Below are 57,671 nucleotides of genomic sequence, written 5' to 3'. Positions count from 1 at the left end.
CCTTCAGGGTTCCAGACGTTAGCACCATCATTCGGTTCTAAACCACCAGTGAAACCCAGCATGGAAGCTTCCCAATCTAGAGTATTAGCGAGCTTATCTGTGTAAGTATTCCATGCCAAGGGAGTAAAATCTACCTGCATCCCGATTTTGCTCAAGTCTTGTTTAATTTGTGAACCTATTGCTTCCCGAATTTTGTTACCAGCATTCGTCAGCAAGGTAAAACGGACTCGATTCCCTTCGGAATCTAACAACTGATTTTGAGCATTATACTTAAAACCAGCCTTTAATAGTAATTGCTTGGCTTTTTCGAGGTTGTAATCGTAAACCTTTAACCCTTCCTTGGGTGAAAGATAATAAGGACTTTGGACAGAAATGGGTGAATCTTGCGGTTGACCTAAACCACGATAGATATTGTTAATCATCGTTTGGCGATCGATTGCATAAGCTACCGCTTGGCGAAATTCCACTGTATTAAACCAACGGGACTTCACCGGATCTACTAGTGGTTTGCCGTTTCTGCTACCCTTATTTAAATTGAATAATACAAATGTTGTACCAGTAGCTGGCCCACCATTATATATTTTGAAATTCCCTTGCTTTTCTTGTACTTTTAACAAAGAAAAGTAATCTGGTGAAACAGCAATACTATCCAAACCGCCGGAACGAAATTGTAATAAAGAAGTATCTGTAGATTCAACGATTTGCCATACTAATTTTTCAATATAAGGTTGAGCTTCACCCTTTGGCCCTTTGCGCCAATAGTACGGGTTACGTCGAAATACTACACGTTCACTCGTATCATAACGCTCTATTTTGTACAACCCATTCACGATAATTTGCTCTGGTGGCGTATCTACGCCCCATTTTTGGAGAAATTTGGGTTTACCCTCAGCATCTTTTGTTGTTACTGATTCTCGCAGTGCATGAGCTGGTAAAATTGCAGCGCCAGTCACACTACGTAAAAAAGGCGCAAACGGTTCGGGAATTGCAAACTCAACCCGACGATTATCAACTTTTCTCACAGTAGGCAATTTCCTACTTTCACCAATCCTCATAATATCTCTGATATCTGTAGGAATGGCTGGGTTCAAGTAAATGTCATTATAAGTAAAGACTACATCATCTACTGTTAATGGTTGCCCATCAGACCACTTTAATCCCTCACGGAGAGTGAAAACAATCTTTAATTTATCATCGGAAATTTCCCAAGATTCAGCTAAGGCTGGATCGACTCCACCAGTATCATAGTTTTCAGTAATTAATCCTTCATAAATCAAACCAAAAACATTAGGTACTTCTGAGCTTAGAGGGTAGTTAAAGGTTTTAGGATCACTAAGAATACTAGTTACTAATTGGGGTATTTGTGCCGCCGAACTTCTAAAATTAGATGGGTTACAAGCCGCCAATGTAACGGCTGTGAATGCAGCTAGAATTATCAGTATCCAAAAACGTTTAGCAATAGTAAACACTTTATTATGGAATTGCATAATTTTGACAATAAATTCAACTGTTTTGAGACTGTAGCCACCCCAGAAAATCTTGGGTGCGAGTAAAATATTTACTTATTCCTGCATTACGCAAAGCCTCTTGTACCTTTGGCTTATCAAAATCTTTTGTATTACCGCTTAAGAAAACCTTAATTCCTTGCGTATCTGACTTCGCATGGTTAAGAATACATTGTAGAATCAAGTTATCCATTAAGTCATTTTGAATTAATAATTTTTCTGAATCAGAGTCTGAATCTGAACCAATCAAAGTTTTTTCTGTAAGATCAGCAAGTATTGCACTATTCATATTTATTATTTCTGCTTTATCAATTAGACTAATTATTACCTGCTTAAGCCGAAAAGTAATGTCATCAAGAATTTTGTTATTAAAAATAATTGTTTGTTGTAAATATTGCATCAAATTTTGAGCGTTAGGAGAATTTATATCTCGAAAGGCTTTGTTATATTGAATATTTAGTTCTCGGTTAAATTCCTGGCGGTTTTGTCTTTCTTTCTCAAACGTAGACAGAGCTTCTATAAAACAAATATCAGGTATTACTATCTTTAATGATGGGTTATAGTTATTCAATATAATATTAAATGAATCTCGTCCGTGAGCTATAGCCATCAAAAAATTTGTTTCAACGTAAAGCGTTATCATTCAGATTTACCTGAGAATGAGTAGTTCCTTCTTCAATTAGTTGTAACAAACATATAGCTTGTAATTTATGCCATTCAGGTGGCTTTTCTGATTTCCAATGGTGAGCCAAATCTCTAAGCCATGCTTCTACGAGCGTTTCTAAATAAAAAGCTGATATTCGGTTATTATTGCTCAATTTACTAAACTCTTGATCATAATTACTCAGGACATCATCAGTTTTTAAATAAATCAGAGGCTCGGAAAATTTATCTATATTCCATTTCCAAATTATCATCTTGTCTAAATCAACAAATAAAATAAAAGGCTCATTCGCTAAATTATAAGGACTGTTGTTTCTACGATTTTGCAAATAATGTTTTATTGGTAAAATAGATTTTTCAATATTTTGCCAATCTTGCGATTTTTTACTTTTTACCTCAACCAACAAAACGATCTTCTCGTCTTTACTCAAAACAACGATATCAGGAACATAATCAACGGGTTGGATGCTTCCAGTTTCCATTGTCCTACTACTCCTAATAATTTTCTATTTTTTGCCAGATTAACTACTCATTTACATCTATCATAGTCATTCAAAAAATATTACTTCATCCTAATCAGAAGTTACCAGCAAGGCGACAGCATAAGCACAGATACCTTCCTCCCTTCCGACTGGCCCTAGTTTCTCGTTTGTAGTGGCTTTGATACCAATTTGATTGGGTTCTACTTGCAAAACATGGGCTAGTTTGTCACGCATGGTTTTAATGTGTGGTTTCAATTTGGGACGTTCGGCGACTACCACCGAGTCAATGTTACCTATGCGCCAACCTTGAGTGAGAATTAACTCGTTGACTTGGCTTAACAAAACTAAACTATCTGCGCCAGCCCATTGGGGATCTGTGGGGGGGAAATAATGACCAATATCGCCCAGAGATAAAGCGCCCAACATAGCATCCATAATGGCGTGAGTGAGTACATCGGCATCACTATGTCCCAATAAACCGAGTTCATGGGGAATGTTAACACCGCCTAAAATCAAAGCGCGATCGCTCACTAATTTGTGAATATCGTAACCGTTACCAATTCTGATGTTCATAGTCAGTTGTCAGTTATCAGTTATCAGTTATCAACAGTCTATAGAAATGGACAAAGGCTTTCACCTTTCCCCTTTCCCCCTTCCCCTTTCCCCCTCATCTCCCTCATCTCCCTCATCTCCCTCATCTCCTCCACCTTTCTTCTGTTGTTGCCATTTTGCCAACAAATCGGGGCGGCGATCGCTTGTTCTTTGGATCTGCTGTTCATATCGCCATTTGGCGATCGCCGCATGATTTCCCGATAACAAGACATCAGGGACTTTCCAGCCGCGAAAGTCGGCGGGGCGGGTATATTGGGGATAATCCAATAACCCCTCCTCAAAACTTTCGGCTGTGAGGGATTCGGTTTTGGCGACAGTTCCCGGTAGCAGCCGCACTACACCGTTAATCAGCGCCATAGCCGGGATTTCTCCACCTGTGAGGATAAAATCGCCTAAAGATACCTCACGGGTGACTAGATGCAGCACTCGCTCATCTACTCCCTCGTAATGCCCACAAATTACTACTAATTGGTCATAATTGCTAGCCAATTCTCGTAAGAGGGGCTGATTAATCGTTTGCCCTTGGGGACTCATCAAAATCACTTCTCGGCGCTGTAGAATCGGTAACGACTCTACTGCACTAAAAATTGGCTCTGGCTTCATCAGCATCCCTACACCGCCGCCGTAGGGTTCATCATCTACCTTGCGATGTTTATCTGTGGTGAAATCTCTGGGATTCACCAAATTTACTTGGGCAATTTGTTTAGCGAGGGCTTTACCTAGTAGACCGGAACTTAAAACTGAGGTAAAACAGTCAGGAAAAAGTGTAACTATATCAAAGCGCACAGTAATTCGTATTCGAGAACACTAATCTTAAATATGAATGGCTATCAAACACAAGATGCTTCCACAGGGTAAAACTACAGATAGGCTTTCACAATAGTATCTAAAACTACTAGAATTATTGCTTTTTCTGGGGAGTGAAAGTTTTTCTAATTACTTAATTTATGTTTAAATATTGTCACAACTACCATTTGAATAAATAATTTAACCAGGTTAACAACTTACAGGATGCGTCGAGCCAGCCTCAGAAAATGTGTGTAATGACCTGCTCATTTCTAGCCCAGATGGGAAAACTAATTCCTAGCGCCAGAGGGGAACCTGAACCCCAAGCACTATTAAGCCAGTCTGGAACAAGTGGACAGGTGAAAAACAAGGCGCTGGCTTTGAGGAGGAGGCACTTACCAATCATGAGGCTTTATGGCATCTGTGGCAGTGTCTTCAGCAAAAAAGTAAAGTGCGAACATCATCAGGCTGCAAAACCTTGTTAAATTCACACGCCATTCGCCACAAGCCAGGAAACCTGTCCAAGGCGATGGCTTCTGAAGTTGTTGACAGGAGAAACACAATGCCGCAACTACAAGCTAAATCGCTGGAAATGAGGACACCCCAAGCAACTAAAACCGCCGTTCTGGTAATCGGAGGCGCAGAAGATAAAGTTCACGGACGCGAAATCCTGAGAACTTTTTTTGGCAGGTCTGGTGCAAACAAAGCCTATATTACAATTATTCCATCTGCCTCCCGCGAGCCTGCGATCATCGGTGGTCGTTACATTCGCATTTTTGAAGAAATGGGTGCTGAAAAGGTCGAGATTTTAGACATCCGGGAACGGGAGCAGTGCGAATCCCCCCAAGTGAGAGCATCCCTCGAAGCCTGTAGTGGTGTGTTTCTCACAGGAGGAGACCAACTGCGTCTGTGTGGTGTATTATCTGATACGCCAGTGATGGATATTATCCGGCAGCGAGTCAGAGGCGGACAACTTACCCTGGCAGGCACAAGTGCCGGGGCGGCGGTGATGGGGCATCACATGATTGCTGGTGGCGGTAGTGGCGAAACGCCCAACCGTTCCCTAGTGGACATGGCGACAGGTTTGGGGTTAATCCCGGAAGTGATTGTTGACCAACATTTCCACAATCGCAATCGCATGGGTCGTCTGATTAGTGCGATCGCCGCTCATCCTGATCGCTTAGGCATTGGCATTGATGAAGATACTTGTGCTGTGTTTGAGCGCGATGGTTGGCTGCAAGTATTAGGCAAAGGCAGTGTCACCATTGTCGATCCTACCGAACTCACCCACACCAACGAACCCCACGTTGGCGCAACCGAACCTTTAACGGTGCATAACTTACGCCTGCATATCCTCAGCTACGGCGATCGCTTTCACCTGTACCAAAGGACTGTATTGCCTGCCGTACATCGCATCTCCAGCTGACCGAATAGAGTAACTGAGGTTAGACTGAATTGACCATTTATTAATTCCTTGCTGTAGAAAAAATCAGAGGAATACTATGTAAATAGAAAAAACTGTTCACCATGAACAGTTTAGCGGTCAATTCCAGTTAGAAACTAGAATTTTGGTTCCGAATCTCCATCTACCTATTCCCATGAGAATCCTCAAGATCCAGACCTTACGCGGCCCAAACTACTGGAGCATTCGACGCCACAAACTAATCGTCATGCGCCTCGATTTAGAGAACCTTGCCGAGACGCAATCAAGTGAAATCCCCGGATTTTATGAAGGATTGGTAGAGGCGCTGCCGAGTCTGGAGGGTCATTATTGCTCGCCTGGCTGTCATGGTGGTTTTTTGATGAGAGTGCGAGAAGGCACTATGATGGGTCATATCGTGGAACACGTAGCCCTAGAACTCCAAGAACTAGCGGGAATGCAAGTCGGCTTTGGTCGTACCCGCGAAACTGCCACACCCGGAGTTTATCAGGTAGTGATCGAGTATCTAAACGAGGAAGCGGGACGCTATGCTGGACGAGCAGCTGTGAGGTTGTGCCAAAGCATCGTCGATCGCGGTCGTTACCCCAAGGCAGAGCTAGAGCAAGACATACAAGACCTGAAAGACTTATGGCGTGATGCTTCCCTTGGCCCTTCCACAGAAGCAATAGTCAAAGAAGCAGAAAAACGCGGTATCCCTTGGATGCAGTTAAGCGCCCGCTTTTTGATTCAACTCGGCTATGGTGTAAATCAGAAGCGGATGCAGGCCACAATGTCCGATAAAACAGGCATTTTAGGCGTAGAACTAGCCTGCGACAAAGAAGCCACCAAGCGCGTTTTAGCGGCGACTGGTGTACCAGTCCCCAAGGGTACAGTGATTAATTTCCTCGATGACTTGGAAGAAGCCATCGAATACGTTGGTGGTTATCCCATCGTGATTAAGCCCCTAGATGGTAATCACGGACGGGGCATTACCATTGATATTAGAAGCTGGGAAGAAGCCGAAGCCGCTTACGAAGCAGCTAGACAGGTTTCCCGGTCAATTATTGTTGAGCGATATTACGTTGGGCGCGACCACAGAGTGCTAGTGGTAGATGGTAAAGTAGTGGCCGTTGCCGAACGTGTACCTGCTCATGTCGTTGGTAATGGTAGATCCACCATCGCCGAACTCATCGAGGAAACAAACCTTGACCCAAATCGCGGCGACGGACATGATAAAGTCCTCACCAAGATAGAACTAGACCGTACTAGCTATCAACTACTCGAAAGACAAGGTTACACCCTCAACAGCGTGCCACCCAAAGGCACGATTTGTTATTTAAAGGCAACAGCTAACCTGAGTACAGGCGGTACGGCTGTAGACAGGACAGACGAAATTCACCCGGAAAACCTCTGGATAGCCCAAAGGGTAGTCAAAATTATCGGTTTGGACATAGCAGGTTTGGATGTGGTGACTACCGATATTAGCCGCCCCCTACGGGAAACCGATGGCGTAATTGTGGAAGTCAACGCCGCCCCTGGCTTTAGAATGCACGTAGCCCCCAGCCAAGGCATTCCCCGCAATGTCGCCGGTGCAGTCATGGATATGCTGTTCCCCAATGAACAGTCCGGCCGCATCCCCGTTCTCAGTGTTACTGGGACTAATGGGAAGACCACCACTACCCGCTTGTTAGCTCATATTTACAAGCAGACAGGTAAAGTTGTCGGTTATACAACAACCGATGGCACATATATCGGTGAATACTTAGTAGAAGCTGGAGATAACACCGGGCCGCAAAGCGCTCACCTAATTTTGCAAGACCCTACAGTAGAGGTTGCAGTATTAGAAACAGCCCGTGGCGGTATCCTCCGCTCAGGCTTAGGCTTTGAAGCGGCAAATGTGGGTGTAGTGTTAAATGTGGCTGCTGACCACTTAGGTATCGGGGACATCGACACCATCGACCAGTTAGCCAACCTCAAGAGTGTGGTGGCAGAAGCAGTATATCCTGATGGCTACGCCGTCCTCAATGCTGACGATCGCCGCGTCGCCGCAATGGCAGAAAAAACCAAAGCCAACATTGCCTACTTCACCATGAACCCCAGTTCGGAATTAGTGCAGAAGCACGTCCAAAAGGGCGGAGTGGCGGCTGTGTATGAAAATGGCTACCTGTCCATCGTTAAAGGCGACTGGACACACCGCATCGAAAGGGCAGAGAATATTCCCTTAACAATGGGTGGACGCGCCCCATTCATGATAGCTAACGCTTTAGCAGCTAGTTTGGCAGCATTCGTGCAGAATGTCACCATTGAACAAATTCGCGCAGGCTTAAAAACCTTCCGCGCTTCCGTCAGCCAAACCCCAGGACGGATGAACTTATTTAATTTGGGTAACTACCACGCCTTAGTAGATTATGCCCATAACCCAGCCAGTTATGAAGCTGTGGGTGCATTTGTGCGGAACTGGACTACAGGACAACGTATTGGCGTAATTGGCGGGCCTGGCGATCGCCGTGACGAAGATTTTGTCACCTTGGGCAAACTCTCAGCCGAAATCTTTGATTATATCATCGTCAAAGAAGACGACGACACCAGAGGCAGACCCAGGGGATCGGCTGCTGAGTTGATTATCAAAGGCATCACCCAAGTTAAACCAGATGCGCGTTTTGAGTCAATTCTCGATGAAACCCAAGCAATTAATAAAGGCTTGGATATGGCTCCCGCTAACGGATTGGTGGTCATTCTACCAGAAAGTGTGAGCCGTGCTATTAAGTTAATTAAACTGCGCGGTTTAGTCAAAGAGGAGATACAGCAACAAAATTCCTCCACAACCGTTATAGATAACCAAAATGGTGTAGCATCTTCATCAGTAATTAATACTTTGCTGTAGTCGATAGTAGAGATGCGGTAATTCCCATCTCCACTATTGACCGTTGCTGATATGCCAATTTGAGAACTATTATTTTTCTTGTTCCTCCGGGTTGGTATCCTCACTAGGATTTTTCAGTTCCTCCTTAAACCCTCTCAGGGTTTTACCTAGTGCGCTTCCCAGTTCGGGAATTTTTTTCGGGCCGAAAATCACCACCGCCACGACGACAATTATCGCTACTTCTGGCCATCCAAGTCCAAACAACATACACAGTTCCTCGAAATCATTCTTAACTAACTATAGTTAACCACTGCTACAAGCTGATAAAATCAATTCAATCAATTAGAAACAACACCCTCAACAAAAGCGTCAACAGGCTGATAGACTATATTGTGCTGATATTAGAAAAACAGTAAGTATATTTAGTTAGCAGCAAATGCACAAATATGCACTCTGATAAGATAAAATGCGCGAATAACTCGCTTGTGGTGTGCGGTGGTCTGGGAATATGGCTATTTTAATTAAAAAAAATCCCAACTGGTTGCCAGTAAGACGCTACTGGGAACTGCTGCTTGTTTTAGTGATGCGGAATCTGAAAGTACGCTATCGGGGTTCCATATTAGGAGTTTATTGGTCTTTACTAAACCCGCTCATTATGACGGGACTTTACAGTGCTATTTTTGGGGCTGCATTTGCTTCGTATTACAGCAATTCTATCCTAAACTATATATCGGCAGCCTTTACGGGTTTGGTAGTGATGAATTTTTTCTCATCCTCCACATCTCAAGCTTTGTCTAGTGTAGTGGGAAATGGAGCTTTGTTAAATAAGATCCGCTTGCCTGTAAGCGTATTTCCTGTATCAATGGTTGCTGCAAATATATTTCAGTTTGCCGTTGGAGCATTCCCTCTATTGTCGGTAATTACTTTAATTAATTCTAAGAGTATAGGAAATGTGCTGGCACTGGTTTTTCCATTTCTAGCTTTAGTTTTAGTTTCTACTGGTATCAGTTTATTAGTCAGTGCGCTTTATGTTTTTTTTAGAGATTTACCTTACTTCTATGAATTAATTGTATTTGTAATTTGGATTAGTAGCCCAATATTTTATCCAGCAGCGATTGTGCCACCTCAAATAAAAGTTTTTTTAGCATTCAACCCATTATCACCAATTATAGAAAGTTTCCGGCAAATTACGCTTTCGGGTAATTTAGCAGATTTAAATTTAATTTGGGGAGCTTTTCTCAGTGGCATAATTATTTTGTCATTGGGATGGGCTTGTTTTCAAATGTGGCGACATCAATTTATGGATTTGCTGTAGATGGAAGTAATACGTTTGGATAATGTTTCGCTGTGGCGACGAACGCAAGAAGAGTTTTCTTATGATCTCAAAAGAACGCTCCTATCTGTTGTAGAGGGAAAGTATCGCAAACCTTTAAAAAAATTAGTATTAGATCAAATAAATTTAGTCATAGAAAAAGGTGAAAAAATAGGTATTATTGGTGCAAACGGCTCAGGCAAATCAACTCTATTAAAAATAATTTCAGGTATTCTGCAACCAACTACTGGAACAGTCAGAGTTAAAGGACAAATTGCACCATTGATTGAACTTGGAGCTGGATTTGATCCAGAAATTTCTGTGCTAGACAATATTATGCTTTATGGAGTTTTGCTGGGATTTTCTAGGTTAGAGATGAAAGAAAGAGCTTATGCAATTTTAGAATTTGCAGAATTACAGGATTATCAATTAGTCCCAGTGAAAGGTTTATCATCAGGGATGATAGCAAGATTAGGCTTTGCAATTGCTACAGATATTCAGCCAGATATTTTAATTTTAGATGAAGTTTTATCGGTCGGAGATGAAAGTTTCAAAAACAAATGTAAGCAAAGAATTGATAAACTCTGGGATGATAATGCTACAGTTTTAGTAGTTTCTCATGATTTAAAATTTGTGCAGCAATCTTGTGCAAAGGGTATTTGGCTAGATAAAGGAAAATTAAGATTTATAGGCAATGCAAATGAAACAGTAGAGTGTTACTTAAAAGGATTAGCATTATAAGCATATTTAAACCGAATCATGATTATTTGATGTTCATAAATACTACTAATTGAACAAAGACAATAGTTTAAATTCACAATAATCAAATAAACAATGAAAATATTAATTAACTGTATCAACCTTTTAAGTGATTCACAAGGATCTGGTGGTGCTGGTAAATACGTTTATTCTTTAGTATCAGGATTAGCCAAGATATCAGATGTCAGAGTCCTTGTACAACCTCATAACTTCCTTCGTTTTCAGAAAATTAGAGGCATACAAGTAATTCCTCTTGTCGATAATAATAGCAGAGCTATCCATGACAATATGTCTTGGGGCGATGTTTATTTATGCCCGCTTAATGAGTTAGTTCCAAATTATATCGATTCCAGGATTCCAGTTGTTTCTTGCATTTTGGATTTACAGCATGAAAAATATCCTCAGTTTTTCAAGGGTGGTATTTATGATGCAAGAAGAAGTTACTATGGCTATGCTATATCAAGGTCAGATGCAGTTATTACTATATCAAATCACGAAAAAGAACTAATTCAAAAAGTTTACGGTAAGCAAGAAGTTTATGTCACTTATCTAGCTGGTTACTTAGCCTCTGAATTTGATCTAGATTTTTTACAATCCAATATAGCCAATGAGTTTAATATTCCAGAAAACCCCTATCTTATTTATCCAGCCATACCCTGGCGACATAAAAACCATTACCGCTTAATAGAAGCTCTTTGGATATTAAAACGTGAATATCATCAATTAAGCAATATCAAGTTAATTTTGACTGGCTCGCAAAAGCATAATTTAAACTCATCACATTTTTTAGACAAAATTATTAATGACTTAGATATGCAAGATTCCGTAGATATCAGAGGCTTTATTAGCGATGCGGAACTAGCTATCTTAATAAAAAAAGCTAAGTTAATGGTTTTTCCTTCACTGTATGAGGGGTTTGGTATTCCAATTGTTGATGCCATGAATTTTGGCACTCCAGTTTTGACGACATCTTTATCATCTATTCCTGAGATTTGCCAAGACGCAGTTGCTTATTTGCAAGATCCTTTTAACAGCAAACTAATAGCCCATGATATGGCAAAGTTGCTGATGGACGAGGATAAGCTTTTGCATTTATCTAACTTAGGCTTAAAGCAGGGGCATCAATACTCATTGCAAAAGACAGCAAATGATACGTTAAAAATATTGACTGAAGTAGTCAATAAATATCGTTCATCAGGATGTATGAACTTTGTAACTGCCAAATCTGCCGAACAATACAACAGAAACAAAATACAAAGATTAACTTTGTTAATAAATTTTATATCACAAGATAATTTAATACACCTAGAAAAAGAGGAACATTTAGATATTTTTTACCAATCATTAAAAAAATATATACCTTTTTGCAATATTATTAATATTTTGCCATTTGAGACTAAATTTAAAAATCATGATTATAAGTTTGACAGGGCTTATAATGTATATTCAACCAAAGAAAATACATCGCACTATCTTAATGTTTTTAGTTATATTATAGATTCTTTAGTTGAGACTGACTATTTGATGTACTGTCCCTATGGTATCAAACTGGATAACCTAGATATTTCTCAGGCAATAACAACACTCGATATTTGTAGTGATTTAGCAGCAGTATCCTTCAATAATAAGATGAAATATCCTAAAGTAGTGCATCCTTTTGAGGGTAAAAAGCTATTAAATCAGTTTAAGTTATGGAAAACAAAACCATTAGATTTTTTTAAACTTAAACTCTTGAGAGTAAGTATGCAAAACGAACATGAAAACTTGTCAACTTTAAAATTTCTTAGTTATTTCTTAGGCAATTTAAGATATTTAGATTTTCCTGTAAGGGATAGATAGTCAGAAACATCCAATTATTGTTTAATATAGGCTTAAAACAAAGTAGATTCATGTATCCAAAAGTATGCGCGGTTATACCAACTCGTAACAGGAAAGACATCACTCTAAGATTTTTAGAGTCTTTTTCCAAACAATCTTATATTAATTTAGATACAGTCATTGTAGATGCCAATTCTACAGATGGTACGCAAGATGCAGTTGTAAGAAAATTTCCTAAAATAACTCTAATTAATGTTGATGATAATAGTTACTGGACAGCTTCAACAAATAGGGGTGTAGAGTTGGCCTTACGAAAAGGCTACGATTTTATCTTAACTATCAATGATGATAGTAATATTGATACTGATTATGTAGCTAATTTAGTTCAACTGTCAGTAAAAAATAATATACTAATACTAGGTAGTCGGATAGATTATATGCTTAAACCAGGTTTGATCTGGTCTTTAGGCGCATATTCACAGTGGGGTTCTAGAGAAATTTTACAGTTGTCTTATCATACACAGTGGGCAGACAATCTACCCAGTAGAATAAGAGAGAAAGATTTTATCGATGTAGATTCTCTGCCAGGTAACGGAGTTTTAATTCATCGGAGTGTATTTGAACAAATAGGAATATATGATGAGTTTTGGCTGCCTCACTATCATTCTGATTCTGAGTTTATAATGAGAGCTATAAAAAAGGGTATACCTGCCTATTGCGCTGTTAATGTTGTAGTTTATAACGACTGCCCAGTCGAAGAGACGGAAATAAAAATTACTACGCTTAGACAATTATTTTATACCTATTTTAAGAAAAAATCTCATTTGTTCTTTGTACCTATTTTTTATTTAGTTTTAATGTATTGCCCTTTTGGTAAGAAATTATTAACTCTAATGTATGTATATTTGACACCTATAATTATTCCCTTTAAAGACAAATTATTGTTAATAACAGAAAAAATTCAAAAAGCTAGGCGACTGTTGCTGAAATTGAGCCTTATTTTTATAAGTTGGCTTATAAATTTACGTTTTAGAAATGAATAAAAAAGCCCTTATCACTGGTGTAACTGGACAAGATGGCTCGTATCTTGCGGAACTTCTCATAGACAAAGGCTATCAAGTCTTTGGTTTAGTACGTCGTTCTAGTACTAGCAATTTAGAACGCATTAGCCATCTATTTGATCATATCCAAATCCTCTGTGGTGATCTGCTTGATCAATCTTCGTTGATGGATGTGATAACAGACTCTCAACCTGATGAAATATATAATCTTGCTTCTCAAAGCTATGTTCCTCTGTCTTGGACACAGCCTGCATTAACAGCAGAATACACAGCTTTAGGTGTATCACGTTTATTAGAATCTATCCGTCGCTGCAAATCAGATGCTAAATTTTATCAAGCTTCTAGCAGTGAAGTGTTTGGTCAACCCGAAGAATCACCTCAAACCGAACGTACCGCCTTTCGTCCCCGTAACCCCTACGGTGTTGCTAAAGCTTACGCCCACTGGATGACTGTTAACTATAGACAAAAGTATAACCTTTATTCGTGCTGTGGAATTACCTATACTCACGAATCCCCACGACGTGGTACAGAATTTGTATTTCGCAAAATTACCCACGCAGCTGCCCAAATTAAACTGGGTTTGGCAAATGAACTGAAATTAGGCAACCTAGATGCCCGCCGTGATTGGTGCTATGCCAAAGATGCTGTGTATGCTATGTGGTTGATGTTGCAGCAAGAAAAAGCCGACGACTATATCATTGCTAGCGGTGAGACTCATTCTGTTAAAGAACTAGTTGAGTGTGCCTTTAATTGTGTTGGTTTAGACTGGCAAGATTATGTCTCAGTTGACTATGCTTTTTATCGTCCAGATGAATCGGTGCAGTTAGTTGGTTCCATTGATAAAATTAAGACTGAGTTAGGTTGGCAACCTGAATATTCCTTTAAACAATTGGTGGAATTGATGGTTGATTATGATCTAAAAAAATTAACGAATAACAGAGCTTAAAAATTACTAATGCTGAGAATTGTAGTAGATGCCACTCCAGTAGAGCCAAAACCAAGTGGAGTTGGCTTTTATGTTGCTAATTTAATAGATGAGCTAGATAAATTACAAACAGTAGAAAATTTTCAATTAGGTGTAGTGTATCAGCCAGGGTTAAAAAATTGGCTTAAGCGTGACTTTAGTTTTCCTGAAAATCTGAAAAGATATACTAAAAATTTTTTAATGCCTTTACCTGTAAGAATCTCAGATTTATTAATAAATTTAGAGTTTAAACCTAGTTTGTCATACTTTGAAAAATATTTTGGCACACCAAACGTATTACATGGGACAAATTACTCTGTTTATCCCTGCAATAACAGTCTAAAGGTAATGAATATCTATGATTTAACTTTTATTAAATATCCTAATTATACAGACTCTGTAGTAAAAACCTATACCAAAAAAGTCAAGCGTTGCTTAAAGTGGACAGATTTAATTTTAACTATTTCCGAAAGCTCTAAAAGAGACATCATTGAATACTTACAAGTAGAACCAAAAAAAGTTTATGTCACACCTTTAGCTAGCCGCTACCGTCCTAATTTTTTGTCTAAAGATATTGCAAATGATTTAGAAAAAAAAATAAATTACGACTTTTCTAAACCTTACTTACTGTTTGTAAGTACTATAGAACCCAGAAAGAATATTATTAGTATAATTGCTGCTTTTGATTTCTTAAAGAAAAATTATAAAATTGAACATCAATTAGTGCTAATCGGTAAAAAAGGTTGGAGTTACGAATCCATATTTGCAACAATTGAAAATTCTCCTTGGAAAAGTGAAATTCATCATCTTGATTACTTATCTGATGAATTAGTGGCACTATTTTATTCAAAGGCTGATGTTTTTGTTTATCCATCTCACTATGAAGGGTTCGGTTTACCTGTATTGGAAGCTATGACTTTAGGCGCACCAGTTATTACATCTAATACTTCATCCATTCCTGAAGTTACAGGAGATGCAGCCATACTCATTGATCCAGATGAACCTGTTCAATTAGCAGAAGCAATATTGAAAGTCATTAGTGATTTTCAATTGAGGCAAGATTTAATTACTAAAGGTAGAGAAAGAGCAAAATTATTTTCTTGGGAAAGAACAGCAAAAGAAACCCTAAATGCTTATAAAAGCTTATTTTAGTTAAAATGGTATATAATGCTCATTCTGATAGATTAATTGTTAATTTATCTATACTTTTATCTCAACCAACTGGGATAAGTAACTATGCTCAAAATATTTTTCCTTATTTAAAATATCTTAACCCTATCTTATTAACAGCTAACGATTACTCTGAGTTTAACTGCTATTCTTTACCAGATAATTTAACGCCTGCTCATGGGACAAAAGGGCATTTTCACCGCTTAGTGTGGACGCAATTTCAACTACCACAAATTTATCATCAACTGCACGCCCAACTTTTATTTTCACCCTTACCAGAAGCACCTCTATATAGCAACTGTCGTTTTGTTGTCATGTCGCATGACTTGATACCTTTGCGCTTTCCTAAACGCTTCTCAGCGTTGACACCATACCATCGCTACTACGTCCCGCAAGTGCTGAAGCAGGCGCAACACGTTATCTGTAACTCTCAAGCTACAGCCGATGATATCATTAACTTTTACCAAATTCCGGCAAGTAAAATAACGCCGATTCCTTTAGCACACGATCGCCATCACTTCCGCTATCTTAATCTACCAACTCGCAACTACTTTCTCTACATCGGTAGGCAAGACCCTTATAAAAATTTACAGCGCCTCATCACAGCTTTTGCTGCGTTACCAAACAAAGATTATGAACTATGGCTAGCAGGCCCGACTGACAGACGTTATACCCCGCTTCTGCAAGCGCAGGTTGAGGAATTGGGAATAACTCATCGCGTGAAGTTTCTCAACTACGTGGATTATAGCGAATTACCGACAATTATTAATGGTGCGATCGCACTTGTTTTCCCCAGTCTTTGGGAAGGCTTTGGTTTCCCCGTCTTAGAAGCAATGGCTTGCGGTACACCTGTCATTACCTCTAACCTATCTTCCTTACCTGAAGTCGCTGGTGACGCAGCTATCCTCATCAACCCCTACAACACAGCAGAAATTACCGATGCAATGCAGCAGTTAGCTACGGATGTAGAATTGCGATCGCAGCTTTCCATCAAAGGTATAGCTAGAGCTAATCAATTTAGTTGGGAAAAAACTGGACAAGCCACTGTTGAAGTTTTATCTCGCTTTTTATAAATGCTAGGCTAAATTTAACTTGGCAAATACTCAATTAGTCCTATGATTGTACAAACCTCTCCCCGCTTATATTCTATTGAAGAATACTTAGAACATGAAGAAACTGCTGAGTGCCGTAGTGAATACAGTGATGGGGAAATCATACCAATGACTGGCGGTTCAATTAATCATAACCGGATCATCCGCAATCTTAGTCGGCTGTTAGAATTAGGTTTACAAGAACAACCTTATGAGGTTTTTCTTAGCGATTTACGCCTTTGGATTTCACGTTACCGAGAATATACATATCCAGATATTCTCATCATTCAAGGCGAACCCATCTTTCAAGAAAAGCGTAGTGACACTGTAATAAATCCGAGTATTATTTTTGAAGTCCTTTCTAAATCTACAAGTAGTAGAGATAGAGGTGATAAATTTACTTATTATCGTTCTATTCCCGAATTTCAAGAATACATATTAATTGACCAATATCAAATCCATATCGAACAGTTTAGCAAAACTCCTGAAGGAAATTGGTTATTTAAAGAATCCGACGATGAAGCAGGTATTTTAACTTTAGTTTCTGCTAACTGCCAAATTGCTCACCGCCAGATTTATGAACGTGTCAACTTTGAAAATCAAGCAGAGTCCTAATATGAACACAACAATAGAACTACCAAGCGGCAAAATATTAAACGTTACTCGTTTTATTGCTCTGCTTCCAGTCAGCAGCAATCAAGAGAGTAACTATCATCTGATATTAGAAGGGTATCCTTATCCTATCGAATTAGAATTTTCAGATGCTCAAGTTTTGAAAAGCAAGCTGGAATTAGACAACAATCATCATGTTCAGCATAATCAAGCAGGGTGGGATCAAGAAGCACAAATACGCAAGAATCAACGTGCTATGAAAATTTTAGCAGAACTTATTGAAGAACGTCGAAATATGTCTGATACTGAATCATTAGAGCGACAACAATTTTTTGAACAATTCAAGAAAAATATTGATGCTGATAGACCTCCAGGGCAAAAATTATACTCAGACTCATGATAGTTTTTATTGACTCAGGCGTGCTAGGACTCCTCACTAATCCTTACAAAATCGGTGAGGCTGGTGAATGTGACGAATGGCTTTACAGTTTACTTTCTCGTGGAATTTATATTTGTTCTTCTGAATTGTGTGATTATGAAATTAGAAGAAATTTAGTTTTAACAGCCCAACAACAAGGCAAACTCACTGGTATGAGAAACTTAGACAAACTTCGAGAAGTTGTTTCTTTCCTACCTATCACTTCAGAGTTATTAAAAAAAGCAGCAGAGTTTTGGGCTTCTGCTCGTAGACAAGGTATTCCTACAGCAGATAACAAAAGCTTAGATATTGACATGATTATTTGTAGCCATTGGCAAATGCTACAAGAAGAATTTCCTGGTCGTTATGTGGTAATTGCAACTACCAATGTCAAGCATTTAAGCCGCTTTACCGAAGCTAAAACTTGGCAAGAAATTCAACTAAACTAAGTAGGTAGATACAATTATTTAGAAGACGCATTTCGACTGCGCTCAATGCTCGTTAACCTGATTAGAAGAGGGTTGAGTTTCGACTACGCGGTAATCAAGTTTCGGCTACGCTCAACTTCCGCGTAGTCGAAACCCGGCGATATCAAGTTATGTTTAATTTAGTCCTTCTACTTAACAATGAGGAAGCTAAGAAGTATTTAGCTCATAGCAGGGGACAGGTGACAGAGTTAAAAGTCTTTTGCTGTCTAAGTTGTTTCATTTCCTCATGTCCTAACTGTCTTGACTATTGCTATATACAGCAGTTTCGCTATTGGTGAAATACTGTAGAGACGTTACATGTAACGTCTCTACATGGTTTTGGGTTTTACGCTTGTACCTCATTTACCCAAAATATGCTGTATCTTTTCGTGTTAGCTGTTGACTGTTAACAGTTAACAGTCAACAAAGCTATATTTATAGGCTTCAAAATTCAAAATTGTTTTTTTGAATTTTGAATGCGCGAATTTTGAATTGTTATGGAGTTCCCACCGCACCAGAGTAGACTAAACCCCGTTGCAAATCCATAGTCAAAATTGCCCCATCACGTATAACTTGGGTGGCTTTCTTCACTCCCACAATTACCGGGACACCAAGGCGTAAACCAATTACGGCTGCATGACTGGTTAAACTTTCATCCTCTGTAATAATTCCCCCAGCTTTGCGAATTGCTTCAACAAAATCTGCGCCAGTGCGGGGTGCAACTAAAATATCACCAGAGTTAAAGTTACTCACATCTAAACCCTTGTGAGCTACCCTAGCACAACCGCTTACCAAACCTTGCCCTAAGCCAATTCCTTGACCAAGCACGGCTGTTACTACTTCCACCTTAATTAAATCTGTAGAGCCGGATACCCCTTGCAACGTTCCCGCCGTCATCACTACCAAATCGCCCTCAAATAGCAATTTATGCTCCTGAGCGACGTTAATCGCCGCTTGGAAGGTTTGACCAGCAGAAGGTAATTCTAACACCAACAAAGGTTTTACACCCCATACCATTTGTAGCTGTCGGGCTACGTTGACGTGGGGTGTAACTGCTAAGATTGGTGTTTGGGGACGGAACTTGGAAACGTTGCGTGCTGTCGCCCCTGTTTGTGTCAGAGTCATAATTGCGGCTGCACCCAACTGTTCGGCAATTTGCCCTACAGCTTGGCTGATGGCGTTGGGAATGGAACGGCGGTTATCGCGCAGTTGTCTTAATTTGGTTGCAGTATATTCTTCCTGCTCGATGCGTTCGGCAATTCTGGCCATTGTCGCCACTGCTTCCACTGGGTAGTTACCTACAGCCGTTTCGTTGGAAAGCATCACCGCATCTGTACCATCGATAATGGCGTTGGCTACGTCGGAAACTTCCGCGCGGGTAGGACGGGGGTTGCTCACCATGCTATCCAACATTTGGGTAGCGGTGATAATGGGAATCCCCAAGCGGTTGGCTGTAGCAATTAAGCGTTTTTGGAGTACGGGGACATCTTCTGCTGGTAGTTCTACCCCTAAGTCGCCTCTAGCTACCATTACGCCATCACATAAAGCAAGAACGGCTTCCATCTGTTCAATCGCTTCATGCTTCTCAATTTTGGCAACTACTGGCACTTGTTTACCAGTGCTAGAAATTAACTCTTTAATTTCGATAATATCTTGGGGGTTACGGACAAAGGATAGTGCTACCCAATCAACACCTTGATCTAGACCGAACATCAAATCCTCGCGGTCTTTGTCGGTCATGGCTTTAATTGAGAGGTAAACGCCGGGGAAGTTGACACCTTTGTTGTTAGATAACTTACCCGCCACAGTCACCCGACAATGCAAATCTCCTTTGTCGCGGTTGATATCTTCCACGAGCATTTCTACGCGACCATCATCAAGGAGGATTTTTGCGCCTACGGGGACTTCTTCCGCTAAATACTCATAAGTGACGCAGCTAATTTCTTGAGTACCGACAACGGGGCGATTTGTCAAGGTGAAGCGATCGCCTTTTGCTAAAACTATAGACCCGTTTTCAAACTTACCCAAGCGAATTTTTGGCCCTTGCAAGTCTTGGAGAATTGCCACTGGCTGATTTAGTTCAAAAGCAGTTTGCCGAATTAGGCGGATACTACGCTGGTGGTCGGCATGGGTTCCGTGGGAAAAGTTGAGTCGCAACGTTGTTGCACCCGCTTCAATAATTGCCTTGAGCATTTCTGGGCTACTAGTGGCGGGGCCTATTGTAGCGACAATTTTTGTCCGGCGTACAGAATCTCTTAATTGCATAGGGGCTGATTCTAGGGAGCTATCTAGTGAGTCATAGTAAATTAAGGGGCTTTTAGTTTTGCGTCACTGCTATATCTGTGACTCAAACCATCCGAAATGTTATGGAACTATCAGACAGAGTAGATATCGTACACCAATCTGGGTTCCATCCTACCTTAGTGAGAGTTTCTTACATCAAAATTATTCGTTAAGCGGATAGCACACCCTACTTATCAGCTGAGTTTTTGGTCTTGTCTGGAATCATAGCGCTATTCATCTGCTCATCAGCATAGATAGTAGATAAAAATTGCTATACAAAACCTTACAAAAATTTATTTTCCCCTAATATTTGTCGTATATTCGTAATGTTTGATCAAAAAGGAGACAGTAATGCTCACATTGGAGGCACAGCAGCCACTGAAAGTCCCACCCAAGGAATTTTTAGCGCCTCCTGGTGATTTTAACCCCACGATGCTGTTATTTTTGGCATCGGTGGTGATGTTGGTGTTATCTAATTTCGGTTACTGGGTTTGGGAATGGCCCCATTGGTTGTGCTTTAGCGTTAATACTCTGGCTTTACATTGTGCGGGTACTGTCATTCATGATGCTTGCCATCAATCTGCTCACCGCGATCGCCTAATTAATGCCATGCTAGGACATGGTAGCGCTCTCATATTAGCTTTTGCGTTTCCCGTATTTACAAGGGTGCATTTGCAACACCACGCCCATGTCAACCACCCCAAAGACGACCCCGATCATTACGTCTCTACAGGCGGGCCACTATGGTTAATTGCTGTGCGATTTTTATACCATGAGGTATTTTTCTTTCAACGCCGACTCTGGAAGAAATATGAGTTACTAGAGTGGTTTATCAGTCGGTTAATAGTTGTCACAATTGTTTACATTGCCGTTCAGCATCACTTTTTAGGTTACATCCTCAACTTTTGGTTTATCCCTGCATTTATAGTTGGGATCATGTTGGGGCTATTCTTTGATTATCTGCCTCATCGACCTTTTGCGGAGCGCGATCGCTGGAAAAATGCCCGTGTCTACCCCGGAAAGCTACTGAACATTTTAATCATGGGTCAGAATTATCACCTAATTCATCATTTATGGCCTTCCATTCCCTGGTATAACTATCAGCCTGCATACTATAAGATGAAGCCACTTCTAGATGAAAAAGGTTGTTATCAAACATCGGGATTGTTGCAGAAAAAAGACTTTTTTGAATTTGTTTACGACATCTTTTTAGGCATTAGATTTCATAAGCACGAATAATATTATGTCCGCTTAAACACTTATCATATTGTGAGGTTTGGTAATTGGTAATTGGTAATTGGTAATTGTTTTCTCCCATTACCAATTCGCTATTACCCATTACCAACTATACTTATTAGGCAATCTGAAGAGTCATAGGTTCAGGAATAGATTCGCCTTCTGCTTCCCACGCTTCCAAGTACATTTCAATTACTTCTTCACCGTTATGTATTGCTTCTTCACGAGTTTTACCATGAGTGCAAGGCATAATTACGCGATCGCTAAACTCAGGAATTGTGATTAGAAATAATTTGTCTTCCTCAGACCATTGAATAATCATGCTGTATTTACTCATCTATTCTTTGTCTTAGGTTGCTTCTGACCTTTTCTATTGTGCAGCACCAATTTTCTGAGCAACGATATAAACGTGCTTTTCTGGATATTGGTCATACTCCAGATGACGACAAGTGCAATTATGCTCAGATAAAATCCGCAAAAAAGCATCAACCCCTAAAGTGCTGTAATCAAAATCCTGACCTTGAAATGCGCCCGAAATTTCGCCGTATGTATGTCCACCACCACAGGTAAACACAAACACTCCGCCGGGTTCTAACGCATCGCATAGCTTTCTTGTCACAGGTTCCTGCATATTTAGCGGCAAATGAAAAGTGCTATCCCAAGCAGAAATTAGGCTATAAAGTTTTGGAGGAATCCAATCACAGATGTCTTCCCTGTAAAATGTCACTTCTGGATGCAGTTGCTTGGCAAGATTTATCATATCTTTTGATATATCAAGCCCTTCAGCCAGAAATCCATGTTGAGATAAAACATTAATAAAACGTCCAGTACTTCCACAGCCTATATCAATAGCTGAGTTTCGCCCAGAAGTAAATTTAATAGCCCGCTCTAATTGTGCAATCCCGTATGATGAATTTTTATGTTCAGTCTGCCACCATTTGGCAATTTGATCATATCGGGCGGCTGTATCTTTTGGATTCATAGTCCGATATAAATTCTTTATTCATAGATAGCTGCACCAGCCAAAACATCCCCAACTAGGCTGTTCAGCATCAATTTGGATATGATTGTGTTCATAAAACTTATGAACATTTTGAATGTATGTAGCTAGAGCTTCAAAATAAAATTTTAAGGTTACGTTTTCCCAGTTACCGGAGTTAGCAACCAAATCTTCTTGCAATGCTTTGACGTATTGAGCCAGTTCCTCTCGTGAAGATACTATCTCTCGTTCCATACAAAATAACAAACCTAAATTGGCGGTAATATTATACCTTGGTAATTTATGTCTTAGTGATTGAAAGAATTTACGTCCCTAGCTTAAACTTTTGACTCTATAACTGAGTGTGATGCTTGTAGCGCCTGGGGGAAACTCCAATCAGGACGTAATTTTGTAGCTTCCCGGAGGTAAATATGATAAACAGGAACCGAGGCGGGGAGGTAGGCGTGGATGAGAAAGCGGATGCAGCGCTTTAAACTACCTTCAACGTGCATTTGCTGTACATCTAGCATAGCTACATTATCCCAACCTGGGCGGGGTCTAGCGATCGCCGCCGGAAAAATCGCATCTAAATCTCGCGTGACTGAAAATGTCACACTAATCATGTCCTCTGGTTGGAGTTGGTTTCGCCCTTCAAGTTCGTCAAGCAGTTCTGTTACCGCCTCCCGCATCGCTTCCACTGTATTTTCAGAAACGGTTGTTGCTCCACGAATAGCACGCAATCGCCACTCCACGCCCAAATCCTCCTTAGGTGATCATTACTTAATAGTCATTAGTCAACAGCCACAAGTCAATAATTTATATTTATTTTTGATTGTCTTTTTTATCTCCCTTGATTACGGTCTATATAACCATAGTGGCAAACCACTGGTAGACATTTCAAATTCCAGCCAGTCCATACTTGCACCTAGTTTTGAGGAACCCTGACGACTTCCGCTCAAAACTCGGCTCAATAAAGGTTTTCGCTCTTCTAGGGTGTAGAAAGGTGTTTTTTCCGGGTCAAGTCCTACTAATTCTGCTGTCCAGCGACGCGCTTCTTCTTCGGTTCCCAATCGGTCTACAACTCCTAATTCTAAAGCTTGCTGTCCAGTAAAAATCCGTCCATCAGCGAAACTTTTAACTTTTTCTACTGTTAATGACCTCGCTTGGGCTACTGTTTCCACAAATTGCTGGTAACTAGTATCAATTAACTCTTGCAGAATATTTTGTTCTGGTTCGGTTAATTCCCGGTCGAATGCCAATATATCCTTGTAAGGCCCAGATTTGATGACTTTGAAGGAAACACCGATTTTATCTAACAGCCGTTCTAAGTTGTTTCCCCGCAAAATTACACCAATGCTACCTGTAATAGTTCCAGGGTTAGCCATGATGTGTTCTGCTCCCATACCGATGTAAACACCGCCAGAAGCCGAAATATTGCCAAAACTAGCCACAATCTTGACTTTTTCCCGTAACCGCTTCAAGGCACTATAAATTTCTTGGGAATCTCCTACTGTACCGCCAGGGCTGTCGATGCGTAGTAGTAAGGCGGGAAACTTTTTCTCTTCCACAGTTTTTAAAGCTTCTAGCACCCGCTTGCGAGTTGCACTGGCGATCGCACCTGTAATTTCAATGCGAGCAATTTGTTTACGAAACTTTGACTTAAAAGGCCAAACCATGAGCAAATAAAAATCCTAGTAATAATCTAAATATAATTTGTCTGGTGGTCAGATGTCTTAACTCTGTTCTGTTAAAACAGCCATCAGCCATGATCCCATCCCAAATTTTAACGATTTTTTTATGCCTTGTGTGGGTATTTCTTTGCTATTGTTATCCCACGAGCAGCATATTTCAGCAATATAGAGAGGGTTAAAAACTTACAAAATTACAATTCAATTTCTGATATCTCGTCACTTTACGCTTAACTTCAACTAGTTTAGGGCTTACGCAACTGGCATATTTTTTCTGTAGGGTGTGTGAGGAGCGATAATATTTGAATGTAGTCATGAGACTTGTAGCGTCACGCACCAACCACCAATTGAGACACTTGCGTAATTCCTGTAGTTAATAAATAATTTTGTGCCGTTTAGATATCAATATTGTCTTACTTACTTCTAAAGGATTTGATAATTGAATGGTAACTACATAACACCTTGGGCAAATTTCTCGCAAACATAACTCCCAACCCCTTTTCTACAAAGGGAATGCGAGCAAGAATTAAAAGTTTTCCTGACAGCTTAAAGCTTTAGAGAGGGGTTATATAACTATTTTTGTAGCGATGATTTATAGTAGCTACGTTTGCATGAGCGTAAATCCGAGATTCCTCATTTTTCTTGTAGCTAATTTAGTTGTTTAGTTTCTTATAAAAAGAATTAATAGTAATTGACTAATATAAATATTTGTTAAACTACCAGCACAAAATATTTCTGAGGCGTGGAATTAATAGTTAAATTTACCTTCATCTGCCTTGAGGATTTAGGAATCTAACCTTAAAATTTGATAGCGGTAGTAAACATAGGTATCGAAAAGCGCACCGACAAAACTACAAGTCAAGCTAATCACTAAAATGCCGTGCAAAGCAGAACCACTACCAAAAATGCTGAGGAAGTTAAAGATGGCATTAGCGATCGCCGTTAGGTAGCCACCTAAAAGGGGAACATAGCCGCCCAAAGATAAAAACAGGAGTACAGCACCGATTAAGCATAAAGGCGCGGCAAAGCTAAAAATAATAGTCAGCACCAAGGATCGAAGAAAATTGGTAAAAATATTCATCTCACGTCAGCTCCGAGAGTAAAGTGAAAAATAGCCGAACAGCTACTGTCTTCTTTCTACAATACGTGCGATCGCTCCTGAACAGACAAGTTGTCAAAAATCTTAAGTTTTCATTAAAATAAACCGTTACCTGTAACACAAGTGCTGTAGGTGCAAAATAAAATAAGCAACTCTAAAACCCTTGTTAAATAAAGCTTATACTTTAGCCTGTCGAGACATTACCATATTTAACGTGTTTATGCAAAGCAATATATCCTGAGAACGTCGTTAAGCAAAGTTAATATTTCTCGCAAAATGAAAAAACCGTTGACTGTTGACTGTTGACCATTGACTGTTGACTATGGACTAATGACCCTCACGGGTTCGCCAGTTCCCTACGGCGGGAAACCCGCCTACAGGACTGGACTCACTAATGACTAATCACAAATGACCACATCCAAATCCGGCTTAGGAACATGGAGTCAGCGATTGCTGGCGGCGACATTTCTAGGTGGACAAGCCATAGTTCACCTACTCAGGGGTAAAATTCACTGGCGTAACACTACAGAACAAATGGCAGCAGTAGGGCCAGATTCGTTATTCATTGCCCTGTTAACAGCAGTTTTTGTAGGAGCAGTGTTTACTATTCAAGTAGCACGAGAATTTATTAACTTTGGCGCGGGGAATCTCGTCGGTGGAGTATTAGCCGTAGCATTAACGCGCGAATTATCACCTGTGCTGACAGCCGTAATCTTGGCGGGACGTGTTGGTTCTGCCTTCGCCGCAGAAATCGGCACTATGCGCGTGACAGAACAAATTGATGCCATGCTGATGTTGAGAACCGACCCAATTGACTACCTAGTGATTCCCCGTCTACTGGCTTGTTTTATCATGCTGCCGATTTTAACTCTATTATCCTTAATCACCGGCATGGCAGGAGGATTATTCATTGCCATAAATCTGTATGGAATCGCCGACACAGTATTTTTAGATTCTGCCCGTAATTTGTTAGGTGGCTGGGATATTTGTAGCGCCATGATTAAAGCTGGCTGTTTTGGAGTCTTAATCGCCATCATTGGTTGTAGCTGGGGTTTAACCACTACAGGCGGAGCCAAAGGCGTAGGACAATCAACTACAACTGCCGTTGTTACAGCCTTACTAATTATCTTCATTAGCAACTTTTTCTTATCCTGGGTAATGTTTCAAGGAACTGGTAGCGCATTTCAGCAAGGGATATAGGGTTGGGGACTGGGGAGAGATGGGGGGAAAGGGGAAAGGGGAAAGGGGAAAGGAAGAAGCCTTTAACCTCTGTCAACTGATAACTGATAACTGATAACTGATAACTGACAACTGACAAACTCCTAAAATAAGAAAAGTGTCTACTAAAACAGGATGGGAAACTGTGACCAGTTCAATTGCGCCTAACTCCGCAGCAACTGTGGAACTTAAACCTAGTTACAATATCCCTGTAGTATTGGTAATAGTGGCTATTCCACTACTTTTGGTACAGCCTTGGGTGGGAATTGTGTTTGCCCTTTTGGGTTTATTTCTTTTATTTCAAACAGTCAGCTTGCGCGTGCAATTTACCGCCACCGACTTTGACCTCTACAGAGGTGACAAACTCATTCGCCGCTTTCCCTACCAAGAATGGCAAAACTGGCGCATTTTCTGGGATAGAGTTCCCATATTGTTCTATTTTAAAGAAGTTAACAGCATCCACTTCCTGCCAATTTTATTTGACCCCAAAGCCCTCAAAGCTTGCTTAGAGGAGCGCTGTCCACGTATTTAAAGAGATGGGGGAGATGAGGGAGTGGGGGAGCAGAGGAGCAACCCACCCCTAACCCCTCCCAGGAGGGGAAAGGAGCAGAGGAGCAGAGGAGCAGGGGAGCAGAGGAGCAAAGGTGACAGTCTTTCCCTTTTCCCCTTTCCCCTTTCCCCCTTCCCCTTTACCCTTTCCCCAATCCCCACAGTATATTTTTTAAAGGCATATTATTCGTATCTTAGGAATTGCACTATAGTTTATGAACCCAGACGAATCTCAAACTCCAGAACCGATTGATGAGTGGTTGGAACAAATACAACCAGAAAATCCTCAGATGGAAAATTCAGAAAGCTTATCTGGAGAGACAGTTGGGGAAATGACAGGACAAACTCCATCGGTTGAGCCACAATTAGTCTCTCATGAAGAATTGCCATCTACAGACGATGTAACGGTGGAATCAACGGATGATGTTGTTCAGCAGCTAGAAGTAGAAACTACAGCACTGGGTTCAGAATTAGCCTCAGAATCATCAAATAATTCACTATACACACAAGCAGAACAACGCATTGCCGAACTGCAACGGAAAGAAGCAGCGTTGAAAGAAGAAATAGCCAAGCTGCAAGCTGCATATAAAATTCTTCAAGGACAAATCAGCGACAGTCAAACCGCTTTGGGAAGAATTGTTCAAGAGTCCATAGCACAACTAGAACAACGCAAACAAGCACTGCAAATTTCTATAGAACAGCTAGAACGCCGTCAAGAACGTATCCGCAATGAGATGCGGACTACATTTGCTGGTGCATCTCAAGATTTAGCAATTCGGGTACAAGGTTTTAAAGATTATCTAGCAGGTAGCTTACAAGATTTGGCAGCCGCAGCCGAACAACTACAATTAGTCCCAGCCGTTGTTGAAAGGGAAAGACCACCAGTTAAGGAAACTAAACTCGCCGAACCCGAAGCAGGTACACCACAATTTGCTCAACAGCAGTTTCAAGATACAACTAAGCAAATTCGGCGTTTAATTGACCAATATCGGAATAAACCAGATTATTATGGCCCGCCTTGGCAACTGCGCCGCACCTTTGAACCAGTCCACGCCGAACGAGTCGCCAATTGGTTTTTCAACCAAGGGGGACGGGGTGCTTTGCGGACGATGGGTAGCCGCTTGCAAAATATTTTGATTGCCTCGGCGGCAATTTCGATATTACATAAGTTGTATGGCGATCGCGTCCGTACCCTAGTTTTAGCCAATACACCAGAACGTCTAGGTGAATGGCGTAGGGGTTTACAAGACTGTCTTGGTATCGGTCGTCCAGATTTTGGCCCAGATAGAGGGGTTGTATTATTTGAAGCGCCTGATGCTTTAGCACAAAAAGCAGACCGTCTAGTCAAAGCAAATCAATTGCCCTTAATTCTCATTGATGATTCCGAAGATCAAATCAGTTTAGCATTACTACAGTTTCCTCTATGGTTAGCCTTCGCCCCCGACCCCAAAGCCATGAGAAACTATGATGATGATTTTTAAATTAGTCATTAGTCAACAGTCCATAGTCCATAGTCCAGAGTAAGGGGAAAGGCTTCTCCCTTTTCCCCTTTTTTTACCCCAGGGTGGTTTCATACAATCAGAGAAAAAAGATTATTGTGTTTCAAAGCCTCTCCCCCCGTGGGGGAGAGGTTTGGATAGGGGTCAAAATCTCTGCTACAAAACGAAAAATCAGGACTTATAAATTTTTCTTTTTTCGTATGAAACCACCCTGCTTTTCCCCTTTTCTTACCCCAATCCCTGCTATATTAGTCGCGTCTGAATAAACCAAATACGGGACTGAGAATTACGCCGAACACAAAACCCCCAATGTGCGCCCAGTAAGCAACTCCCCCTGTTTCTATACTCATATTGGCGGCGGCTTGTAGACTGACAAGACCAGATATGACATTTTGGATAAAGAAAATACCAATAATCACTAATGCCGGAACGCTAATTGTAGTAACAAAGAAACCTAAGAAAAGTAGAGTTTTTACCCTAGCTTGAGGAAAACGAATCAAATACGCACCCAGAACGCCGGAAATTGCACCACTAGCCCCTAAAGAAGGGATAGTAGAATACATACCAATAAACCACTGACACAACGCAGCTAAAGCACCACAGACTAAATAGAAAATCAAATATTTGAAATGTCCTAAGCGTTCTTCAATATTGTTGCCAAAAACCCAAAGAAACACCATATTTGAAATCAAGTGCCACCAACCACCATGTAAGAACTGCGATGTAAATAACGTTGTCCATTCAACATTTAAATTAGTGGTTAACTCTCTGGGTATTACTGCATACTGACTAAGAAACAGATTTAACTGTGCATTAGATAAACTCACTTCATGAAGAAAAACTAAAACGTTCATCCCAATTATCCCGTAAGTAAAATACGGGGTGGTTCTTGTCGGATTTTCGTCGTAGAGGGGAAACACTGGTGTTTTTCCTAATCATTGATAATTGCAATATAGCTTGAATGGCTTGCTGTTGTTTATCTAGGTAATTAGACTTATAATTCTCATTGAGGCGAGGGGCTAGAGATTAGGCTGGCTACGCCACTACAGTTTTTTTGTAGCCTTTTAGTCTTGACAAGCTAATAGTATTGTGAATCATATATTTGAGAAATACTAGAAAAATCCCAGTGATTTCTGAAAAAATCTTATACTGATAGGACTTACGCAACTGGCACAATGCGATCGCCAATTGCTAGTACATAGGTATTAGTTTAATCTGATTCCGAAAGCCTTGTATTCGTCAGGACTTACGCAAGTGTCACAATTGGTGGTTGGTGCGTGACGCTACAAGTCTCATGACTACGTTCAAATATTATCGCTCCTCACACACCCTACAGAAAAAATATGCCAGTTGCGTAAGTCCTATTAACCTGCGGAGGTGGTCACTGAAGCTCAGTAGATGCGGTTTCTAACCGCCCATTTCACGTTAAGTGGACACCAATGCACAGCTATGCGCCCATACCCACATATCTGTCGCATTCTTTTTTCAAATTGGTATTACTTTCTGCTGTCACCTATCCTCAGAAGGTTCTGACTCGTAACTAAAAAGTCCTTGTCCTACTTCCCCTGTCACCAGTCACCTGTCCCCTATCATTAATAATGATTGCCTGATTTGCGATGATGGACGGCTGTTACACCATCCTGATTTAAGACTTTGCCATTCTCTACAGTGGCGTAAACTAGCCAGTGGTCGCCTGACTCCATCCGATTTTTAACTGAACATTCCAAATAAGCAAGGGCATCTTTCAGTACAGGACTGCCGTTTTCGGCTTCTTCTGTGGCTACATCAGCAAATCTATCTTGTCCTGGGCCGAAGGGTTTGAGGAAGTGTTTCATCAACCCCAAATGATTGCCTTCTTTAAGAACATTAAGAACAAACTTATTACCAGTATGCGTAAGTTTTTCTACTGCCCTATCTTTGGCTACGGCGATGGTTAAGCCGGGGGGATTAAAGCTGGCTTGAGCTACCCAAGAGGCTAACATGGCGCTGGATATTTCGCCTTGCTTGGCGGTGACTACACACAATGAACCGACGATTCGCCCTACTGCTTGCTCTACGTTGGTGGCTGGTAGACTTTGCGATCGCACTCGCTTCGCTTTCTTCAAAGCTTGGGCAAAGTCGGTTCCGGCTTCCTCACACAATTGTAAGGTGACTTCGTTGGGTTTGAATTTCACCCGAATGGGTTCAAAGCCAAACCGATAACCTGCATCTTTGAGCTTACCTTCAATTAAATCAACGGCTTCGCCACTCCAGCCAAAGGAACCAAACACACCAGCTAATTTATTATTGGTGGCGGTTGACAAAACTATCCCTAAAGCTGTTTGTACTGGTGTGGGTGCATGACCGCCCAAGGTAGGCGAACCGATGACAAAGCCAGCCGATTTCTCAACGGCGGCGCGAATTTCTTCAGGGTCGGCAAATTCACAGTTAATTGATTCTACGGCAACACCCGCCTTAGTGATACCACGAGCGATCGCCTGAGCTAAGGTGGCTGTATTTCCATAAGCTGAAGCATAAATTAACGCAACTGTCAAGTCCGCAGATGTTTGTTGTTGACTCCACTCCCGGTAGGCGTGGGTGAGTTCCACTAAGCCGTAACGTACTAAGGGGCCGTGTCCGGTGGCGTAAAGTCTTGCGGGGAAATCAGCCAGTTTTTCTAAAGCTGTATCGACTTGCCGGGCATGGGGAGCCATCAAGCAATCATAATAGTAACGGCGGTCTTCGTTGATTGCTTCCCAACCTTCATCAAATACTTGGTCGCCGCAAATATGCGCCCCGAATAGCTTATCTGTGTAGAGAATTTCGGTTTGGGGGTCGTAGGTACACAACTCGTCAGCGTAGCGGGGGTTGGGTGTGGGGATGAATTGTAAATTATGCCCTTTACCTAAATCGAGGGTTTCATCACCCCGCATAATCAGAATGGGTAAATCTGGCTTTTCTAACGCCCCGCGTAAATTAATCGCCCCTGGGTTGGAACAGACGAAGGTAATTTGCGGTGCTATTTCCAGCAAAGCTTTTAAGGTGGCGGCTCGGTTGGGGTTAATATGACCGAGAATCACATAATCAATAGTGGTGACATCGAGTCTTTTGTGCAACGCATCGAGATAGATTTGTGTGAAGGTTTCCCCAGGCGGGTCAATTAGGGCTAGTTTATCACCTTGGATGAGGTAGGAGTTAGCCGTTGTTCCCTTGGCTAGGGCATATTCTATTTCAAATCTCAATCTTGTCCAACTGCGCGATCGCAGTACGGTTGTATCTGTACCAATAGGTAGAACTTGAACGTCACGGGGTTTGTTTTGTGGCTGCATAATTTATTTATTTTGAAAGTATTTTCTGATAAATTCATCGCTGGATTTAAACCATTGCCATAGTGTAGGCATCCACACTTGTAGTAAATGAGTAGCTATTTATAATTAAAGCTTAGTTTGTTTGAGTATATTTTCAGCGTTGATGATGAATGAGATAGATGTTTATTAATTCTCAATATCTGAATTTGGATTTGAGAGAGCGATCGCCTCAGATAACGCTGTTACAATAAAGCCATACTTGATGCCGTATTCATTCTATGACCATCGCTCAAGAAATCAATCCGCAAACAACCGTCGGCCAGGATGTTATATTTCCTCCTAGTGACCTATACAGTGATGAACCACCCTGGGAAAGCGATTTACACCTCAGACAAATCATCTTACTGTTAACTTGCTTAAAATGGCTGTGGCGCGAGAGAAATGATTTCTATGCGGCGGGAAACTTGACTATCTACTACAGTCCCCATCAACTCAAATCAGAGTATTTCCGAGGCCCAGACTTTTTCGTAGTGCTAGGATGTGAACGTAAAACCAGAAAAAGTTGGGTGGTATGGGAAGAACATGGCAAATATCCCAATGTCATCGTTGAAATTTTGTCTGACTCCACAGCTGATACAGACAAAAATTTAAAGAAAACGATTTATCAAGACACCTTCCGCACACCGGATTATTTTTGGTTTGACCCTTATACTTTAGAATTAGCTGGGTTTCATTTATTAGATGGTGAATATCAACCTCTGCAAGCAAATGAATATGGGCATTTGTGGAGTCAACAATTAGGATTATATCTCGGTGTGCATGAGGGATTATTGCGTTATTTTACACCAGAGCATCAACTCGTACCGACGCTGGAAGAAATGGCACAACAAGCAGAACGTCTGGCGGCAAAACTGCGGGAGTTGAATATCGATCCAGATACAGTATAAGTATTTTAGGCAAGCTATTGAGTAAACTTAGTTTGTAGTTTAGGGAGCGATCGCCTATTATTGCTGATGAGCTTCAACTTGAATCAATGGTGGCTCACTCTGCATCTATCCCTTGCCAAAGTTGAGAGACAGGTACAGTATTTCCATTCATCGCATCATACCAACCTTGACGAAAACTTTCTTTTGCTGACTCGAAAAGTTCCTCATCCTCTTCATTCTCTTCTGTAATGAGGACAATGACTCGGACGCGACTGTGTTTTGCTGTGGTTAACGGTTCATCTAAGGAAAGTTGACCAAGTTCATTAACAGTTCCTTGAACCTCAATTGCTTTCATTGGTGTAAATCTGAGTTTACCTTTAATAGTATAGAGTTTATAACCATCTGACTTTTCACGGTATCTGGAAAACCCCTCTCCAAACCTCTCCCCTACAAGGAGAGAGGCTTTGATTTCTCCCCCTTCCCTAGTAGGGAAGGGGGCTGGGGGGTTAGGTCTGAAGTTAGCTTTTCCACATGACGTGAAAAGTCAGATAACCATACATCACGAAGCCACAACCATGCAAAATCTCACCAGAATTACCCGTAATTCAGAGGTGATGGGCGGTAAACCCTGCATTCGGGGAATGCGCGTTACTGTTGGTACTATAGTCGGTTTAATGGCATCTGGACATAGCAACAGCGATATTCTCAAAGCGTATCCTTATCTGGAAGAAGCTGATATTTATGAGGCACTTGCCTATGCTGCGTGGCGAGTTGAAGTTTGTTAGTACACAGCACAAATACAATTAACTACAACCTAACCATTCTAAAATTTCATCAACTGATTGCTTGGGTGTAAAGATTTTGAGGGTTTTGTAGTTTGGTATGGGGTCGCTAATAAAACAGATTTTACCCTCAAATTTGCTGATGGCGTTGAGAAACGCATGGCTGTATGTCGCCTCACTTTTAGTATTAGTTGCGCCTGGGTGAAATAATAAAACCACCCGCCTATCAGTTTCTAGTAATTCCCAATAGGTTTGGAGTTCCGTCATTGTTTTCGGCGTACCATCTGGACATTTAGGACAGCCAGCTTTGACAATTGCAGTGTAAATTTTACTGGCTGGGTTATCTGGTTCGATGAATTTACTAGTGTCGATAGAGATTAAATGAATGTTTTGGCTAAGTTGAGGGTGATTGTTAATTGCAGCTTGCAAGCGTTGGGGTAAGTCAAGATGATTAAGACTGGTTTGTTCATTATTTCCTTGATGCCAAGCTAGGTAGAAATCGGGATAAGGCATATTCTGAGAACATTTCCAGATGACATCGTAGTTATACTCAAATTGCAGATAATCTTTTAAACCTGTGACAGCTAAAGACCGATGCTGATTGTTTTGTATAACTTTCCCTAAGCTATCTGCTGCCTGCCTATGGGTGAAATGATCTACATCAGATGATTGCAGCAGTTGCATCAAGGCGGCGATCGCATCTTGATTATTTGTGCCGATTTCCCCTAAGCTATCTGCTGCCTGCCAACGGATGTAGTCATCTACATCAGGTGATTGTAGCAGTTGCATCAATTCGGCGATCGCTTTTTCATTACCTGGGTTGAATTCCCCTAAGCTTACTGCTGCCTGCCAACGGGTGTAGTTATCCAGATTTTGTGATTGCAGCAGTTGCATCAATTCTGCGCTCGCTTTTTCATTACCTGGGTTGATTTTTCCTAAGCTTACTGCTGCCAGCATACGGGTAAAGTGACCCACATCAGGTGATTGCAGCAGTTGCACTAATTCGGCGATCGCTTTTTCATTACCTGTGCCGATTGTCACTAAGCTAAATGCTGCCTGCTCACGGGTGTCTTCATCTATATCAGGTGATTGCAGTAATTGCACCAATTTGGCGATCGCTTTTTCATTACCTGTGCCGATTTCTCCCAAGCTTACTGCTGCCTGCCTACGGGTATAGTTATCCAGATTTTGTGATTGCAGCAGTTGCACCAATTCGGCGATCGCTTTTTCATTACCTGGGTGGATTTCCCCTAAGCTAAATGCTGCCTGCCTACGGGTGTCCTCATCCACATCAGGTGATTGCAGCAATTGCACCAAAGCAGCGATCGCATCTTCATTGCCTGTGCCGATTTTCCCTAAGCTTTCTACTGCCTGCCTACGGGTGGAGTAACCCACATCAGGTGATTACAGCAGTTGCACCAAAGCAGCGATCGCTTTTTCATTACCTATGCCGATTTTCCCTAAGATAAATGCTGCCTGCCTACGAGTGGAGTAACCCAAATCAGGTGATTGCAGCAGTTGCACCAAGGCGGCGATCGCTTTTTCATTACCTATGCCGATTTTCCCTAAGCTTTCTGCTGCCTGCCTACGGGTGTTGTTATCCAGATTTTGTGATTGCAGCAGTTGCACCAAGGCGGCGATCGCTTTTTCATTACCTATGCCGATTTTCCCTAAGCTTTCTGATGCCTGCCTACGGGTGGAGTAACCCACATCAGTTGATTGCAGCAGTTGTACTAAAGCAGCGATCGCTTTTTCATTACCTATGCCGATTGTCACTAAACTATCTGCTGCCTGCCTGCGCGTGTCCTCATCCACATCAGGTGATTGCAGCAGTTGTACTAAAGCAGCGATCGCATCTTGATTACCTGGGTCGATATTCTCTAAGCCATCTGCTGCCAGCCTACGGGTGAAGCCATCCACATCAGGTGATTGCAACAGTTGCACCAATTCGGCGATCGCTTTTTCATTACCTGGGTTGATTTTCCCTAAGCTAAATGCTACCCGCCAACGGGTGTAGTTACCCACATCAGGTGATCGCAGCAGTTGCTCCAAAGCGGCGATCGCTTTTTCATTACCTATGCCGATTTTCCCTAAGCTATCTGCTGCCTGCCTACGGGTGTTGTTATCCAGATTTTGTGATTGCAGCAGTTGTACTAAAGCAGCGATCGCTTTTGTCCTTTTCGTCTGTAGCAGTGTTGATATAGCTTCATATTTAATTGCATCAAGAAATTGCACCCATTTATGTCTTTCTGGTGAATAACCAAAGCCCCACTTAACAATTTGCGCTACTATTTCATTTGCTTGAGTACAATCTTTCAACTCGGCAATTCCCACCGCCGCTAAAAAATAGGCTTGATATTCATAAAAACCTTTATCTACATTTTCTTCATCCCATTCACCACATCCATCTTTAAAATTGACCAAAGCATTAATAAAATCTTGCTGCTGCTGTCTTAGATTTTCTTGTCTTAGTCCTAACCATAGCAAAATCACCTCTTTCCATTGTGGTTGAAAAATGCGGTAAGTTCCTTGAATTGGGTTGTTAGGAACATGATTGAGAAAATCATCCCAGTCCTTAACATTTAAAGCTGCAAAATATTCTTGAAAGTTAGGATGAAAGAAAGCATAAACTTCCTCATCATCAGTTTCAGCTAATCTATCTACTACATTTAACCAACCGACCTCACAAGCCAATTCAAATAATTTTTCTCCCATTTTTTGACGTGCCAAACTCCTCGGTAAGCGAAACCTGGCGCTGCTGTTAATCCCTGCAAAAGCTAATTTGCTTAAAGCTCGGTGTAATTTATCCTTTAAATCATCAGACTTCCACAACCGAGGAAATAACTCTGATTTCCATTCATAAAAATAACGGGTAAACCTCTGATAAAGTGCTGCTTTCGTTTCTGGTAATTCTCCCTGCTTATCCAAATAGAATGTCTGACACAACAGCGACAAGCGCAGAGGATTTGTTACCAATTTACGAATATTTTCATGTTGAGGTGCTTGTAATTTTATGCTTAAATTCTTTCCTTTTTTTATTAATTTTTCTTTTAGGTTCTCTTCTTTTTCTCTATCACTAGCACACTGAAACCACTGTTGAATAAATTCATCAATTTGTTCTGGTTTGAACTCTTGAGTTTTATAAGTATCAAATCCACTGAGTGTATCTTTAACTTGAGCATCCCAAACATTTAAGCGACAAGTTAAAACCACTCGCGCCTGTCTCAAAGATGCAGTCAGTTCTCGATTAATTTTGGCTAAGGCTTCTACAGGTGAATTTTCACCCATTTCATCCACACCATCTAACAGTAGCCAAACTCCTTTTTTAGCAAAACACTCAATTAATTGACGTTCAATTTCTGGCGTGACGACAACCCCAGATTTAACTAATCTCATGGCTTCAGTCAGCCATTGCTTAAGTAAATATTCCTCAATAGTTTTTCCCTGTAAATCGGCGAGAGAAATACAGATGGGTAAATATTGGGTGTTGTCTTGAACATAGGAAGCAATTGTACTTAATAAAGTGGTCTTACCTGCCCCTGGTTCACCGATGATAGCAATATGTTTATGATTTGCGCTGGGCTGTTGTGTAGTTACTTCTTTTAGAAATGCTTTATGTTCATAGGTTTTGACAATGACTTCTTGGCTTAACTCAAAGACTTGCTCCCTGTCTCGCTGTTCATCTTGTTGTCGGCGTTGCTGCTGTTTGCGTTCCACCAGTCCCAAGGCAACATAAACGTTAACTTCAAAACCTCGTTCTGTCGCTTTGCGTCTGAGTTTTGCTGCGGCTTGCTGACTGTTCAGCATGGCGGTGCAAACTTCACGCCAGTTAATTTGTGTAGGTTCTAACTCAATATCATTACTTAGCGCATTCCACACATCAACACCAACAATTTCCTCTGGGGTCAAGTCCAGAACAGCAGCAATTAACTCGATAGCTTCTGAGCCAATTTTGTATCCCCATTTTGGGTTAAATAGCCTTTTAACCTGATCAAGAGTTACTTTTGCTTCTTTTCGGATGTTTTCATAAGTAAAACGTTTCTCACGCTTTTTTGCTTGGAGTTTTTCCAAGCCTTCCTTACTAGCAAAAAAACCTTTAGGTCTACGTGGCTGATTCATCAGTGCGGTTGTGTTGCGTAGCCATATTCTACACCGAGTGAATGGAATTTACGGTAACACAGACGATATTTAGTCCGCGACGGCGGACTTTGTTGGTATAGCCGCAATTTCTAATCTTCGGCGTTCTTCTGTTTAGCCAGTTGTAAAAAAATTTTAGGGTGCAGATTCATACTCGCATTTATCTGCATTGACTAGCTTCTAGTTAGCGATGGGGTGAAATGGATATTTTTGGAATCATTAACACGCAGGGAGATTTAACGATGTCCACGCAGCCATCTAAAAAACTGTCTATTCCATCCATTAGAAAATTTCTCTCGATAAAAAACAAAGCGAGAAAAATGATTGCTTTGTTGTTAGTTCTACAAACTCTACTGTTAGGTGTACAAGCTAAAAACCTCATTCAGCAAGGAGACTCAGCTATTGAGGTGATGATTTGGCTGATTAATCAATGTTTTCCTGTGCTGCAACGGGCTAAAAGTTTGGAGGATGAGGAAGGAAAGGCTGATAAATAACGCTGTGTGCTAATTTCTCTCAAACCTAACCCCCAAGCCCTTTCCTACAAGGGAAGGGGAGCAATTAATGTAGGACGTTGTATGTAATGTCTCTACATTAGCAGGGGACAGGTTTGGAGTTAATGCCCAATGTAATAGCGATCGCGCTTGGCGTTTGTCTAGTCAATTGTACTCAACGAATCTTTACGCCTGAATTTAGGTGAGATAGGGTGCGATCGCCATGACTCATCAAGGGTATATCTTATCTGTATTTCTCCACAGATTCCACAGCAACATTGAGTTGTTGTGCAATATTTTCTACACTCATCCCAATTTTCAGTAACAGTGGAACGATAACTGGTAACAGTTCAGCTTCCCGTTGTTCTCGACCTTGTTCTAGACCTTGTTCTAGACCTTCTTCTCGACCCTCAGCTTTGGCTTCTTGATATACTCTGGTTTGCTCTAAAGTTATTCCTAGCATGGCTTCCACTTCCTCTCTACTCAAAGACGAAAATTTGTAAACAGCAATTGTCGTAATAATCTCGATGATTTCGTTTTTCGGCAGTGCGCCTATTTCTTCTAATTTTACCCGTTGAATTAGTTGCTTTGCTTGCTCTGCCATTACCTTATCTGAGGCAATTGTCAACTGTATTAAATTAATACCTATTGGCAGAGTATTGGAATCACCTAATTCATCCAAATAAATGCGCTGCACTTGTTCACTACTGAAAAACATTCGATGAGTTCTTGTATCACTTGGCTCTAAACTCCGTGAGGGAAATATCACTACACAGTACCAATCATCGTATTGAGATTGATTGCGGTACAAATATGTTAGCGACTCAGTAAAAAAGCGATGATAAAGACTTTCATCTTTCTGGAATTGAACTTCGGCAAAATAGATAACTCTAGCTGTTGCGTCTTCTGGTGGTAAAAAAACACCATCAATCCTAAAGGCGGTTTCTTTTACCTCGACTGATTCAAATCGATAGTTTTGCGCCTGTGCGGGGCGGTTATCAATGAGTTCAAATATTAAGGCTGGAAATCGCTTGAAAATTTGGTAATAAATAGAGTCACGTTTCACAAAAATATCGCCATATTATGTCCGTTTAAACACTTATCATATAGTGGGGGTTGGTAATTGGTAATTGCTAATTGGTAATCGTAGAAAGCAATTTTATGGAGAAATGGTATCATTTATTGGAAAAGACGTTGCACTGCAACGTCTTTTTAACAGTGATTCTCGCTCTGTTCACCAAAGCGATAGGATATTTTAGGGATTTCCAGATAAAAAAATATCCAAAATGTAGGGTGCGTCAGTACGAGAAATCCTGGCTACTCCAAGAAAATATTTGTACTGACGCACCCTATTCACTGTTGACTGCGCTCCCCAAGCGGGAGAAACCCACCCCTAACCCCTCCCAGGAGGGGAACAGGAAGCAGAGGAGAACAACTGATAACTGTCAACTGTCAACGGTCAACTGACTAATAATGGTTTCCGACTTTGCGGTGGTGAACGGCTGTGAGGGCTTCGGGTTTGGAGACTCTGCCGGCGTAGACAGTGCTGTATACTGCCCAGTGGTCGCCGCAGTCCATCCGACTTTGGACTTCGCATTCTATGTAGGCTAAAGCGTCGCTGAGGATGGGTGCGCCGTTTTCGCCGGTTTGGGTTTTGACTCCTTCAAAACGGTCTGCACCTGGGGCAAATCGTTTGAGGAAGTGGCGCATGAGTTGGTGGTAATTGCCTTCTTCTAATACGTTGAGAACGAAGCGATCGCCTACTTGCATTAATGATTCAATTGCTCTATCCTTAGCTACGGCAATGGAAAATCCTAGAGGTTTAAAGCTGGCTTGGGCTACCCAGGAGGCTAACATGGCGCTGGAAACGTCGCCTTTTTTGGCTGTGATGATATATAAGCCACCAGTCAATCTACCCAGGGCTTTGTCTAAATCAGCACCTAATGATTTCATGGCTTTGATGCTGCGATCGCGTGTTACCCATTGCCCTAAGTCTGTACCCGCTTCTTCACAGAGTTTGTAGGTATTTTCCGTTGGTGTCTGTTTGAGGCGAATCTCTGGAAACACCGTGGTCAAACCCAAGTTGCGGAATTTGCTTAACAATGGGTCTATTGGTTCATCATCGCCGCCACCGCTTTCAAATATACCTATACCTTGTTTTTCGTTGGCAGACCCTAAAATGGTGCTGAAGGCGGCTTGAATACTAGCCGCACCAGAGGCTGGCGGAACCCCAATTACTAGTCCAGAACAACGTCCCACTAGTTCGCGTAATTCCTGTAAATCTACGCCTGAACCCAAGTCTACTACCTCTACACCCACACCTGTTTTAGTGATACCATTGACGATCGCTTGGGCTAGGCGATCGCTATATCCATATTCAGATACGTAAAATATACCGATGCTGGTTTCTGCCTTGGTTTGGTTTTGACTCCAACTCCGGTAACGTCCAGTTAATTCCTCAACGTTATGGTAAAGTAAGGGGCCGTGACCAGTGGCTATCATTTTCACGCTTGGTAATTCTCCCATGCGTTTGAGGGCAGATAGTACCGACCGCGCATTCGGCCCCATCAAGCATTCATAGTAATAGTGGAAGTCAGCCTCGATGGTTTTTAAGTCTTCGTCGAAGGTGCTGTCGGAACAGTAGTGCATTCCGAAAGCGTCGCAGGTGTAGAGGGTTTGGGTTTTGTGGTCGAAGCTAAAGATGGTGTCCGGCCAGTGTAAGTTGGGGGCGATGACAAACTCGATTTCGTGACCGTTGCCTAAATCTAAGCGATCGCCATTTTTCACAATCTTCCGCTTAAATGGCTGGTGTACCAAATCTTCTAGAAACTGAATTGCTACTTTTGAGGCTACCACGGTGATATCTGGAGCCATCTGTAACAAATCTTTAACTAAGCCACTATGGTCTGGCTCGGTGTGGCTGACTATCAAATAATCTATATCTGTGGGATTGATTAGCCCTGTCAGGGTATCAAAATAAAGTTTACGAAACTTTTCATGGGACGTATCAACTAGGGCTATCTGCTCACCGCGTATGAGAAAAGAGTTATAGGTAGTGCCGTTTTGCAGACCAAACTCGATATCAAAGCGATCGCGATCCCAATCTAGAGAGCGAATTGCTGTAGTATCTTGAGCAATTTCCGCAGTCTGTATGGTCAGCCGTTTTTCAGTTTTATCAGTGATTGCTACCATAACTTTCTCCTTAACACAATGAGTATTTATTCCTCTAGTCTTATTCTGACACGGAATATTTGTTAATTTTTATTAAAAAACCTATAGATAAGTTAAAAAGTATAAAAGAGTGAAATCACAGCATTATTCAGAACAGACAGAAGGTACATGGCTAGCCTTAGAAATCGGTAATTCTCGGCTACATTGGGCATTATTCCACGGCAAGTCCCTTAATTGTACGTGGGATACAGAATATCTACCTGAATCTGTTATACAGCAATTGGGGGACTGGGGGGCAGAGGAGCAGAGGGGCAGAGGAGCAGAGGAGCAGAGGAGCAGAGGAAGCAGTATTTATCCTTTCCCCTTTCCCCTTTCCCCCTTCCCCTTTCCCCTCCTCCTCGCTTCGGTAGTTCCTCAGCAAACTGCAATTTGGCAAAGTTACCCTAATGTGCGGGTAATTACTTTAGAGGATATACCGCTTAACAATATATATCCGACTTTGGGAATTGACCGGGCTTTGGCTTTGTGGGGGGCGGGGATGAGTTGGGGCTTCCCGATGTTGGTCATTGATGCGGGAACTGCACTTACTTTCACTGCTGCGGATGGGGATAAAAATTTGGTGGGTGGGGCTATTTTGCCGGGGATGGGTTTACAGTTGGCGAGTTTGGGGCAAAAAACTGGACAGTTACCACAGTTAGAAGTTGAGGAAATTCAATTACCACCACGGTTTGCACTGAATACGCCACAGGCAATGCAAAGTGGGGTGATTTATACTTTATTAGCGGGAATTAAGGATTTTATTGACGAGTGGTGGCGTTTATTTCCTGATGGCAAGGTGGCGATGAAAGGAGGCGATCGCAATTTACTATTAAGCTATCTGCAAGAATTATATCCCGCGATCGCCTCACGTTTAATCGTCGAACCAAACCTAATTTTTTGGGGGATGCAAAAAATATCTATGAGTAGATAACCACCAATTACCAATTACCCATTACCTATTACCAATAAAATCCTTAACCTCCCCAGTTACAAGTCCCACACAGGATTGTGGTAAATTACTTTCGGCATGGGCAATGATTTTCAAATTGGCTCTGGGAATCAGTTTACTATAAGCTTGGCTTCTAGCTAAAGCATCCGGGGTATCTTTACCACCTTGTAAAATCAAAACTGGAATCTCTAGTTTCAGCAAACTGTTGTTTAATAATTCGGCTTCGATTTCTGGTTGCTTACGTTGAAAGAGTAATTGAGAAGCTGTAGGATGTTGTAGTAGTATTTGGCGTGTTTGCCAATCTTGGTCTATCTTTTTATCTAACTTAAACAGCTTAGTTAAAAAACGTAGCGATCGCAGTATCTTAAAAAATATTGGTGGACGCTTTATCAATTGCCGCATCTTTTGGCAATTTTGTTCTTGTCCTTCTATGTTGACACCTTCTGGCGCTAACAAAATTAATCCCTCAACTTGTTCTGGATACTTTAACGCATAAGTAGCCGCAACCCAACCCCCAAGGGAATGTCCTAATAGATATACCTTTTCTAACTTCAAGGCTTGGCAAAATTCAGCTATACATTTTACTTGTAAATCAATGGAATAATGAATATTAGGTTTTTCTGATTCTCCAAAACCTAATAAGTCTGGCGCAAAACAATGAAAGTTTGGTGAAAGCGACTCCATCACCTCCACCCATTGGCTACCTTCATTCCTAGCGCCGTGTAACAAAACTATCGGTAGTCCTTCGCCGGCTTCACGCCAGAATAATAGCCCTTGAGATAATTTTCTCCGGGCGTTACGTAAGTGAGTATTCATTTTTGCTGTATTAATTTACTTTAAGTAAATTTAAGGTTTTTCACCAGAACATGTAGATAAAACTATGAAGTCCCAATTCTAACCCAAAATTTCACTTATAGCAGGTGATAGGTGATAGGGGACAGGTGATAGGTGACAGGTGATAGGCGCTACATCGCTGCTTGTGATAAAAATTTTCTGATTCATCAATGCCCTAAACTATGCGGCTACTGCTATATTTCTAAGCTAAAGTAGTCAAGCCATTTAAGTAGTCTTGTAGTTGTCGATAATGGTCATGAGACATCGGCCCTTGAGGTAGAGAATGGGGAGGAAAAGCTTGAATTTCTAGAACTTCGGCGGTATCGATAATTTCCATTGTTCCCTGTACCTCAGCCTCAACCACAACACATATAGAATGTATTCTAGGGTCGCGGTCTGGTGCAGAGTAAACACCTACCAAGCGTCTAATTTTTGTCAATTCTAGTCCAGTTTCCTCTAATAACTCACGGCGGACTGTAGTAGGTATATCTTCTCCCCAATCTACCATACCTCCAGGTAATGCCCAAAGACCATCGTCACGCCGACGAATCAGCACAATTCTACCATCTGATAGAAGCGGGATGATACTAGTTCCTGTGACTGGGTGACGAAAGATAATACCCAGTACAGTTTGTCCAATACGCCACAGGCTACGTGTGGTTTGGAGCGGTGATTTAAAAAAAGCTGTAACGTTCAAATCTAAAATTATCTATGGTTGAGTTTTTTAATTTTCTACCACTGACACATCTCAACTAAGTAAATAGTTGAATCTCGCATTATAATATATTATGCGAAATATGTTAGTGGTTATTGAATATATTTTAACTATATTCATATCGAATATCAACTTTTCCGGTTACTTATACATAAATTTATTTGTATTTGACTATACATAAAACCTATTTAAGAAAAGTAGTATTAGGCGATCGCAATTAATCAAAATCAAAGTACCCCAGAGCCACAAACTTGTATTTTTCTGTTTTTTGTATGATCAAATAGGCGGGATTGTCTATTCTAGAATCTGGGACAGATTAATTAGTAACGGCTGATTTTGCTGTTCCTATCGTTTGATGGTGCTGCTGCGACCTAATATTATGAGGAAAATATAAAAATCGTATAGTCATAATCAAACTAAATGTAGGGTGCGTCAGCCCCAATAATTTCGTAAACATTCAAGGATTTTCCACATCTGACGCACCCTACCCCAAGTGCAAGTTGCGTAAGTCCTGATTATGAGGAAAATATAAAAATCGTATAGAAAAAAGCATACATCGTATATGTGATGTATTCAGAAAAAATATTAAATTTCAGGATAATGTGATGCAAACAAATTGGAAAATCGGCTCTTTATTTGGCATTCCCCTATTTTTAGACCCTCTGTGGTTTGTGATTTTGGGTTTAGCAACACTGAATTTTGGCGTGGCTTACCAAGAATGGGGCGCTGCTTGGGCTTGGAGTGCTGGGATAGTTATGGCGTTGCTGCTATTTGCTTCGGTACTACTGCACGAATTAGGTCATAGTTTAGCAGCGCGATCGCAAGGAATTAAAGTTAACTCTATTACTCTATTCCTATTTGGTGGTATTGCTGCCATTGAGGAAGAATCTAAAACTCCTCTGAAAGCCTTTCAAGTAGCTATAGCTGGGCCTTTGGTCAGTATCGGCTTATTTTTGTTGCTGAGAATAGCAAGTACTGTAATTCCCGATACTAGCCCAGTCAGTGTCATGGTTGATGATTTGGCACGTATTAATTTAGTTGTCGCCCTATTTAACTTAATTCCCGGCTTACCTCTAGATGGGGGACAGGTATTGAAAGCTGCACTTTGGAAAATTACCGGGGATAGGTTTGTGGCGGTACATTGGGCGGCTAAGGCGGGGCAAATTTTAGGTTTTATTGCGATCGCTTTAGGATTTGCTGTAGATTTCTTTACTAGAGAGTTAGTTACAGGCTTGTGGATAGCTTTGTTAGGTTGGTTTGCCATCCGTAACGCCAACAACTACGACCGCATCACCACATTACAAGAAACCTTACTCAAAGTCACAGCCGCCGATGCGATGACTCGTGATTTTCGGGTCATTGATGCTGACCAAACCTTACGTTCCTTTGCTGATGCGTACTTATTAGCAGCGACTACCCCAGAAGTTTATTTTGCTGCGTCCGATGGACGTTATCGCGGTATGGTCGCCATTGAGGACTTACGCTTGGTGGAAAGAAGCGCATGGGAAACCCAAACTTTGCACAGCATCGCCCATCCTTTGACAGAAATTCCTTCCGTGACAGAATCAACTGCGATCGCACAAGTCATCAAAAAGTTAGAAAATGAACAGTTACCTCGTATTACTGTACTTACCCCTGCTGGTGCTGTGGCTGGGTTAATCGACCGGGGTGATATTGTCAAGGCATTGGCACAAAAATTAAGCTTACGAATTACTGACGCGGAAATTAAACACATCAAACAAGAAGGTAGTTATCCGCCTGGATTACAGTTAGGAGTAATTGCCAAATCAATTGATTAGTCATTGGTCATTGGTCATTAGTCCACAGTGAGATAGTACGTTTATGTCGCCTTGCGTCGCCAAGCAACTACCGAAGCCTTAATCAAGTTTTTTGGACAAAGGACAAAAAACATACTGTAGTAATGGTGTAGAAATGTATAGAATCTTGTAAAGATATAAATTAAAATCTTTTAAGATGCAAACATTTCCCACTCCTTCCTCAATGCAGCTGTCTTTATCACCAACCCAATGTCAGCCTTTGAAGATTATCGCACTGGGGGATAGTTTAGTATATGGCTTCGGCGACCCAGAAAAAGGGGGCTGGGTCGAGCAATTGCGGCGCTGGTGGATGTTACCCGATAGCTCAGGTCATGTCCTGTACAATTTGGGAGTAAGAGGCGATCGCACCCAGCAGGTAGCACAAAGGTTAGAGGTAGAATTTCGTCATCGTGGCGAATTGCGAAATCGTGTCCCCGACTTAATCATCCTATCTGTAGGAGTCAATGATTCAGCCCGGTTAGCCCGTCCCAATGGACGTAATCATACAGATTTCGCCTTGTTTGAATCGGAAATCGCCGCTTTACTAGACCAAGCGCAGCAACTTTGCCCTGTATTATTTGTGGGTATGGTTCCAGTAGATGAAGCCAAGATGCCTTTTCTCGATTGCTTCTATTTTAATCATACCGATCAATATCGCTACAAAGAAGCAACTCGCATCGCTTGTAATCAAAGGCAAATTCCCTATTTAGATATTTTCGACCAATGGATGGCACGGGGCGACGCTTGGCGCAACAAACGTTTAAGCGAAGATGGACTACATCCTAACACCTTGGGTTATCAGTCCTTATTGGAAGATGTAATTCATTGGGAACCCCTAGCAGCCTATCACACTCGACCAGATTATCAGTTGGTTTGACTATTGACTAATGACTATTGACTATTAACTAATCGCATATCATAGGGTGAGTTTTGGGAATTTCTTCATGACCAACAACCACCCGAAGATAGAGAAATTTCTGGGAGTGATAGCGATCGCTACTTTTTTGGTAGCTGGTTCTGTTACTGTAGTTATGCTTTTGGGGTTTCGTAAGCAGCAACCTGTAACAGCTAGACAAGATTTACCAGTTGCAAGTAATCAGGTACAGCAGCCAGCCAAGCCTCCATCAGATAATCTTAACTTTACCGTGCCAGCCCAATATCAAGGGAAGACAGTTTATCAGGCACAATTGAATAGTAATGAAAAAGCCAACGTTACTAGTGGACAAAAAGTCATCGCTCTCACTTTTGATGATGGGCCTTGGCAGAAAACCACGCCAGAAATTTTGGATATTCTTCAACAAAATCAGATAAAAGCGACCTTCTTTTGGGTGGGACAAGCTTTACCGAAAAACTGGGTTTAAAGCCCCGCCCTTCTAGGGCGGCTTTTGTGGTAGTATAACTGATAGCGGTAAAGCGCACAAATAAAAGACGAAGTAGGTCAAGCGGACTGCTCCTGATCCGGAACCCTGGTAGTATAAATCCTAAATCTTGTACAAATGTGGGAGTAAACACAGAAATTAAAAACCTTTTCAAACGCGGTCGGGCAGTCCGTGTGAGCTTGTGGACGTATCCAAACGGAGAAATTTGAATACTGGTATTCAGATTTCTAGAGAGGACGGATGAAGCAAGAATCCTCGTCTCTTTAGAGCGAGGAGTGTCAAAAGCCAATCCCGACATCGCTAAACGAGTTGTAGCTGAAGGTCATGCTATAGGTAATCATACTTGGCATCATTGGTATAGGCGCATGGATGAAGCCACAGCCAAAAGTGAAATTGAACGGACATCTGACCTGATTTACAAAACTACAGGTGTGAAAACTCAATTATTCCGTCCCCCTGGAGGAGTTTTAAATAATGGTTTAGCCAGATATGCTAAAAGCCAAAAAAATGCTGTAGTCATGTGGTCTTTAACTTCCGCCGATACTGATCCCCGCGCTAAACCTGAAGTATTTGTGAAAAATGTCGTCAAAGGCCCAAAACCGGGTTATATAGTTTTGATGCACGATGGCGGAGGCGATCGCAAAAGAACGGTACAAGCCTTACCACAAATCATTAGTGGACTGAAACAGCAAGGTTACAAATTCGTCACAGTTCCTGAATTATTAGAAATGAAGCCTAATTAACCTGTGTAGACTATCACAGAGATTTTTGTGTAAAGTCAATATTAATAGTAGTGGCGTGACCGGACTAAAATGTGGCAATAGATTTGGAAAAATTGAACGCAGATAAACGCAGATGAACGCAGATGAGTAGGGGCGCACAGCTAGCTGTGCGCCCCTACAGATAATGGATGTGTTGCGAAGATTTTTTGAATTGGTATAAGATTTTAGGTTGTTGGCTAATGTACAAGTTTAGCCTTGCCACGCTAGGCAGTTAATATTACCATTCACTTGTAATTATTATGACTCCAACTTTATTTGGTCGTTGGCAAACTAGACTGTTATTACTTGCTACTGTTGGTGTATTAGTATCTTTGCCTTTTGCGATGGGTTTAATTGGCCCTGGTGCTAATTCAGTTTATTTTTGGATACTAGCTTATGTTGCTATCTTTGGTTTAGGATGGGATATTCTTTATAATCATCTACAAAAATTTCGTTGGGATCGCGATTGGCCAGCAGTTTATCAACTAATAGCAGGTATTGGGGAATTAATATTTGTTTTTTGTGGAGCTAAACTTTTTGGATTCTTACCATTACCTATACCTAAAGAAGAACTATCAATAGGTGCTTTTATAATGCACTACAGTGTAGTTTGGTTAGCAGTTTTTATTGCTTCCCAAAGCATTATGCGAATCATTTTTCCTCGTTGGCGGTTCCGAGGCGGAGAATGGTTGTAATATAGTAGGGAACAAGGGATAGGTTACAGGGATTGAATTAAATTTTTTGATGTATTTAAAAAGATTTATTACGATAAATACTAATATATTGACCATGAATATTCACAAAATATGGTACTACATAAGTGAGCATGGCAGAAATCCAGCGATCGCGTCCCATTTTCCCAGTTAATAAAGCGTGACCATGATTAATCATAAATAAAATAGAGCCAACAACAACGGCAACTTTTAATGCAGTTGGTACAAGTGTCGGGTCAATTAGGCTGGCAAAATATCCTTTAAAAAAATTAACTTTTTTTCCCATAAGTAATTGAGTGCTAAGGAAGAATAAGCAAAAACTATCGACTAATAGACTTCTTGCATAAATCTTTTTTTGTCTCACGCAAAGGCGCAAAGACGCAAAGAAAAGAACGCTAAGAACGACTTTTGCAAGAGGTCTAATGACTAATGACCAACTAAAGAATTTGTGATAAGAACTTGCGAGTGCGTTCTTCTTGAGGTTTGGTGAAAAAGTTGTCGGGGGTGGCTGACTCGACTAAGTTACCACTATCCATTAAAACTACTCGATCAGCGACTTCACGGGCAAATCCGACTTCATGGGTAACGACTACCATTGTCATCCCATCGCGGGCTAGACTTCGCATTACGTCTAAAACTTCTCTTACCATCTCTGGGTCTAAGGCAGAAGTCGGTTCATCGAATAACATAATTTTAGGCTGCATTGCTAACGCACGAGCGATCGCAACTCGCTGTTGCTGTCCCCCAGATAACTGTCCGGGGTATTTGTTTGCTTGTTCTAAAATTCCTACCCTTTCCAACAACTGCATTGCTAACTCTTCGGCTTTTGCTTTTTTCCAGCGCCGTACCCAAATTGGAGCTAAAGTAATATTTTGTAGAACTGTTAAATGGGGAAATAAATTAAATTGTTGAAATACCATTCCCACTTCTCGGCGAATTGCTTCAATATTTCGCAAGTCGTGGCCGAGGGTGATACCATCAATAGTAATTTTACCTTGCTGATACTCTTCTAAAGCATTAAAAGTCCGAATAAATGTTGATTTTCCTGAACCAGAAGGCCCCATCAACACAACCACTTCCCCACGATACACCGTTAAACTCACACCTTGCAACACATGGAATTTGCCATACCATTTATGCACATCTTCAGCAATAATTATCGGTGTTTGTTCTCTCATAAATTTTATTTTTTGTTGACTATTAACTATTGACTATTGACTATTGACTACTGACTATTGACTATTGACTATTGACTGTTGACTATTGACTATTGACTAATTATTTAATTGCTTTTCTAAACGTCGAGAAGCTAAAGACATTGAGTAACAAAATAACCAGTAAATCAAACCAATAAATAAATATACTTCTGGATAACGACCAATAAATTGAGGCTGTGCCAAAATGGAACGGGCAATACCTGTAAGTTCCACTAAACCCACAAGAGATAATAAAGAAGTATCTTTAAATAGTCCGATAAACTGCCCGACAATTGCCGGAATTACTGCTCGTAAAGCTTGGGGTAAAATGATTAAAAGAACTACGAAAAATGTATTTAATCCTAATGCTTTTGCTGCTTCCACTTGTCCACGGGAAACAGACTGAAGCCCGCCGCGTACATTTTCCGCCATGTAAGCTGCACTAAATAGTACCAAACCAGCGATCGCTCTTAACACTCTGTCTAAACGGACATCCGCAGAGAATAACAAAGGTAACATCACCTGGGCGAGAAATAAAATCCCAATTAGGGGAACACCGCGAATAATTTCAATATAAAGAATAGAAAACCAACGTACTACAGGCAAATTGCTATTCCTTCCTAAAGCGAGTAAAACCCCAAGAGGAAAGGACAAAATAATGCTAATTGCTGCCATAAATAAGGTGAGTAGCAAACCATTCCACAAAGTGCTGGAAACAGGACGCAAACCAAACCCACCACCAATTAACCACAAAATAACGGGGAATGATAATAACCAGATTAAGGAAAGCCAAGGCGCGACTAATTTTGTCAACCCTGTTAACTTTTGCTTACCTAAAAAGACAACTGTAGTTAGAGCCGTTAAAGTAGAAGCGATCGCCAAAACAACCCAAACACGCCAATATTCAGTCGGCGGAAATCTCCCAACTAAAAACAAACGTAAATTTACTTGCACAACTGCCCATTGTGCTTTAGTAATTGCCCAAATTACAACCCCTTGCAAAAGCCAAAACAACAAAACCAAGCAGATAACTGTCAACAAACTGTTATACCAAGTATTAAACAGGTTTTTACGTAGCCAAGTTAATTTAGTCATTAGTCAATAGTCCATAGTCAATAGTCCATAGTCAATAGTCCATAGTTTTTCTTCCTCATCTCCCCCCACTCCCTCATCTCCCTCATCTCCCCCCACTTCCCTTTTCCCCTCCTGGGAGGGGCTAGGGGTGGGTTTCTCCCCACTCCCCGACCTCCCTTTTCCCCTCCTGGGAGGGGCTAGGGGTGGGTTTCTCCCCAGTCCCTCACCTCTCCTTAATCTGCACAGCACGGTTAAAAGCATTCATGATGAGGGAGATAGTTAAACTGAGGCTGAGATAGGTGAGCATAAGTAGTAACATAACTTCTACGGCTCTACCAGTTTGATTAAAGGTAGTGGAAGCGACAAAGTATATATCAGGATAGCCGATCGCGATCGCTAAACTAGAGTTTTTTGTTAAGTTTAAATACTGGCTGGTGAGTGGGGGAATAATCACACGCAAAGCTTGGGGTAAAATAACCAGACGCATGATTAGGCTTGGTTTTAATCCGAGCGATCGCCCTGCTTCCCATTGTCCCTTAGATACTGACGCAATACCACCCCGAACAATCTCTGCGATGAAAGCGCCAGTGTAAAAAGTCAAACCCAACAGTAAAGCAGAAAACTCTGGCGATAAGGTAAACCAAGGTAGTTTTATGCCATTTTGACTCAGCCCGATAACTCCCCAAAGCGAAATTTGATTATCAGCCTTGGGAAAACTGAGAAAAACAGCAAAGTACCAAAATAGCAACTGTAAAAGTAAAGGTGTATTCCGAAAAATTTCTACATAAACCAGCGCAATATTCCGCACCAACCAGTTATCGGATAATCTAGCAACCCCAGCTAATAAACCGACAATTGTTGTCAGAATAATTCCTGTGATTGCTACTCGCAAAGCATTGATTAATCCCACCAACAAAGCCAGAGTATAAGTGTCTGTTGGTTTATAAGCAATTAGCGTTTCACCGATGTCAAAAGATGCTTGCTGCTGGAGAAACTCAAAACCAAATTGAATCCCTAATCGCTGCAAATTGCGGTTGAGATTACCTAAAAGTATCACTACCACAAATGCAATGAAAAATAAAGCAATCAATTGTCCAGCAATATACCAAAAGCGATTATCACGCCATAAAGGGGGTTTGTCATTAGTCAAGTCGCTTCGCTCCAATTCAAAATTCAAAATTACAATTCCCATAAATAAATTTAGTAGGGTGGGCAATGCCCACCACCCGCTTATTGAGAAGGCGCAAGATATGAAATAGTTAATAGTTATCCCTCTCATCCCTCACTGTACGACAGGGTGAGACTTCTTGCACGAATAATTTAAAAATCAGAATACAAAGCTTCCATAGTTATTCTTTTGCGTCTTCTCTACGAGACGCTACGCGAATGCGCCTTTGCGTGAACTTTTAAAAAATATTTACAGCAACACCAAAGCATTTATGCAAGAGGTTTATTTCCTTAACCTCCAAAGCTTTCCAACCTAATGATTTTCCCTAACCAATCCCGAAAGCTGTGATGATATAACTTATATTCTATTTTCTTACCAATGCGTGTTTCTTGCAAAAATTCTAACCAATTTTCGAGAATTTCCGCTACATCATAGACATCAGCATTGATAGCTTCGCTCATAGCTAATGTAGAAATTGGTTGAATTTCCGCAGCAGTCAAAAGCCGCAACAAATCTACAGCAATATCAGATAAACCCTCACCCTGCATCTTTTGCCAATGTTGTTGATAATATGCTTCTAAATCTGGGGGAAGGCTATCAAAGTTTTTAGGTTGAGAGTAAAAATCATCTGCTATAGCTTTGATAATTTGCTGCACATACATAAAATTATCTTCATTTTCCCCGATGAGTTGTGACCTCTCCCCCAACCCCTCCCCTATAAGGGGAGGGGAGCAATTTTGATTTTCATCTTTCACAAAATCAACTAATTCCTCTTCCTCCCCTTCCCTAGTAGGGAAGGGGGGTAGGGGGGTTAGGTCTCTTCCAATATAAGCTTGAATATCTTGCCTATTTTCCACTGAATAATCTGATAAATCGAGGACTTGTGATGGCGCTTCAATTAATAAACCAGCATGAGATTTTTTATAAGGACGACGCGAGAAAATAAAATAAACTTGATTAGGTAAATAGCGGGGGAGATAGAATAAATTAGTGGCTACTGGTTGACTGTGAATGTCAATAGCATCTAAAGCATCAATAATAATGATTAACTTTTCATCAGGTGCTAATTTATCGCTGATTTGTTGCAGCAAAAGTGAGAATAACCAACTTCCCTCATTCGCATTTGCAAATATTATTTTCCTCTTCTCTTGTGGGGCTGGTTGGGGTGGGGTCTGAGCGAAATTATCTAATCTTAAACTTAACTGTGTACAAATATCTGGGAAAAATACCTCGGCTCGATGTTTACCCGCAATTTGGGCATTGTAATAAATAGTCTGGGGATTTTGTTTTACATATTGGGCGAGAATGGCACTTTTACCACTACCCGGTACACCAACAATGGTGAAGTAACCCTTTTGGTAACGGTGGAGAAAATCATCAATAGCCGTGAAGACAAAATCACGACCGACAAAATTTTCGCTCTTTTGGAGAATAATAGACTGCAATTCTGGGGAGGAGAAAGACCTTCCTTGCAGACGCAGAAAATGTAATCTGCCTGATTCTTCTCCTGCTACGATTGTCACTCCATCAGCAGCAACCGTACAGCAAGTTATAGGGCTTTCTCCGGTGAAAGTCGCTATTTCTGCACCTGTAACTAGATCCCAGATTTTGATTGTGTTGTCATCAAAACCAGAAATCACAGTTTTGCCATCGGGAGCGATCGCTACTGTTCTCACCCTGGCACTATGACTTATCAGGGTGAACTTTTCCCTGCCTGTAGCTAGATCCCAGATTTTGATTGTCTTGTCCTCAGAACTAGAAATCACCGTTTTGCTATCGGCAGTCATCGCCACTGCACTCACTGAGCGACTATGACCAGTCAGGGTGAACTTTTCCCTGCCTGTATTTACATCCCAGATTTTGATTGTCTTGTCCCAAGAACCAGAAATCACCGTTTTGCCATCGGCAGTCATCGCCACTGCATTCACTGAGTCACTATGACCAGTCAGGGTGAACTTTTTGCTGCCTGTAGCTAGATCCCAGATTTTGATTGTCTTGTCATTAGAACCAGAAATCAGCGTTTTGCCATTGGCAGTCATCGCCACTGCACTCACCGAGCCACTATGTCCTCTCAGGGTGAACTTTTCCCTGCCTGTAGCTACATCCCAAATTTTGATTGTCTTGTCATTAGAACCAGAAATCAGCGTTTTGCCATCGGCAGTCATCGCTACTGCTCTCACTCTGGCACTATGACTTATCAGGGTGAACTTTTCCCTGCCTGTAGCTACATCCCAGATTTTGATTGTCTTGTCCTCAGAACTAGAAATCACCGTTTTGCTATCGGCAGTCATCGCCACTGCACTCACTGAGCGACTATGACCAGTCAGGGTGAACTTTTCCCTGCCTGTATTTACATCCCAGATTTTGATTGTCTTGTCCCAAGAACCAGAAATCAGCGTTTTGCCATCGCCAGTCATCGCCACTCCATCCACCGAGGCACTATGACCAGTCAGGGTGAACTTTTCCTTGCCTGTAGATACATCCCAGATTTTGATTGTCTTGTCCTCAGAACCAGAAATCAGCGTTTTGCCATCGCCAGTCATCGCCACTGCATTCACCGGGCTAATATGACCAGTCAGGGTGAACTTTTCCTTGCCTGTAGCTACATCCCAGATTTTGATTGTCTTGTCCCAAGAACCAGAAATCAGCGTTTTGCCATCGGCAGTCATCGCCACTGCATTCACCGAGTAACTATGACCTGTCAGAGTGAACTTTTCCCTAGCTGTAGCTACATCCCAGATTTTGATTGTCTTGTCTCCAGAACCAGAAATCAGCGTTTTGCCATCGGCAGTAATTGCCACTGCACTTACCCAGCCACTATGACCAGTCAGGGTGAACTTTTCCCTGCCTGTAGCTACATCCCAGATTTTGATTGTCTTGTCCTCAGAACCAGAAATCAGCGTTTTGCCATCGCCAGTCATCGCCACTGCTCTCACCGAGTTACTATGACCAGTCAGGGTGAACTTTTCCTTGCCTGTAGCTACATCCCAGATTTTGATTGTCTTGTCTTCAGAACCAGAAATCAGCGTTTTGCCATCGCCAGTCATCGCCACTGCTCTCACCGAGTTACTATGACCAGTCAGGGTGAACTTTTCCCTGCCTGTAGCTACATCCCAGATTTTGATTGTCTTGTCATTAGAACCAGAAATCAGCGTTTTGCCATCGGCAGTAATTGCCACTGCATTCACCCAGGTACTATGACCAGTCAGGGTGCGAATTAATCCCCCAGCACCAGGGGGAGTTAGACTACCTATCAAACTGTGTAAATTCGTCTTATCATCTGCTGATATTTGTTCAATTAACTGCTTAATTTCTGGTTCATCAAAATATGCCAATCTTGCTGATAATTGCCCGTTTAGTTGCTTTGGATCTGTAGATATAATGTGTCCTGATATCAACAAAGTATCGGGAATTAACTTTAAAAATTTAACAGTTTCAGCATATTTTGAATCGCTGCATACTTCAGGCTGATCTAATAAATCATAATCTTCCAAGAGTGCGTTTAACCCAAATAGAGGATGATTAAACTTAGCTTCGATAAAGTAAAAGTTAGCCAACAACTTAAACAGTTCATTAATTTGTCTACCTTTTAGCAATAATCGAGGAAGCTCACTTAATAAACGTTCTTTTTCTTCCGGTGACTTTTCAGCAAACCAGGTGGGAAAATTGCTCATAGCTCTAGCCCTTCTATCATATTCCTAGCAACTTCCGCACTGATTTCAGTTAAACTTACCCCCGCAGCTTGGACAATATCTTGACGCTGTAAAAAGTCTCGAAAACTTTCATGATAAAACCGATACCGAGGCGGTTGATAAATTTCCTGTTTCTGTAAAAACTGCGCCCAATCTTTCAAAACCTCTTCTACTGTTAAATTATTTTGCTTAGAATATTTAGCAATCAATTCACGGGATACGGCACTACTCAAGGCACACATCACATAAATGATTTTAATTTTATTTCTTGGTAAGGGCTTGTTAGTCATTCCCATTAATCGCCAGTGACTATTATAATATCCCTGCAAACCCACAGGTAATTCATCTAGCGGCTTAACATTATAAAAACCTTCGGCTATGGCTGGTAAAACGCACCGTAGATACATAAAGTTATTTTCACTTTTAGCAGATATAGTTTCCACAAAGCCATTTTTAGATAGGTTATTTTGCTTTTGTATCCACTGCTGCAAGCCATCTTGATACTCACCTGAATTTAGCAATTGCCAAATATATTCTTTTACATCATCATTACTATTTTGTTCATATTTCCTTAAATCTAACTCCTGATAGGGAACGCTAGGCGAAATATTTAATCTTTGCTCTGCTGGTGTATAGGGTCTTCTGGTCAGGATAAAGTAGACTTTCTCTGGTAAAATCATCGGTAAATATAACAGATTACCGTTTCCATCTTGGTCAACTTCATCGAGGGCATCAACAACAATTACTAAACTTTCCCCGGCAGATAGTTGTTTATTAGCTTTGATTAATAAGGCAGATAAATCAGCATCAGCCACATCTGATAATTGCCAACGTTGTGTTAATTGCTGACGAATTAGTTTCAAAAACACATCTGGGCTATTTTTACCATCTGCACGAATATTAAAAAAGCAAATGGTTCCTGGGTTCTTTACTACATAATGGGCGGCAATGGCACTTTTACCCATGCCTGCATCACCAATGATTTGGAAATAACCACTCTTGTTATTCTTGATAAACTCCTCAATGGCAGCAAAAACAAATCCTCTGCCGCAAAATATCTGGGTTTTATCTTTAATTAATATTTCAAATTCTGGCGGTATTAGTTGTGGATACCAATCTTTTGCATTAACTATATCTGTTGGTTTAATATTTAAAACTTCAGCAATCTTTTCTACTCTCCATCTTTCAACGCCATTCGGACATTCTTTAGTTCCCAAGAGACGTTTAACCGTGTCTTCGCTAACATTGGCTTTTTCAGCTAGGCCTTTCTGAGTTAAACTTAATGCTTCATATGCTTTTCTGAGGTTATCTTTTCCTTCAGGACTAGAATTAACAGTATCCGATGGACGCATAGATAAAACTTTTTGATGAATTTAAATATTCATAAAATATAGCAAAAGGCTATTTTGCTGCATAGGGCAGTTAGGTTAAATTACATTGCCCTATCTGCCCTAAAACACAGGGCAAATAATAGATATAAGATAACCTATATGCTCTTTCAGTTGAATTTTTGTCCTCATAAGATACGAACATACAAGTTGCAAAACTTAACTCAAAATCAGAGGACTCAATTCTATGAAATTAAACTTATTTGCCAAAAGTCAACCCCAATCTCTGGATGTACCACCAGAGACGAAACAAAAAATCATTGATGAATTAATCCGTCAAGCACAACTCACCTGTAACCTAGCTGTAGGTGTTACCGCCGCATCAGCAATGATGACTTTATTAGGTGTGGGTTTATTATATTTAGACAAAATTCCCGCAGCCAGCCTGACCGCAGGCGCAGGAATTATGGCAAGTATTGGTAGTGTGCAGTTTGCTAGAGAGGCGAGAGAAGAATTAAAACAAATATTAGAGTAAATCTTAAATTGTAGTGGCGTGGCAAGCTTAAAATGTTGCATTAATTAACCACAGAGGCACAGAGACACAGAGGTTAGAGAGGAAACTTATTGCACTATTTTAGCCTTGCCACGCTAGTAGTGG

54 protein-coding genes and 1 pseudogene (1 of these 55 running past the window's edge) are annotated in these 57,671 nt (G+C 41.1%); 27 read left to right on the top strand and 28 right to left on the bottom strand.

What is annotated here, in order from left to right:
- From H6G83_RS10725 to trmD, 5 genes are all read right to left on the bottom strand, one after another.
- Positions 1-1,487, bottom strand: partial view of an ABC transporter substrate-binding protein gene (locus H6G83_RS10725; protein ID WP_190471119.1) — the 5' portion only. It extends 301 nt beyond the left edge of the window; the window shows 1,487 of its 1,788 coding nt (coding positions 1-1,487); its start codon is at positions 1,485-1,487; the stop codon falls past the left edge of the window.
- A 16-nt stretch (positions 1,488-1,503) separates the two neighbouring features.
- Positions 1,504-2,115, bottom strand: a complete 612-nt coding sequence (locus H6G83_RS10720) for a PIN domain-containing protein (RefSeq protein ID WP_242044527.1) — start codon at positions 2,113-2,115, stop codon at positions 1,504-1,506.
- Positions 2,116-2,128: 13 nt separating this feature from the next.
- Positions 2,129-2,650, bottom strand: coding sequence for a hypothetical protein (locus H6G83_RS10715; protein WP_190471114.1), 522 nt, complete (start codon positions 2,648-2,650; stop codon positions 2,129-2,131).
- A 90-nt stretch (positions 2,651-2,740) separates the two neighbouring features.
- Positions 2,741-3,223, bottom strand: coding sequence for a 2-C-methyl-D-erythritol 2,4-cyclodiphosphate synthase (ispF, locus tag H6G83_RS10710; protein ID WP_190471113.1), 483 nt, complete (start codon positions 3,221-3,223; stop codon positions 2,741-2,743).
- Between the two features lie 60 nt (positions 3,224-3,283).
- Positions 3,284-4,048 carry a tRNA (guanosine(37)-N1)-methyltransferase TrmD gene (trmD, locus tag H6G83_RS10705; RefSeq protein WP_190471110.1) on the bottom strand — a complete coding sequence of 255 codons (765 nt, stop codon included), beginning with the start codon at positions 4,046-4,048 and terminating at the stop codon, positions 3,284-3,286.
- A gap of 257 nt (positions 4,049-4,305) precedes the next feature.
- On the opposite strand from trmD, the gene H6G83_RS10700 reads away from it, so the two are divergent.
- From H6G83_RS10700 to cphA, 3 genes are all read left to right on the top strand, one after another.
- Positions 4,306-4,533 (top strand): hypothetical protein, encoded by a 228-nt coding sequence (locus H6G83_RS10700; RefSeq protein ID WP_190471107.1) that lies wholly within the window; start codon positions 4,306-4,308, stop codon positions 4,531-4,533.
- 77 nt (positions 4,534-4,610) lie between these two features.
- A complete protein-coding gene (locus H6G83_RS10695) occupies positions 4,611-5,474 on the top strand; it encodes a cyanophycinase (protein ID WP_190471389.1) in 864 nt (287 codons plus the stop codon).
- A gap of 172 nt (positions 5,475-5,646) precedes the next feature.
- Positions 5,647-8,352, top strand: a complete 2,706-nt coding sequence (gene cphA, locus H6G83_RS10690; protein WP_190471103.1) for a cyanophycin synthetase — start codon at positions 5,647-5,649, stop codon at positions 8,350-8,352.
- A gap of 69 nt (positions 8,353-8,421) precedes the next feature.
- Here the strand turns inward: cphA and tatA are convergent, their stop codons facing one another.
- Positions 8,422-8,595 carry a twin-arginine translocase TatA/TatE family subunit gene (gene tatA / locus H6G83_RS10685; protein ID WP_277876319.1) on the bottom strand — a complete coding sequence of 58 codons (174 nt, stop codon included), beginning with the start codon at positions 8,593-8,595 and terminating at the stop codon, positions 8,422-8,424.
- A 244-nt stretch (positions 8,596-8,839) separates the two neighbouring features.
- Here tatA and H6G83_RS10680 point away from each other — a divergent pair, with 244 nt between their 5' ends.
- The 10 genes from H6G83_RS10680 (at position 8,840) to H6G83_RS10635 (ending at position 17,985) form a co-directional block, all read left to right on the top strand.
- On the top strand, positions 8,840-9,646 hold the full coding sequence (locus tag H6G83_RS10680; protein WP_190471099.1) for an ABC transporter permease: 807 nt from the start codon (positions 8,840-8,842) through the stop codon (positions 9,644-9,646).
- Positions 9,647-10,384: an ABC transporter ATP-binding protein gene (locus H6G83_RS10675; RefSeq protein ID WP_190471097.1), complete on the top strand. Its 738-nt coding sequence runs from the start codon at positions 9,647-9,649 to the stop codon at positions 10,382-10,384. It abuts the gene before it with no gap.
- Between the two features lie 93 nt (positions 10,385-10,477).
- Positions 10,478-12,241 carry a glycosyltransferase family 4 protein gene (locus tag H6G83_RS10670; RefSeq protein WP_190471095.1) on the top strand — a complete coding sequence of 588 codons (1,764 nt, stop codon included), beginning with the start codon at positions 10,478-10,480 and terminating at the stop codon, positions 12,239-12,241.
- Positions 12,242-12,291: 50 nt separating this feature from the next.
- The gene (locus tag H6G83_RS10665) at positions 12,292-13,263 is read left to right on the top strand and encodes a glycosyltransferase family 2 protein (protein ID WP_190471093.1); all 972 of its coding nucleotides are present in this window, start codon (positions 12,292-12,294) and stop codon (positions 13,261-13,263) included.
- Entirely contained in the window at positions 13,256-14,227 is a 972-nt protein-coding gene (locus H6G83_RS10660; RefSeq protein ID WP_190471090.1) for a GDP-mannose 4,6-dehydratase, read from the top strand. Before H6G83_RS10665 ends, H6G83_RS10660 begins: the two co-directional genes overlap by 8 nt.
- A 9-nt stretch (positions 14,228-14,236) precedes the next feature.
- Positions 14,237-15,397 carry a glycosyltransferase family 4 protein gene (locus H6G83_RS10655; protein ID WP_190471089.1) on the top strand — a complete coding sequence of 387 codons (1,161 nt, stop codon included), beginning with the start codon at positions 14,237-14,239 and terminating at the stop codon, positions 15,395-15,397.
- A gap of 5 nt (positions 15,398-15,402) precedes the next feature.
- A complete protein-coding gene (locus tag H6G83_RS10650) occupies positions 15,403-16,488 on the top strand; it encodes a glycosyltransferase family 4 protein (protein WP_190471087.1) in 1,086 nt (361 codons plus the stop codon).
- A 42-nt stretch (positions 16,489-16,530) separates the two neighbouring features.
- The gene (locus H6G83_RS10645; RefSeq protein ID WP_190471086.1) at positions 16,531-17,121 is read left to right on the top strand and encodes a Uma2 family endonuclease; all 591 of its coding nucleotides are present in this window, start codon (positions 16,531-16,533) and stop codon (positions 17,119-17,121) included.
- 1 nt (position 17,122) lies between these two features.
- Positions 17,123-17,518 carry a hypothetical protein gene (locus H6G83_RS10640; protein ID WP_190471085.1) on the top strand — a complete coding sequence of 132 codons (396 nt, stop codon included), beginning with the start codon at positions 17,123-17,125 and terminating at the stop codon, positions 17,516-17,518.
- Entirely contained in the window at positions 17,515-17,985 is a 471-nt protein-coding gene (locus tag H6G83_RS10635; protein ID WP_190471084.1) for a PIN domain-containing protein, read from the top strand. Before H6G83_RS10640 ends, H6G83_RS10635 begins: the two co-directional genes overlap by 4 nt.
- Positions 17,986-18,498: 513 nt before the next feature.
- On the opposite strand, the gene pyk is transcribed toward H6G83_RS10635, so the two are convergent.
- The gene (gene pyk, locus H6G83_RS10630; RefSeq protein ID WP_190471083.1) at positions 18,499-20,268 is read right to left on the bottom strand and encodes a pyruvate kinase; all 1,770 of its coding nucleotides are present in this window, start codon (positions 20,266-20,268) and stop codon (positions 18,499-18,501) included.
- A gap of 369 nt (positions 20,269-20,637) precedes the next feature.
- On the opposite strand from pyk, the gene crtR reads away from it, so the two are divergent.
- On the top strand, positions 20,638-21,525 hold the full coding sequence (gene crtR, locus H6G83_RS10625) for a beta-carotene hydroxylase (RefSeq protein ID WP_190471082.1): 888 nt from the start codon (positions 20,638-20,640) through the stop codon (positions 21,523-21,525).
- A gap of 115 nt (positions 21,526-21,640) precedes the next feature.
- Here crtR and H6G83_RS10620 read toward each other — a convergent pair whose 3' ends face one another.
- From H6G83_RS10620 to H6G83_RS10595, 6 genes are all read right to left on the bottom strand, one after another.
- Positions 21,641-21,859 carry a type II toxin-antitoxin system HicB family antitoxin gene (locus H6G83_RS10620; RefSeq protein WP_190471081.1) on the bottom strand — a complete coding sequence of 73 codons (219 nt, stop codon included), beginning with the start codon at positions 21,857-21,859 and terminating at the stop codon, positions 21,641-21,643.
- A 33-nt stretch (positions 21,860-21,892) separates the two neighbouring features.
- Positions 21,893-22,504: a class I SAM-dependent methyltransferase gene (locus H6G83_RS10615; protein ID WP_190471080.1), complete on the bottom strand. Its 612-nt coding sequence runs from the start codon at positions 22,502-22,504 to the stop codon at positions 21,893-21,895.
- A gap of 21 nt (positions 22,505-22,525) precedes the next feature.
- Entirely contained in the window at positions 22,526-22,756 is a 231-nt protein-coding gene (locus H6G83_RS10610; RefSeq protein ID WP_190471077.1) for a DUF7660 family protein, read from the bottom strand.
- Between the two features lie 83 nt (positions 22,757-22,839).
- Entirely contained in the window at positions 22,840-23,253 is a 414-nt protein-coding gene (gene aroH / locus H6G83_RS10605; protein ID WP_190471074.1) for a chorismate mutase, read from the bottom strand.
- Positions 23,254-23,355: 102 nt separating this feature from the next.
- The gene (gene sppA / locus H6G83_RS10600; protein ID WP_190471071.1) at positions 23,356-24,177 is read right to left on the bottom strand and encodes a signal peptide peptidase SppA; all 822 of its coding nucleotides are present in this window, start codon (positions 24,175-24,177) and stop codon (positions 23,356-23,358) included.
- A 796-nt stretch (positions 24,178-24,973) separates the two neighbouring features.
- Positions 24,974-25,270, bottom strand: coding sequence for a hypothetical protein (locus H6G83_RS10595; protein ID WP_190471067.1), 297 nt, complete (start codon positions 25,268-25,270; stop codon positions 24,974-24,976).
- A 426-nt stretch (positions 25,271-25,696) separates the two neighbouring features.
- Here H6G83_RS10595 and H6G83_RS10590 point away from each other — a divergent pair, with 426 nt between their 5' ends.
- From H6G83_RS10590 to H6G83_RS10580, 3 genes are all read left to right on the top strand, one after another.
- On the top strand, positions 25,697-26,488 hold the full coding sequence (locus tag H6G83_RS10590) for an MlaE family lipid ABC transporter permease subunit (protein ID WP_190471063.1): 792 nt from the start codon (positions 25,697-25,699) through the stop codon (positions 26,486-26,488).
- Positions 26,489-26,624: 136 nt separating this feature from the next.
- Complete coding sequence (locus H6G83_RS10585) at positions 26,625-27,038, top strand: DUF3119 family protein (RefSeq protein ID WP_190471060.1); 414 nt, start codon at positions 26,625-26,627, stop codon at positions 27,036-27,038.
- A gap of 232 nt (positions 27,039-27,270) precedes the next feature.
- The gene (locus H6G83_RS10580; RefSeq protein WP_190471057.1) at positions 27,271-28,536 is read left to right on the top strand and encodes a DUF3086 domain-containing protein; all 1,266 of its coding nucleotides are present in this window, start codon (positions 27,271-27,273) and stop codon (positions 28,534-28,536) included.
- Between the two features lie 266 nt (positions 28,537-28,802).
- Here the strand turns inward: H6G83_RS10580 and H6G83_RS10575 are convergent, their stop codons facing one another.
- Both H6G83_RS10575 and H6G83_RS10570 read right to left on the bottom strand, forming a co-directional pair.
- Positions 28,803-29,474: a rhomboid family intramembrane serine protease gene (locus tag H6G83_RS10575; protein ID WP_190471054.1), complete on the bottom strand. Its 672-nt coding sequence runs from the start codon at positions 29,472-29,474 to the stop codon at positions 28,803-28,805.
- Between the two features lie 672 nt (positions 29,475-30,146).
- Positions 30,147-31,862 carry a diflavin flavoprotein gene (locus H6G83_RS10570; RefSeq protein ID WP_190471051.1) on the bottom strand — a complete coding sequence of 572 codons (1,716 nt, stop codon included), beginning with the start codon at positions 31,860-31,862 and terminating at the stop codon, positions 30,147-30,149.
- A 257-nt stretch (positions 31,863-32,119) separates the two neighbouring features.
- On the opposite strand from H6G83_RS10570, the gene H6G83_RS10565 reads away from it, so the two are divergent.
- Positions 32,120-32,788: a Uma2 family endonuclease gene (locus H6G83_RS10565; protein ID WP_190471048.1), complete on the top strand. Its 669-nt coding sequence runs from the start codon at positions 32,120-32,122 to the stop codon at positions 32,786-32,788.
- Positions 32,789-32,882: 94 nt separating this feature from the next.
- Here H6G83_RS10565 and H6G83_RS10560 read toward each other — a convergent pair whose 3' ends face one another.
- A complete protein-coding gene (locus H6G83_RS10560) occupies positions 32,883-33,122 on the bottom strand; it encodes a type II toxin-antitoxin system RelN family antitoxin (protein WP_190471045.1) in 240 nt (79 codons plus the stop codon).
- A gap of 220 nt (positions 33,123-33,342) precedes the next feature.
- Here H6G83_RS10560 and H6G83_RS10555 point away from each other — a divergent pair, with 220 nt between their 5' ends.
- The gene (locus H6G83_RS10555; RefSeq protein WP_190471386.1) at positions 33,343-33,552 is read left to right on the top strand and encodes a DUF433 domain-containing protein; all 210 of its coding nucleotides are present in this window, start codon (positions 33,343-33,345) and stop codon (positions 33,550-33,552) included.
- Between the two features lie 18 nt (positions 33,553-33,570).
- On the opposite strand, the gene H6G83_RS35285 is transcribed toward H6G83_RS10555, so the two are convergent.
- Positions 33,571-34,944, bottom strand: coding sequence for a HEAT repeat domain-containing protein (locus H6G83_RS35285; RefSeq protein ID WP_313935716.1), 1,374 nt, complete (start codon positions 34,942-34,944; stop codon positions 33,571-33,573).
- 9 nt (positions 34,945-34,953) lie between these two features.
- Positions 34,954-37,668: an NACHT domain-containing protein gene (locus tag H6G83_RS35275; protein ID WP_242044525.1), complete on the bottom strand. Its 2,715-nt coding sequence runs from the start codon at positions 37,666-37,668 to the stop codon at positions 34,954-34,956.
- A gap of 260 nt (positions 37,669-37,928) precedes the next feature.
- Between H6G83_RS35275 and H6G83_RS10545 the strand changes: the two genes are divergently transcribed.
- Complete coding sequence (locus H6G83_RS10545) at positions 37,929-38,180, top strand: hypothetical protein (RefSeq protein WP_190471401.1); 252 nt, start codon at positions 37,929-37,931, stop codon at positions 38,178-38,180.
- A 241-nt stretch (positions 38,181-38,421) separates the two neighbouring features.
- Here the strand turns inward: H6G83_RS10545 and H6G83_RS10540 are convergent, their stop codons facing one another.
- Positions 38,422-39,243 carry an Rpn family recombination-promoting nuclease/putative transposase gene (locus H6G83_RS10540; RefSeq protein ID WP_190471042.1) on the bottom strand — a complete coding sequence of 274 codons (822 nt, stop codon included), beginning with the start codon at positions 39,241-39,243 and terminating at the stop codon, positions 38,422-38,424.
- A gap of 401 nt (positions 39,244-39,644) precedes the next feature.
- Positions 39,645-41,369 carry a diflavin flavoprotein gene (locus H6G83_RS10535; protein WP_190471039.1) on the bottom strand — a complete coding sequence of 575 codons (1,725 nt, stop codon included), beginning with the start codon at positions 41,367-41,369 and terminating at the stop codon, positions 39,645-39,647.
- A 109-nt stretch (positions 41,370-41,478) separates the two neighbouring features.
- Between H6G83_RS10535 and H6G83_RS10530 the strand changes: the two genes are divergently transcribed.
- Positions 41,479-42,318, top strand: a complete 840-nt coding sequence (locus H6G83_RS10530; RefSeq protein ID WP_190471035.1) for a pantothenate kinase — start codon at positions 41,479-41,481, stop codon at positions 42,316-42,318.
- 21 nt (positions 42,319-42,339) lie between these two features.
- On the opposite strand, the gene H6G83_RS10525 is transcribed toward H6G83_RS10530, so the two are convergent.
- On the bottom strand, positions 42,340-43,152 hold the full coding sequence (locus tag H6G83_RS10525) for an alpha/beta fold hydrolase (RefSeq protein ID WP_190471032.1): 813 nt from the start codon (positions 43,150-43,152) through the stop codon (positions 42,340-42,342).
- A gap of 220 nt (positions 43,153-43,372) precedes the next feature.
- Positions 43,373-43,867: an NUDIX hydrolase gene (locus H6G83_RS10520; protein WP_190471027.1), complete on the bottom strand. Its 495-nt coding sequence runs from the start codon at positions 43,865-43,867 to the stop codon at positions 43,373-43,375.
- 623 nt (positions 43,868-44,490) lie between these two features.
- Between H6G83_RS10520 and H6G83_RS10515 the strand changes: the two genes are divergently transcribed.
- The 5 genes and pseudogenes from H6G83_RS10515 to H6G83_RS10495 all read left to right on the top strand — a co-directional run bounded on the left by H6G83_RS10515 (position 44,491) and on the right by H6G83_RS10495 (position 48,537).
- Positions 44,491-45,684 (top strand): site-2 protease family protein, encoded by a 1,194-nt coding sequence (locus H6G83_RS10515; RefSeq protein ID WP_190471024.1) that lies wholly within the window; start codon positions 44,491-44,493, stop codon positions 45,682-45,684.
- Between the two features lie 175 nt (positions 45,685-45,859).
- A complete protein-coding gene (locus tag H6G83_RS10510) occupies positions 45,860-46,579 on the top strand; it encodes a GDSL-type esterase/lipase family protein (RefSeq protein WP_190471023.1) in 720 nt (239 codons plus the stop codon).
- Positions 46,580-46,646: 67 nt separating this feature from the next.
- A complete protein-coding gene (locus tag H6G83_RS35890) occupies positions 46,647-47,063 on the top strand; it encodes a polysaccharide deacetylase family protein (RefSeq protein WP_190471020.1) in 417 nt (138 codons plus the stop codon).
- Positions 47,064-47,362: 299 nt separating this feature from the next.
- Positions 47,363-47,824: pseudogene (locus H6G83_RS10500) on the top strand (polysaccharide deacetylase family protein); the annotation flags it as partial.
- Positions 47,825-48,102: 278 nt separating this feature from the next.
- Positions 48,103-48,537 (top strand): hypothetical protein, encoded by a 435-nt coding sequence (locus H6G83_RS10495; RefSeq protein ID WP_190471017.1) that lies wholly within the window; start codon positions 48,103-48,105, stop codon positions 48,535-48,537.
- Between the two features lie 55 nt (positions 48,538-48,592).
- Here H6G83_RS10495 and nrtS read toward each other — a convergent pair whose 3' ends face one another.
- From nrtS to H6G83_RS10465, 6 genes are all read right to left on the bottom strand, one after another.
- Entirely contained in the window at positions 48,593-48,841 is a 249-nt protein-coding gene (nrtS, locus tag H6G83_RS10490; RefSeq protein WP_190471014.1) for a nitrate/nitrite transporter NrtS, read from the bottom strand.
- Between the two features lie 151 nt (positions 48,842-48,992).
- Positions 48,993-49,733, bottom strand: a complete 741-nt coding sequence (locus H6G83_RS10485; protein ID WP_190471011.1) for an amino acid ABC transporter ATP-binding protein — start codon at positions 49,731-49,733, stop codon at positions 48,993-48,995.
- Between the two features lie 96 nt (positions 49,734-49,829).
- Positions 49,830-50,846: an amino acid ABC transporter permease gene (locus H6G83_RS10480; protein ID WP_190471008.1), complete on the bottom strand. Its 1,017-nt coding sequence runs from the start codon at positions 50,844-50,846 to the stop codon at positions 49,830-49,832.
- A gap of 202 nt (positions 50,847-51,048) precedes the next feature.
- The gene (locus H6G83_RS10475; protein ID WP_190471005.1) at positions 51,049-51,975 is read right to left on the bottom strand and encodes an amino acid ABC transporter permease; all 927 of its coding nucleotides are present in this window, start codon (positions 51,973-51,975) and stop codon (positions 51,049-51,051) included.
- Positions 51,976-52,283: 308 nt separating this feature from the next.
- Positions 52,284-55,667 (bottom strand): AAA family ATPase, encoded by a 3,384-nt coding sequence (locus H6G83_RS10470; RefSeq protein WP_190471002.1) that lies wholly within the window; start codon positions 55,665-55,667, stop codon positions 52,284-52,286.
- Positions 55,664-57,037 (bottom strand): XRE family transcriptional regulator, encoded by a 1,374-nt coding sequence (locus H6G83_RS10465; RefSeq protein ID WP_190470999.1) that lies wholly within the window; start codon positions 57,035-57,037, stop codon positions 55,664-55,666. Before H6G83_RS10465 ends, H6G83_RS10470 begins: the two co-directional genes overlap by 4 nt.
- Positions 57,038-57,260: 223 nt before the next feature.
- Between H6G83_RS10465 and H6G83_RS10460 the strand changes: the two genes are divergently transcribed.
- Positions 57,261-57,548 (top strand): TRADD-N-associated membrane domain-containing protein, encoded by a 288-nt coding sequence (locus H6G83_RS10460; RefSeq protein WP_190470995.1) that lies wholly within the window; start codon positions 57,261-57,263, stop codon positions 57,546-57,548.
- Positions 57,549-57,671: the final 123 nt, after the last annotated feature.

The sequence above is a fragment of the Anabaena azotica FACHB-119 genome, assembly GCF_014697625.1.
Classification (GTDB): domain Bacteria; phylum Cyanobacteriota; class Cyanobacteriia; order Cyanobacteriales; family Nostocaceae; genus Trichormus; species Trichormus azoticus_A.
Note: the sequence above shows the minus strand (reverse complement) of the source record. Positions and strands in the feature narration are given on the sequence as shown.

What these genes read in the sequence shown, in the direction of transcription:
- H6G83_RS10480 (WP_190471008.1), bottom strand. Translation starts at nt 50,846, where the DNA reads ATGACTAAATTAACTTGGCTACGTAAAAACCTGTTTAATACTTGGTAT.
- H6G83_RS10640 (WP_190471085.1), top strand. Translation starts at nt 17,123, where the DNA reads ATGAACACAACAATAGAACTACCAAGCGGCAAAATATTAAACGTTACT.
- H6G83_RS35275 (WP_242044525.1), bottom strand. Translation starts at nt 37,668, where the DNA reads ATGAATCAGCCACGTAGACCTAAAGGTTTTTTTGCTAGTAAGGAAGGC.
- H6G83_RS10460 (WP_190470995.1), top strand. Translation starts at nt 57,261, where the DNA reads ATGAAATTAAACTTATTTGCCAAAAGTCAACCCCAATCTCTGGATGTA.
- H6G83_RS10465 (WP_190470999.1), bottom strand. Translation starts at nt 57,037, where the DNA reads ATGCGTCCATCGGATACTGTTAATTCTAGTCCTGAAGGAAAAGATAAC.
- nrtS (WP_190471014.1), bottom strand. Translation starts at nt 48,841, where the DNA reads ATGGGAAAAAAAGTTAATTTTTTTAAAGGATATTTTGCCAGCCTAATT.
- H6G83_RS35890 (WP_190471020.1), top strand. Translation starts at nt 46,647, where the DNA reads ATGACCAACAACCACCCGAAGATAGAGAAATTTCTGGGAGTGATAGCG.
- H6G83_RS10670 (WP_190471095.1), top strand. Translation starts at nt 10,478, where the DNA reads ATGAAAATATTAATTAACTGTATCAACCTTTTAAGTGATTCACAAGGA.
- H6G83_RS10645 (WP_190471086.1), top strand. Translation starts at nt 16,531, where the DNA reads ATGATTGTACAAACCTCTCCCCGCTTATATTCTATTGAAGAATACTTA.
- H6G83_RS10620 (WP_190471081.1), bottom strand. Translation starts at nt 21,859, where the DNA reads ATGAGTAAATACAGCATGATTATTCAATGGTCTGAGGAAGACAAATTA.
- H6G83_RS10650 (WP_190471087.1), top strand. Translation starts at nt 15,403, where the DNA reads ATGGTATATAATGCTCATTCTGATAGATTAATTGTTAATTTATCTATA.
- H6G83_RS10665 (WP_190471093.1), top strand. Translation starts at nt 12,292, where the DNA reads ATGTATCCAAAAGTATGCGCGGTTATACCAACTCGTAACAGGAAAGAC.
- H6G83_RS10675 (WP_190471097.1), top strand. Translation starts at nt 9,647, where the DNA reads ATGGAAGTAATACGTTTGGATAATGTTTCGCTGTGGCGACGAACGCAA.
- H6G83_RS10660 (WP_190471090.1), top strand. Translation starts at nt 13,256, where the DNA reads ATGAATAAAAAAGCCCTTATCACTGGTGTAACTGGACAAGATGGCTCG.
- H6G83_RS10470 (WP_190471002.1), bottom strand. Translation starts at nt 55,667, where the DNA reads ATGAGCAATTTTCCCACCTGGTTTGCTGAAAAGTCACCGGAAGAAAAA.
- H6G83_RS10580 (WP_190471057.1), top strand. Translation starts at nt 27,271, where the DNA reads ATGAACCCAGACGAATCTCAAACTCCAGAACCGATTGATGAGTGGTTG.
- crtR (WP_190471082.1), top strand. Translation starts at nt 20,638, where the DNA reads ATGCTCACATTGGAGGCACAGCAGCCACTGAAAGTCCCACCCAAGGAA.
- H6G83_RS10565 (WP_190471048.1), top strand. Translation starts at nt 32,120, where the DNA reads ATGACCATCGCTCAAGAAATCAATCCGCAAACAACCGTCGGCCAGGAT.
- H6G83_RS10485 (WP_190471011.1), bottom strand. Translation starts at nt 49,733, where the DNA reads ATGAGAGAACAAACACCGATAATTATTGCTGAAGATGTGCATAAATGG.
- H6G83_RS10560 (WP_190471045.1), bottom strand. Translation starts at nt 33,122, where the DNA reads ATGAAAGCAATTGAGGTTCAAGGAACTGTTAATGAACTTGGTCAACTT.
- H6G83_RS10635 (WP_190471084.1), top strand. Translation starts at nt 17,515, where the DNA reads ATGATAGTTTTTATTGACTCAGGCGTGCTAGGACTCCTCACTAATCCT.
- ispF (WP_190471113.1), bottom strand. Translation starts at nt 3,223, where the DNA reads ATGAACATCAGAATTGGTAACGGTTACGATATTCACAAATTAGTGAGC.
- H6G83_RS10495 (WP_190471017.1), top strand. Translation starts at nt 48,103, where the DNA reads ATGACTCCAACTTTATTTGGTCGTTGGCAAACTAGACTGTTATTACTT.
- H6G83_RS10610 (WP_190471077.1), bottom strand. Translation starts at nt 22,756, where the DNA reads ATGGAACGAGAGATAGTATCTTCACGAGAGGAACTGGCTCAATACGTC.
- pyk (WP_190471083.1), bottom strand. Translation starts at nt 20,268, where the DNA reads ATGCAATTAAGAGATTCTGTACGCCGGACAAAAATTGTCGCTACAATA.
- H6G83_RS10590 (WP_190471063.1), top strand. Translation starts at nt 25,697, where the DNA reads ATGACCACATCCAAATCCGGCTTAGGAACATGGAGTCAGCGATTGCTG.
- H6G83_RS10715 (WP_190471114.1), bottom strand. Translation starts at nt 2,650, where the DNA reads ATGGAAACTGGAAGCATCCAACCCGTTGATTATGTTCCTGATATCGTT.
- H6G83_RS10545 (WP_190471401.1), top strand. Translation starts at nt 37,929, where the DNA reads ATGTCCACGCAGCCATCTAAAAAACTGTCTATTCCATCCATTAGAAAA.
- H6G83_RS10510 (WP_190471023.1), top strand. Translation starts at nt 45,860, where the DNA reads ATGCAAACATTTCCCACTCCTTCCTCAATGCAGCTGTCTTTATCACCA.
- H6G83_RS10655 (WP_190471089.1), top strand. Translation starts at nt 14,237, where the DNA reads ATGCTGAGAATTGTAGTAGATGCCACTCCAGTAGAGCCAAAACCAAGT.
- H6G83_RS10695 (WP_190471389.1), top strand. Translation starts at nt 4,611, where the DNA reads ATGCCGCAACTACAAGCTAAATCGCTGGAAATGAGGACACCCCAAGCA.
- sppA (WP_190471071.1), bottom strand. Translation starts at nt 24,177, where the DNA reads ATGGTTTGGCCTTTTAAGTCAAAGTTTCGTAAACAAATTGCTCGCATT.
- cphA (WP_190471103.1), top strand. Translation starts at nt 5,647, where the DNA reads ATGAGAATCCTCAAGATCCAGACCTTACGCGGCCCAAACTACTGGAGC.
- H6G83_RS10680 (WP_190471099.1), top strand. Translation starts at nt 8,840, where the DNA reads ATGGCTATTTTAATTAAAAAAAATCCCAACTGGTTGCCAGTAAGACGC.
- H6G83_RS10615 (WP_190471080.1), bottom strand. Translation starts at nt 22,504, where the DNA reads ATGAATCCAAAAGATACAGCCGCCCGATATGATCAAATTGCCAAATGG.
- H6G83_RS10595 (WP_190471067.1), bottom strand. Translation starts at nt 25,270, where the DNA reads ATGAATATTTTTACCAATTTTCTTCGATCCTTGGTGCTGACTATTATT.
- H6G83_RS10525 (WP_190471032.1), bottom strand. Translation starts at nt 43,152, where the DNA reads ATGAATACTCACTTACGTAACGCCCGGAGAAAATTATCTCAAGGGCTA.
- H6G83_RS10515 (WP_190471024.1), top strand. Translation starts at nt 44,491, where the DNA reads ATGCAAACAAATTGGAAAATCGGCTCTTTATTTGGCATTCCCCTATTT.
- H6G83_RS10535 (WP_190471039.1), bottom strand. Translation starts at nt 41,369, where the DNA reads ATGGTAGCAATCACTGATAAAACTGAAAAACGGCTGACCATACAGACT.
- H6G83_RS10555 (WP_190471386.1), top strand. Translation starts at nt 33,343, where the DNA reads ATGCAAAATCTCACCAGAATTACCCGTAATTCAGAGGTGATGGGCGGT.
- H6G83_RS10720 (WP_242044527.1), bottom strand. Translation starts at nt 2,115, where the DNA reads ATGGCTATAGCTCACGGACGAGATTCATTTAATATTATATTGAATAAC.
- H6G83_RS10700 (WP_190471107.1), top strand. Translation starts at nt 4,306, where the DNA reads ATGACCTGCTCATTTCTAGCCCAGATGGGAAAACTAATTCCTAGCGCC.
- H6G83_RS10570 (WP_190471051.1), bottom strand. Translation starts at nt 31,862, where the DNA reads ATGCAGCCACAAAACAAACCCCGTGACGTTCAAGTTCTACCTATTGGT.